Here is a 47018-nt window from a genome sequence, read left to right as displayed (position 1 = left end):
TCATTCTCTCCCGGCGCGGTGGCTCTAGTTCTTCTTTTGCCACCGTTCTCATCTTTATTTAGTCTAAACTACAGTTAGTAAGGGGGGGACAAGATTCCGATCAAAGTCCCCCTTGCTTTCGGGGGATTTAGGGGGATCGAGATATGTGCAACGACCCATTGAATTGGTATTACATAAGTAGATGAGTGGGAAAATATATAAGTCTGTCATCGCGAGCGAAACGAAATGAAGCGAAGCAATCGCAGAGGTTCTGACAACCTTACATTCTGTTACATAGCAATGTTTATTTGCGCCTACCTACTTAGGACTAATGAGTTGAAAAGTGTTTTTCTCAGTCCTCATAGCGAGGACTTTAGCTTTGAGACAGGGAATTCATTCCCTGTCGGACTATCGGTTTTACCTTAATGAGAACAGTTAACGGCTTTGAGAAAAATTTCCAGATGAAGTTCCGCAAACTCGCATTCAAACTGCATTTGTATTTGGGGTTGGTGGTAGGAATATTTCTAGCAGTAATTGCTTTAACGGGCAGCTTACTGGTTTTTGGGCCCGAAATCGAGCGGTTCTTCAATCCCCAACTCCTGCAAGTCATTCCTCAAGTCGAACGGATACCGCTGGAAAATGTCCTGCAAATTGTCGAAAAAGCTTATCCCCAAAATCAAGCTCTTAGTATCTTACTGCCGCGATCAGCGAAGGAAGTTTGTCAAGTTTCGATGCTGTCAAAGAGTGAGGAAGTAGTGAGCATTTATGTCAATCCTTACAGCGGCAAAATTAAGGGTGCGCGCCTTGATAAAAAAAGTTTTACAGGTTTTATTTTTACGTTACACGCGGAATTAGCTGGAGGAGAATTTGGTCATTTTGTGGTAGGTATTTGCGGTATAGTAATGCTAGGACTAACTTTTACTGGCTTATTTTTGTGGACTGGTTGGCGCAATTTGGCTCGCGGATTTTCGATTAGTTGGCAAGCTCACTGGCAGCGGACTGTATTTGATTTACATAACGTTTCTGGCATTGTATCGGTCGCTTTTCTTATCCTAATTTCTGCTACAGGAACAGCGATAATATTTTACACGCCGATTGAATCTTCTCTGTATTGGCTAACAAATGAAAAGCCACAGGCTGCATTGACTTCTCATCTCCAATCTAGCAGTTCGAGGCAAAATCTTGATGAAATATTACAGCAAGTTAATACCGTTTTGACAGAAGCTAAAACCACTTTTATTTCTCTGCCTTTGACACCTGAAGCAACTTTTAAAGTCAGGAAAAAATTTCCAAATGACCCGCACCCAAACGGGATTAGCACTATTTATCTCGACCAATACAGTGGCGAAATATTGCGGGCTGATAGTGTAAATTCAGCTTCTCTAGCAAATCGAATTCTCAACTCGCTTTATCCGTTACATATTGGCAGCTATGGCGGAATTTACCTGCGACTGGTACACGCGATCGCAGGATTAGCAGCGATTGTACTTTTTATGACGGGTGTACTGATGTGGCGGCAGCGACATTTGGCGAAATTTTACCGCAAGGAGGAGAGACAGCAATATGACAAATTATCTCCAATTAGTCAACAATGGCCTTGGTTTTAACGAGAGCGGCGTGCGATTTTATGCGGGTGTGATTTTTCTGCTTAAAAGTCCCTACTCTCTGAATTCTAATACCATTTTTCAAAGATGTGCTGATGAAGTCTTAGCCCCCCCTTACTAAGGGGGGAGTTGGGGGGGTAATATCTAGCACTACTTTATGAAATTGGTATAAATCCCATCAATCGCCTATCTTTAAAAAAAGAGTAGCGCGAAACAGGAACAAAAATTATTTTTGAAGCTGCCCCTGTTGCCAATTACCTTCTAGCTTAGTTCCATCTGCATAAATGTAGGAACCTTGACCGTGTTTCTGCCCGTTGAGAAAGTCACCTTGATAGCGATCGCCATTAGCGTAAGTACAGACACCTTTACCGTTAAACTGACCCTCGCGAAATTCGCCTTCGCAGCGATCGCCATTGGCAAAAATATAAACACCTTTCCCACTCATCTTACCCTTGACAAAAATACCTTTATAGCTATTGCCATTAGCAAACTCCCGGACACCCTCACCATTAAATTCTCCATTCTCGAACGGGCCTTGATAACGTCCCCCTTCTTTAAAAGTTAACAACCCCTGACCTTGAGGGTTGCCCTTGACAAACTCTCCTTCATAGCGGTTGCCGTTCGGATATTCGCGAACCCCTTTACCATCAAATTGCCCCTCACTAAACTGCCCCTGATAACTACCTCCGACCGCAAAGGTATAGGTTCCCTGTCCGTGAGGCAAATTACTCAGCAACTCTCCTTCGTAGCGGTTCTTATTAGCATATTGACAGACTCCTTTACCGTTAACTTTGCCTTCTTTAATATCTCCTTCGCAACGAGTGCCATCACTGAACGTAAAAGCGCCCCGCCCGCTGGGAGAACCATTGGTAAAAGAGCCTTCATAACGAATGCCGTTAGTGGAAGTAAAAATACCCGTACCGTCGAATTCACCGTCTTTAAAAGTTCCTTCGTAGCGGTTGCCGTTAGCAAATTCGCGGACACCTTGACCGTTGAATTCACCAGAGGCAAATTCTCCTTGATATCGACCTTCTGCTTTAAAAGAATAGACACCTTTACCGTGAGGTTGGCCGTTGAGAAATTGCCCTTCATAGCGATCGCCATTGGCATATTGGCAGAGACCAGGCCCGCTGAGTTTACCCTCGCTCAATTCTCCCTCACAACGTCCGCCATCGGGTAAAGTAATCACTCCGGCCATTGCGCTGTGAGGGTTTACGAATAACTCAGCCATTCCCAAATTGGAGCCAAGTAATAGAGCGAATCCAAATCGCTGAAGTTTAGTTAATATTGCTGGCGACATTCCGAAATTCATAATTTACACAAAATTCAATTTTTAACTTTACAGTTGCTTTCTTGGTGCTATTGAATTCCCAGCAAAATTGCTAGGTTTCCAGAGAATTCCTACTCATTGAGCCGGAAGGTAATGGATGCTACTTTTCCTTGAATGCCGCTTTCTGATGAGGCAAATTTCCATCTTTCTACTGTTTTAATCGCAGCGCTATCGAAGTCGTCGTATTTGCTAGAAATCTCGATCGCGATGTTGAAGGCCTTACCGTTGGGGTCAATATCAAACTTGACTTTTACTTGACCCTGACGCCCTTCTTTTCTGGCGGCGCTGGGATATTCAGGTTTACCGCAGCTAATGCAAGTGCCTGGTGCCGGGCCCGAAGGACGGGAAGGACTCTCCCCTCCACCAGGGTTTTTCGGTTTTGGCACTGAGCGCGAACCACTACCAAAGGGCTCTGAAGAACCCCCCCCAGCAGTTTCACTCCCACCGGATGGTGAGTTCGAGGGACTTCCTCCTGGGTTTGTGGCATCCGCGATCGCCGTTCCCGAATTGCGGCTGCTTCCAGGCCTGGTAGTTTTGACTGGCGGCCCCGCTGCGGGCGATCGAGCTATGGTTCCAGAACCCGTTGCAAATGGCTCTGAGGAAGAGCTTGCGCTTTCATTCTGGGGGTTTCCGCCTCCCGGGGCAGAGGTGGGGTTTGTGACATCGGCGATCGCACTTCCCGAATTGCTGCCGCTTCCAGGCCTGGTAGTTGTGACTGGTGGGCCCGCTGCGGGCGATCGGGCTATGGGCCCAGAAGCAGGATTTAATGGCTCTGAGGAAGAGCTTCCGTTTTCATTCTGGGGGTTTCCGCCTCCGGGGGCAGAGGTGGGGTTTGTGAGATCGGCGATCGCACTTCCCGAATTGCGACTGCTTCCAGGCCTAGTAGTTGTGACTGGCGGGCCGGCTGCGGGCGATCGGGCTATGGGCCCAGAAGCAGGATTTAATGCCTCTGAGGATGGCGAGGGCGAGTTATTGTTTTCAGGACTATTCGAGGACTTGGGATTTCCAGCATCTGCGGTAAAATCTGGGGCACTCTCAGCGCCCTTGGGGCGAGATTGGGTAACGGGTGGTTCGCTTTTAGGAGGTTCCTCGCTGGCGATCGGGCGATCGTTTTTGGGAGGATTGGGCGATGGGGTTTTGGGTTCGTTGGCGATCGGGCTTGGAGGAGTTTCTGGGGGAATCAAATCCTGTTTAGGTGCGATCGCAGAAGGCTGCTCTGGAATCGGGGGTGGCGTTGCTGCGATCGGGGCTTCCTCTGGAATCGGCGGTGGCGTTGCTGCTACCGGGGCTTCCTCTGGAATCGGCGGTGGCGTTGCTGCTACCGGGGCTTCTTCTGGAATCGGTGGTGGTGCTACGGGTGGCTCTTCTGGAATCGGTGGTGGCGCTACTGCTACGGGTGGCTCTTCTGGAATCGGTGGTGGCGGTTCTGGTTTGAATGTCTCAGGCGGGGGAGATACCTTTTCTGGAATAGCTGGCTCTGGCTTGATTTCCTCTACTTTCGGTTCATCCAGCATGACAATTTCAATGGCATCGTCATTTGCAAATTCAGCCGGTTTGACCAACTTGAGGCTCAACGGCAGTACAACAGCGTGCAGTACGGTTGAGGCTAGCAGACCGATCGCCAGAATTTTTTTGAGAGCCTCTTCTTCTTGTTGTCTTTGCGTCGCCGAAACGTTTGAAAAACTCATTCCTGATGAATCTCCTTGATTAGATTATAATTATTGTCATTTATTGATTTTTTATATAGCGAGTTTATCCTATCATCTAGCATTCTGTTTGGCTGTCTGTGTTACTCAGGCGGGCGCTGTCTGCGGTCGAATTCGGGCAGAGAACATTCCCAAATTCCTTAACTGCAATACTCTAAGCCATACTGTACCAAAAAAAATCAGTATTCTCAAGCCTTTTAAGTTATAATAATTATTTATGAATAATAAAATTAATATAACTTATTTGTATGTTATGTTAGGTGCGATCGCTTGACATTCTCGAATAATCGTGAAATTCTAGTTGAGAATCTTTTTAATTATTGAATACTATTGTCAAGTCCTAATGCAAATTTTAGCAACAAAGCACTGACCGAAAAATCGGTAGGGATAACAGTAGGAGCATTTGGAGTACAGGCAAAGATACTCAGATACAGGTAGTGCGTTTGTGCGATCGCGCCAAGGAGTGAAACCATTCTCCGTCTCAATCACTTGTGCCGACTTGACGCAGAAACTCTACCAGCCTTCTATCGCGCGGCGTTGCAGCATTAGACAGCCTGCGATCACTCAACAGAGCAAGCGAGACTACAAACCAATGGATACTTTGATTTACATTTTTCGCGCCGCGGGCATAGTTGCTTGGCCCCTGTTTGCGTCGTCAATCGCAGCAGTCGCGTTGATTATAGAGCGTCTTGCCTTTTGGTTTCGGGTAAATCGGCGGCAGCGGCGAGTCGTGCGAGAAGTTCTAAATCTCTACCGCGACAACCCCGATTCCGCCATCAAAAAATTACAAGTAAACGCCGATTTGCCCCTAGCCCGGATTTTTTTAGAAGCTTTAGAATTAGACTCGCCCAACATTGAAGAATTTCGTTTGGCCCTAGAAAGTGGCGCTCAGGCAGAAATCCCTATTCTGAAGCGATTTAATACAATATTTGATACCATTATCAGCCTTTCCCCACTATTTGGGTTGCTAGGCACTGTTTTGGGATTAATTACCACTTTTGGCTCGCTCAAACTGGGAGAAGCTGGGAGCAGCAATGCAGCGGGCGTTACCGGTGGGATTAGCGAAGCTCTGGTATCTACGGCAACGGGGTTAGTGGTGGCAATTTTTACGCTGTTATTTGCCAATATGTTTCGCGGGTTTTACTTACAACAAATTGCTTTTATTCAGGAAGCTGGAGGGCAGTTAGAATTATTGTACCGTCACCGCTACGAAAAATTACCGAGAGAATCTAACTATGCGTCTACCCGATGAACCGGATAATATTGCTCAGATCAATATCGTGCCAATGATTGATGTGGTATTCGCTATATTGACGTTTTTAATCATTTCTTCTCTGTCTTTATCCAAATCCGAGGGTTTGCCGGTCAATTTACCAAAAGCATCAACTTCTCAGACTCAGGAAGCGCCTTCTAAAATTACTATCACTATTGAGGAATCGGGAAAATTAATGGTTGATAAAAAGCCAGTCAATTTAGACCAGATTGAGAGTGCGGTGCGGCAGGTGATGGGTTCTAATCAGACTTCTTTAATTATTTTGAACGCGGATAAAAGTGTCAATCACGGAAGTGTTGTGGAAGTTATGGATCGATTGCGTCGAATTAAGGGAGCTAAGTTAGGGATTGCTACCATTAAGTAGAGAGTTAATAGAATTCCTACTTGATAATTTTCTCATACCCTTAAACTGCAATTCCCCGATGCAGATTTACTCAAGATCATAGAATTGACTCACGAGTGCTTAGAAACCGTGTTTTTTCAATAAAATATAGCTTTCTGTTTCTCCGTCTTGCAGAAAGGTAAAAGCTAGTTGATGAGGCTGGTGCTGGCACCTGTAGCGCAGGAAGTCTAAACCTGTCGAACTTTTACTGGAGATTTCTCAAAAATCCTTCAAAGGTTGAGCCATTCTACTTGTTGCACTGATTGCAACCCTGAAATCTTGAAATGGGCGATCGCACGGCCGGTAACTGCGATCGTTTTTTCAAAACGTTTTTTAGGTGTGACTAGAACTTATTGAAAGTAATTATTAATTAATGTAAATTTTGACAAGCCAAATAATCGCTTTTGGCAAGCACTCATACATAATAATTTTTAATATTATTCCTCGGCAATCATAGTTTTTATTGTGTAAGACAACGGACTCATCCAATGTAAAAGCCAATTATCAAAGGATTTGCAGCTTAAAGCGCGGGGGATTGCAACAGCGCCCTTGTCGGCAGTACAGTGAAATTTTGCCAAAAACCAAACAAACTTGATCAAAAATCAAATAAATATTTGCTTGATATTTGCAAAAAGTTTGTTTATTTTAATTAATTGATGCGAATATTATGCAATAATTATTTGGTTGTTGACTGCGACCCGAGAGCAGAGCATCGTCCCTCATGTCAGGAAACTAGATTGAAACTACGATCGCAGCATAGCTACGCCTGTTACTCACAGACTTGGTTTCCGTGTTGGTGTAGGTAGGTTTTCAGCAGAGTACAAGTGACCAGAGTGCAGCTCAATCGGTGCATTCGCTCCGCGACAGATGGTGTAGCGTCTCAAGTTTTTTTAAGTGTGTGGTGTGGAAATGAAACTGTGTTTGCCGTTTTTTTGTGTGGCGCTGCTGGGCGTTGGTATCATGCCAGTAGCAGCAGTTGGGCCAAGGAGTTTCTCTGACGGCGCTAACCCAGACTCTGGTGAAACTGCGCCTGAGAGTGCCCCCGTTCCGAGTTCAATAGATCCCTTAAAAGAGGACGATCGCACTCAATCTCAATGGTGGGCGATGGCTTCTGCCATCGAGCCCCAAAAACCCCTCGAAGAACCCAATTCTGACTTGACATTTGCTCCCAAGCCGGATGGCGATCGCCCGAATCCTCTTCCTAATATTGAACCTAATATTGAACCGACAGCACAGCCAAAAGAGCCCACAGCAGCCATACCAAAACTCGACTCCATAGCTCGTCCGAATACCAGTGTAGAAAGCTTATTAAATCCGTCAAGACCGAGTTTGACCAACTTTTCAGATGTTGTGCAAATCTCTCAATCAGTCGTACAAGTAACAGGCGTGCGATTGAACCCAACACAGGCAGGTTTAGAAGTCATTTTAGTTTCAGCAGAGGGGCAAGTCCTGCAAGCGAAAACCAGGACTGAGGGCAAAACTTTGATAGCTGAGATTTCCAATGCTCAATTAGTTCTACCTGATGGTCAAGAATTTCGGGCCCAAAATCCATTTGAGGGAATTAATTTAGTCACGGTGACTCAGGTTGATGCTAGTAGTATCCGCATCAGCATCACGGGTCAAGAAAATTTGCCAACAGCAGGCGTACTCAGAAGCGCCAGCGGTTTAGTTCTGAGTGTCAGCACAGAAAAAATTAATATCATTGTCACGGGCAATCAGCAAACTCCTTATCTACAGCCCAACGCTTCCTCCGCCACCCGCACAGACACCCCAATTCGAGATATTCCTCAATCGATCCAAGTAGTTCCTCAAGAAGTGATACAAGATCAACAAGTTACCCGCTTAGATGAAGCACTCGGCAACGTTAGCGGTGTCACATTGGGCGGAACTGCTACAGGTCGGGGTAGCGAATTCGGGCTTCGGGGTTTTGACAATGCCCCTGTCTTGCGAGATGGTTTCAGGCGATATGGTAATTTTGGATCTTTTCCAGAAGTCGCCAACCTCGATCGCGTTGAAGTTCTCAAAGGGCCAGCTTCAATTTTGTACGGCGAGATTCAACCAGGGGGTTTAATTAACTTAGTATCAAAACAACCGCTCTCAGAACCTTTCTACGAAGCAGAATTGCAACTGGGAAACCAGACTTTTGTCCGGCCCCGGTTTGACATCTCCGGCCCCTTAACCTCAGATCGCAGCCTGCTTTACCGCGTCAACGGATTGTACCAAACAAGTGATAGTTATCGGGGCTTTAACCAAGACAATCAGCGGTTCTTTATTGGACCGACACTGACCTGGAAAATTAGCAATCGCGCCGACTTGACGGTTTCTCTGGAATACACCAACGATCGGCGTGCTGGTGATAATGGATTGCCTGCAATTGGCAATCGAGTTGTTGACGTTCCGCCCGATCGCGTTGGCAGCGAACCGGAGGATAGAGTAGAAACCCAATACTTGAATGTTGGCTACAATTTCGAGTACCGTTTCAGTGAAAACTGGAAGCTACGAAATGCGTTTCGCTATTCATCCTACGAGTTCGATTTCAATGTAGTTGCTCTGCAACTTGACTTTGATGATGAAACTGGCGACCAGAGTCGCTTCTTTGCTTCTCAAGACGGCCAAGATAAAAACTACGCCCTCCAAACAAGCATGGTAGGTGAGTTTGCTACAGGTTCAGTCAAACACACCCTGATCTTCGGTGCAGACATCAGCTACAACAATGAAAGAATTTTCGCAGTAGGTGATTTTGAAACACCGACTTCCCTAAATATTTTCAATCCTGTTTACGGACAAGTCCCCAGCCCTGATGAGGATACACTACCTGGTTTTGGAGGAAATGAAGTAGAGACAAGCCGATATGGTTTCTACGTCCAAGATCAAATTTCAATCTTCGATAATTTAAAGCTACTAGCAGGTCTTCGCTATGACACCGCAGAGCAAAACAACCGAGTGCTTCCAGGTGATTCCACCTCAGATAGCAGCGAAACAACTCAAAATTACGATGCTTTTACCCCCCGTGTAGGGATTGTTTATCAACCCATCCCAGAAATTTCCCTTTATGGCAGCTATTCGCGCTCTTTTAATCCAGGTTCGGCAACAACAGTAGGCGGCAATATCATCGAACCAGAAACCGGAAAAGGGTATGAAGTCGGTATCAAAGCTGAGTTGTTCGACAGAAGGCTTGCCGCTACTTTGGCATACTTTGACATTACAAAACAAAACGTTGCCGTCACCGATCCGAATAATTCTTTATTCTCAATAGCCTCTGGAGAACAGCGGAGTCGAGGCCTTGAACTCGATATTTCGGGACAGATTTTGCCCGGTTGGAATATTATTGCTGCTTACGCCTATACGGACGCTGAAGTTACAGGAGATACAGACCGATCTCTGGTTGGCAACAGACTGTTTAATGTTCCCGAACATAGCGGTAGTCTGTGGACAACTTATGAAATTCAAAGTGGCGATTTGCAGGGTTTAGGTTTTGGGGTTGGGTTCAACTTTGTGGGCGAGAGACAAGGGGATTTATCTAACAGCTTTCAAGCGGATAGTTATTTCCTCCCCAATGCCGCTGTTTTTTATCAACGCGATAATTGGCGAGCCGCCATCAACATCAAAAACCTTTTCAATGTCAATTACATCAAATCTGTCACGAATAGCAGATCGTCTGGCAATCTGCCTGGTGAACCATTGACAGTAATTGGTTCATTTACCCTAAAGTTTTGATGTTTTTTGACAATTGGGAAACAACTCAATCAAGTTTTAATTTTTTAGAGCAGGAGATTCCACCATGAAACGATTTCAACTTAATGCAATTATCGTTGTAACTGCGTTAGTCGCGATCGCGTGTCAAGCCGAATCAAATCAACCACAAGCAAATCAACCTGATGTTCAAAAAGCTACAACAAACGCTTCAAGCACCCCTGAAAAGGCTGTTGGGCAAGCGCCCCCCAAAATTACGCCATCACCTGTAGCCACTCAGGTGATCTCTATGAATGCCTACAAAGTGCCTTACTTAGGATTTAATGGCGTGTTTAATCTCAACACAGAACACCAGAACTCTGTCAAAGATCCGCGCAATCCCAAACGCATTGATATCGAGAAGATGGAGAAATTTAGCTTCTACAAAGATGCAGCCGGGAAAAAACCAATCGCACGGAATTGTCAGTATGTCTACATGGGTGCAACTGGCGATTCCAAGTATTACGCCGAATACAAAGTAACTTGGGATTTATTTGAGTTGGTGAAACAGGAAAAGCAAGATCCAAACTGCAATAAGTTCCAGTATCTCAGTTTCGTACCGCCGCATGGTGAAGCAACTGGTGAACCCATACATATGCACTTTCGTTATGCCAGTAAGCCATCTAGTTTTGCAACGCTGGTGAATATGACCAAAGATCCAGAGGATGCGACTAAATTTAGTCCTTGGTTTGCCACTTATTGTGGTGGTGGCAAAACTAAGTGTGGCACAGGAGAGTGACAGGTTAATTTACCATAATTTCGCTCCGGGGCGGGTTTACTAATATCTGTAATCAAGCGCTCTAGGAGCCTTTAAACCAGCCCCCGATCGTAGTTAAAAACCCCAAAAAACATAACTCACATCAACTTTAGAAAAAAAAATAAGAAATCAATAGAGCTTACCGTAAAACCAGAAACATTATGGAATAGTCGCGCTCCAATCCCGCTAATAACTCTCACTCTTTTTATTGAAATGCTCGGCATTAGATTCGGTTAATCTGTAGTAGCAGGAGACAAACCCTAAATGCCATCTCAAAAAGTCGTAAAATTTGTTTTGTTTTATACTTAATCATTTTTTTTACCATGAAAATTCGCAAATTGATACTAACAATACATGGTTCGATTGCGATTGCGATCGGGCTATTACTAACTGTGATTAGTTTGACTGGTAGCGCCCTTGTATTTCACCAGGAACTAGATCGCGCGATTCACCCATCTTTCATGCGAGTTGTTCCCCAAGCAAAGCTAGTCTCGCTGGATCAAATGATCGCACCAGTGCAAGCTGCTTATCCTAATTTCCCTTTAGAGTCAATTCGCTTTCCTCAAACGCCGGATGGCAGCTATCAGATCACAATAAAAGCCCAAGACGGAGAAAGCTTAGATACATTTGTTAATCCTTACACGGCTAAGATTTTGGGAGCGAGAAAGTGGGATAATTCTCCAATTGGATTTCTCTACAACTTCCACTACAAATTAGCGATAGGTCAAGTGGGAATGGTGGCTGTCGGTATAACTGGCTTGCTATTTTTACTAATCGTAATTACAGGGATAATATTGTGGAGTGGTTGGCGAAAGTTGAAAACAGGCTTGACAGTTCGCACGACTGCACCACTACCATTATTAAGTTACGATATCCATCAAGTTGGAGGCATTTTATCAAGTACATTTTTACTAATTATGGCTGTTACAGGTGCGAGCTTGTCATTTTTAGTTCTGCAATCTTCATTCAATCAATCTCCGCAATTGGCAAAAGTCTTGCCCCCTGCGAAACAACCCATAGCTTTAAGTGAACTGTTACGCAAAGCTGATGCAGCCATGCCGGATGGAAAAACGACTTATGTAGTTTTTGACGAACATGAACCAGAAAAAATTACGGTTAGCAAGCAACTTCCTCACGAGTTAATTCGATTTGCTATGAGTAATGTAGAACTGAACCGATATAGTGGGGAAGTTTTGACAGTCAATCGCGTTGTAGAACCGCCACCTATGTTCAAGTTTATGATTGCGATCGGCACTCTTCATTTTGGTCTTTTTGGCGGAATTTACAGTCGCATTCTCTATGTATTCATCGGCTTAATACCCAGTATTTTATTAATCACTGGTTCGGTGAATTGGGAACGGAGACGGTGGCTGAATGCCAGACGGGAATCAACATCCCAATTACTGGCAAATCAAACTGAGTCAAATCGGCTTTCTTAAGCAGGATTTACTCACAAGAAAGAAACCTGGTTATTATGAAAAGTTGACTATTTTTAACTAGAAATTTACGATTTAACTAGGTTTATGGTTGATGACTATGAAGCCTGTAAATCCTCGTCGGTTGATAGCGAACAATCTGAATTCATATTCAAGTTTAGCAACGCCCTCCAAAAAATAATTCGGACTTGGTATTTGATACTGCACGCGCTAGCGATCGCAAAACTCTTATACCAATTTCATAAAATAGTGCTACAGTTAGCTGACAGCAGAGGACGATCGCACTTATTGACGCGAAAACGGTGGAAGCAGCGAATTTGTGCCGCGCGAGTTACGATTTGACAGATTTGGATCGTCCGCAAGTGGAGGCGGGAGCGCGGCGACTGCTCAATATTAGCCCGCTGCTGGATGTAACATTGCAGGCAAAGAAGTTAAAAAAGTCAATCCCACCAGTAAGAAATAACGGTAGTGCCCTGAAGGAAAGGATGGAGTAAGCGACTATTAGAGAGAAGTGTTTGCCATTGGTGATATGACAGTAGAAATTCATCCTTGCCCCAATTGTGGCTCAGGAGAAGTTAGTCGTAATGGTCAAACTCGGCATCGTAAACAAAACTACAAATATCGAGAATGTGGTCGTCAATTTGTTCTGAATCCGATGTGGAAAGCGATTACCAAACAACAACAGGAATTAATGTCACGGATGCTACTTGAACGTATTTCTTAGGCGGGGATTGATCGGGTGCTAAAAGTGTCAGAAGATAAAGTTCAGCGCTACGTAAATGCCCAAGCTCTTGTTGTTAAGAAGCAAGTGTCGCGGAGTCCCAAGCCAAGGCGAGCGCCTGAATGTTCAGATGGAGGAGTTATGGTCGTTTGTGGACAATAAAGGAAATCAGCAGTGGGTCTGGCTGGCATTGGATGCCCAGACTAGGGAAATTGTTGGTGTACACATTGTCGATCGTAGCGCAGTATCAGCTCAGGCATTATGGAATTCAATGCCACCAGTTTACCGTCAATGTGCAGTAATTTATACTGACCATTGGAGTGCCTATGATTCTGTATTGTAAGCGTAAACGTCATCGCAGTGTAGACAAAAATAGTGGTTGTACCAGCTATATCGAGCGATTCAACTGCACCCTTCGACAACGAGTATTTCGCTTGGTGAGAAAGAGCTTATCCTTCTCTAAGAAATTGGAAAATCATATTGCTTCCCGGAGAGCGTTTTGTGCATCATTATAATGATAATTTACAACTCTAGATGCCTACTTTTCTTTGAATTCGGTTTTATCATCTTGATCCTTTCCTTCATGGGACTACCGCTATTGGCGAATGGGTGCTGCAAACGGCCTGCACTCAGAATAAAGCTTGGCAGGATGCTTTGCAACCTGATTTGCGGGTAGCAGTCAAATTTTCGGTCAGGCAGTTCCAGCAATTTAATTTAGTGCAAATGGTGACGAATTGCTTGAAAAAAACGGGTTTATCACAAAAATATTTAGAGTTAGAAATTACCGAGACTACAGCAATGCAAGATGTGGATTATACCACAAAAATTCTAAGGGATTTGCAGAATATGGGAGTGCAGATTGTGCTGGACGATTTCGGCACGGGTTATTGTTCTCTAAGTTATCTCACAAAGTTTCCGTTGAATATCTTGAAAATTGATAAATCTTTTGTTAGCGGGCTGACGACAGATCCGTGCGAACGGGCGATCGCGAATGCTGTAGCGATGCTGGGACGAGATTTGAATTTGAGCGTGGTGGCCGAAGGCGTGGAAACTAACGATGTCCGCCTCCGCGGACAAAGATCAGAGAAAGACGGCGGTTGAGACCGCCGTGTCTTCTTCAACCCACGCACCATCTGGGTTTTGTTTGTATCGACGCGGTTTCAACCGCCGTGTCTTGTGCGATCGATCGCCCGCGCCACTTAAAAATTAAAATAATGTTCAGAATAACGGATTTGTGCCAAAAGACAGAGGAAAATATCGCTACCCCAACATAAAGGCTTTGTCTATGCAGCCAATTCGCACATTTAACGTTTCCCCGTCGCTACCGGCAATTCTCGAACCCCTACGCAAGCTTGCCTATAACCTGCACTGGGATTGGAACGTTGACACCAAAGACTTATTCCGCCGCCTCGATCGAGACCTGTGGGACTCCAGCAACCAAAACCCGGTGCTGATGCTCGGAACCATCTCTCAAGAGCGACTGCAAGAAATGGCAGAAGACGACGGCTTCATTGCCCAAATGAAACGAGCCGCCCAGCAGTTAGAGGATTATCTCAAAAACCGCGCCTGGTATCGCAAACAGCGCGGTACAGACAAGCAAGAATGTTACGCTTACTTTTCGATGGAATTCGGCTTAGTGAAAGCCCTACCCATCTATTCCGGCGGTTTGGGCGTGCTCGCGGGAGACCACCTCAAATCTGCTAGCGACTTAGGCTTGCCCTTGGCTGGTGTGGGCTTGCTCTACCAAGAAGGTTATTTTTCGCAGTATCTCAACGCCGACGGCTGGCAGCAAGAACGCTATCCGCTCAACGATTTCTACAATATGCCGCTCCACCTAGAACGCAATCCCGACGGTTCGGAATTGCGGATTGAGGTGGACTATCCAGGCCGCAAGGTATACGCGCGGATTTGGCGAGTACAAGTGGGAACGGTTCCTTTGTATCTAATGGATACAAATATTGAACCTAACAGCCGCTACGACCAAGATATTAGCGACCAACTCTACGGCGGTGACAAAACTCTGCGGATGCACCAGGAAATCATGCTGGGTATCGGCGGCGTGAAAATGCTCAAGGCTTTGGGCTTGACTGTTACGGCTTATCACATGAATGAAGGCCACGCGGCTTTCATGGCTTTGGAACGCATACGGATGCTGATGGAGGAATATCACCTGAGTTTCGTGGAAGCGGAACAGGTGGTGGTTTCGAGCAGTATGTTTACGACTCACACGCCGGTGCCTGCTGGGTTTGACTTGTTTGAACCGGATATGGTGATGCACTATCTGGGCCAGTATCCCAAGATGTTTGGTTTGTCGCAAGATGAGTTTCTGGCGTTGGGCCGGGAGAATGTTGGCGATTTGTCCGCACCTCTGAATATGGCAATTTTGGCAATTAAGATGTCGAGTTTTGTCAATGGGGTGGCGGCTTTGCACGGTGTGGTGTCGCGCCCGATGTTTGGCGGACTTTGGCCTGGTTTGCCGATCGAAGAAGTGCCGATTACTTCGATTACGAATGGGGTGCACGCTCGCAGTTGTGTGGCGAAGTCAACTCAGGAGTTGTACGATCGCTATCTTGGCCCGGATTGGGAAATGACCGGCCAGGACGATCGCCTGTGGGACAGGATTTCGTCGATTCCTGACGAGGAATTGTGGCGGAATCACGAACGCTGTCGATCGGAGTTGGTGGTGTTCGCGCGGGAGTGGCTGCAAAAGACTCTGCGTGAGCGTGGTGCTGCTCAAACGGAAATCGAACCCGCGCGCGAGGCTCTCAATCCGAAGGTGCTGACGATCGGGTTTGCGCGCCGTTTTGCTACTTACAAGCGGGCGACATTATTTTTGCGTGATGTCGATCGCATTATGCGGATCATGCGCGACAAAAACTGCCCCGTCCAGTTTGTGATTGCTGGGAAGGCTCACCCGATGGATATTCCGGGTAAGGAATTGATTCGGGATATCGTTCACTTTATCCGCGAGCACGAAACTATCAGTTCGATGGTGTTTCTGCCGAATTACGACATTAACGTGGCTCGGATGATGGTGTCCGGCTGCGATGTGTGGCTGAATACGCCGCGCCGCCCCCGTGAGGCTTCGGGTACTTCGGGGATGAAGGCTTCGATGAATGGTTTGCCTAATCTAAGTATTCTTGACGGTTGGTGGGATGAGGCGGATTATGTTCGCACTGGTTGGCCGATCGGGCATGGGGAGTTTTACGAAGATACTGAGTATCAGGATGAGGTTGAAGCGAATGCTTTGTACGACTTGATGGAAAAGGAAGTTGTACCGCTGTTTTACAACCGAGATGCTGATGGAATTCCTCGCGGTTGGACGGAGAAAATGAAGGATTCGATTAGCTTGAACTGTCCTTTCTTCAATACGGCTCGGATGGTGAAGGATTACGCGCGGCGGGCTTATTTCCCGGTGAGCGATCGATTCCACACCATGACTTCTGACGGGTGCGCTCCGGCCAAGGAGTTGTCTCACTGGAAGAAGCACCTTCTCGCGAAGTGGAAAGACATTAAGATTGAGGCTGTTGATATTTCCCAGGATAAGGAAGTTAAGGTCAATCAGTTGATCGCGGTTAAATCTCGCATCAATCTGATGGGATTGACGCCTGCGGATGTGCAAGTTGAACTTTATCAAGGTTCGGTTGATGCTAACGGCGATATTGTCGGTGGCGTGCCGGTGGTAATGGAGTATTTGGGAGAAGATTCTCACAATGCTAGCCTTTATACGGCTGACATTACTTATACTTCTAGCGGTTTACAAGGTTTGTCCTTGCGCGTTTTGCCTAAGCACGATAATCTCAGCAGCCCCTATGAAGCTGGTGTGATTCTCTGGGCGCATTAGTCAGTTGACTGTTGACTGTTAACTGTTAACTGTTGACTGTTGACTGTTAACTGTTAACTGTTGTCAATGGGCGATTGTGCTATTTTTCCTATCTTCTTATTGAGGTTGGGGAATGACTATGTAGCCGGTTGTGCGATCGCCCAATACGAGATTCCGCTCGATTCCCCAGTACCACCAGTGGGCGCCGATATAAGCGCACAGCAAGGCATCTAGCTGGTCTTCTAAGGCTTTGAGGGTGGCTGTACTGGTGGGGATTTCGGGGAGTTTTGAACCGCTGATGAAGGCTGATGAATGCGGATTTTTATTGGCGACATTGGCGAGATTTAGGGATGGTTTGAGAGTCGGTAAAATATCTATAATATACTGGTAGAGCTTCATCAATTCTAGTTGACGTTCTGCCAGTTTTCCTTTTTTGTATTTGATTATTCGCTCTAATTGAAATAGATTGATTGTGGCTGGATGGGGATAAACTTCTATTTGATATCGCCCTAATTTTTTAGCTTCAATAGTTGGGGCGTGGACAAATCCTCTGGCTTCTAAACTGAGGCCGAATTGTACTGTTTTTTGGGCGAAGGGGCGGGAAAGGTTGGCGGGATAGCAGCCTGCGTGGTAGCGCCCGAAGTGTTTGTGCGTGAGTTTGTCGGCCTCGCGCATTCCTGATGGACTGCTGATGATTGTGGGCGCATCTACGGCGATGATGGCTGGTTCGGTTGGGGAGATTTGGGTGTCGATCCAGGTGAGGATGTCGTTGGTTGCTAAGAGGCGATCGCACTCGATGAATTGTAATTGATTGTTTTCCCAATTTAAGCAGCATAAACCGCTGGCGCCTGAACTCCAACCTAAATCGATGCCGATAAATTTCATAGTTGTTTAAAGTGCGATCGCCCAAACTGCACTCAATTTTTTTCCGGTTTTTCATCCGATGGCGGGGGCTGTTGTTTCATTTCCTTTTGATGTTCTCTAGCAGCTTGTTCCAAAACGAAGGCTGCTAAGCTGCTGATTGAACGGCGTTCCTGATTTGCCCAGTCTTCCAGGATGTCATAGATTCCATCAGCCAAATAAGTTGTTAAGCGTTTGGTCATCCGAGGCTCAGTATTTTTGTGTTTAGGGCGATCGTCATTGTGCTGTATATGGACTGTCTTGTCTAGATTGCGTCATATACGTTACACATATGTGGCGTTTAAGTGATATACTGTGAGCAAGTCAAAAGCCAGCGCGATCCCTAGGAAAGTTCTTCGCTGGCTTCTGGCCCCCCACATACGCAAGGAGACAATTTCTATGATAAAGCCTGTAAGCGACGGGAGCGAATATACTCGCGGCTATCAACAAGCTTTGGATGACTTTGGCGTGACGCAACTGCTGTCACGCATCCGCTGCTACTCGGATGACGATTTTGATGCCGATCGCACGCAGTTGACTCAGCAAGAGCTCGAAAGCTTGGTGGCGATCGTAATTGAGCGCGTGGCGGTGAATATTAAGGGTAGTGCGATCGCCCGTTATCTCAACTCTCTGAGAAATGCCAATTCTCCGATTGCGGGTGGCGATCGCAATTCTTGGGCGATCGTGCGGATTTTGCCGAATGCTCAGCATTACACGATTGCTCGTTTTTTCAACCGCCAAGATGCGGACGATCGTTTGAGGGCTTTGTGTCGGTTTGTTCCTGACGGAGTGTTTGAGGTTGTGTGGGTGCGATCGGGTTTAATTAACAAATACAATTGAAGAGCGATCGGCTATCATAATACCTAGATACTGTTAAAAAACAATGGCTGCCAAAGACCGATTTCATGATGCTGTTAAACAAGCCCTCTTAAAAGAGCAGTGGGTAATTACGGCAGATCCGCTGATCCTCAAGATAGATCGGGTGAAGTTTGAGATCGATTTAGCAGCAGAAAAAGTCTTTGCCGCTGAAAAGGCTGGACAAAAGATTGCTGTTGAAATCAAAAGTTTTTTGAATCCATCAGCGGTGACAGACTTTCATTCAGCGTTAGGACAGTTTTTGAACTACCGCTTAGGATTGCAAATGAATGAACCAGATAGAACTCTGTATCTGGCAATTCCTCTCGATATATTTGAATCATTTTTTCAAGAAAGATTCACTCAGGAAGCTGTCAGGCAGTATCAAGTGAAGTTAATCGTCTACGAACCAGTGCAGGAGGTAATCATCGAATGGAAAGAATAGAGCAGTACCGCCAATTTATCCGCCAGTTGCTAACCACTCATGCCACAGTCGATCAAAATTCAGATTTGGATGTTGAATGTCAGCTTGTGTTCGATACAGAACAAGACCATTACCAAATTTTAGACGTTGGCTGGGAGGGATACAAGCGAATTTATAACTGTTTCATTCACTTAGATATCAAAAATGGTAAAATCTGGATTCAACGCAATATGACAGAAGCCGATTTAGGACAAGAATTAGTTGATTTGGGAGTACCCAAAGAGGATATTATTTTAGGGCTGCATCCATCTTACAAGCGCCCATATACTGGCTATGGAGTTGCTTAGGAAATACGTAAGGTTCCCCGGAGCAGAAAAACCTGTGGAAAGCGAAATAATCAATGTCTGACGCACCCTACAAGTTGATTTAACTGCGCCGGTAGTCAGAAACCGGGTTTTTTACGAAATCTTTGGTTGTAGCCGACAGATGAGGTAAAAACCCGGTTTCTTGGATACGTGCGATCGCCCCACAGCGATTTTATTTGGGCGGTTGAGAAGGTGCGGGACTGAGTATCAGCAATTGATCGCCGGATTGACTTTGTTGAATAGCCATCACTGGCGGTCGAACTTTCGGGTCTTTTTGCTGTTCTTTTGTTAAAGCCGGAAACAGATAAATCCAGTTTCCTCTCTCCAAAAGCAACCGCCAAACTCTAGGTTCTTTGGGATTATTGATATCAGTATAATCTCTTTTGCTCAAATCTGCAAATAGACCTGCATCGCCGATCGCCTTAAATCCTTTGGGGTCTAGTCGGAGTGTTGGATCGTCGAGTTTTCTGCCTAAAGCAATGTTGTCTTGTTTGGCGATTAAGGCAACTGCGGGTAAAGACGAATTTTCCCCGGCATCGCGTCGGGCATCGGCAATTCCTTGGTGGGAAGCTGACCAAAACAACACTAGCAATACCCAACCGACGATGATAATTTCGTCAACGAGCGATCGCAATAATTTGATTGAGTTATATCTATTGACATTAAATTGTTGCCAAGAGTTCAGGATGCGGTAAAGCCACGGGAATCTTCTGGCGTAAGTAGAGGAAAGCCACCGTGTAATTGTGCCATTAATTTTAGCAGCAACTGTCTTGTTTATACTATTAACCAGCCACAAAGTGAGGTAAATCGCCAGGGCTGTCAGCAGAAGGGCGATCGCACTTCTGAGTATTGTCCAGCCATCACCTAAAAACACCTGAAGCGGTACTAGGAAAAACGATTCTACTGGTAAATCGAGGGTAATTACATTTAGCTGAAAGCAGTAAAAATAAGACCAGCGATAAATCCAGCCGGTGAAAAACAAAGCGGCACCCAGCAAGCCAACAACGCTGGCAAAGTTGCCTAAAATATTGGATTCGGGAGTAGGTTGGGGAGAAGCGGTCACGGAATCACCTTCAAGGGATGTGGAGTACAATTTTAGGACAGTAGCACGGGTAACGCTTATCCTTGAAGGGGGTCTAGGGGACGATGAAACGCAGAACACTTTCTTTTCTAGTTGTAGCACTTTTTACAGTAACAGCGGGTATGGCAGCACAAGTTAATGCGGCCAGTCAGGAAGTCCAGAAACAGAATTTGCCATCCGTACAAGCACAGGCTAACGCTAGCCAGCCGATACTCGTAGGGTTGCCTACGCAAGCGGAAATTGTGATGAAAGGGGGCGGAAAAAGAGACGGTCGAGTTGTGCAGATTGACGAGAAAGTGCAACAATTATGGATACAGCTAGGACAGGAAAAGCGATCGATCCCGTTGGGTCAAATTGATAAAATCGTGTTTTCCAAAACTGCGGTGGTTTATCGCGAGAATGGGGAGCGATTTATTCGGGGCGTTCGCCCGCCAGCTACTAGCATTCAAGCCAAATGGAATGGCATTCCCATAAGTGCTTTTGAGCTGAAAGATGCTGTTAAAGGTCAAGCTGTGGTGAAATTGGGGCCGCCTGTCGTGAATCGGGCGCAATTGCGGGGGATTTTGGGAGTAGCGAAAGACCGGCAATTTTTCGTGGATGAAATGCAGTTTGACGTGCAGAAAAAGACGATGACAATTACAGCAACTCCGTATTGAGTCCATTGCGGGGCCAGAAACCGGGTTTTTTACGAAAATATTTCGTTGCAGCCCGCAGATTCGATAAAAACCCGGTTTCTTTGGTCGGAGTGTGTAAACCCTGTAGAATTAAAATACAAACTCTCTTTACTAAAACCGATGGAAACCATCAATCTTAAAGAAGAAGCCCGCAGCTTAATTGATAAGTTGCCTGAAAATTTTACCTGGTCTGACCTAATATCCGCAATTGAGAAAAAACGCCATATCGATCGACCTCAGAATTTTTGGGAAGCGCTTCAAAAGTTTCGTCAAGACAACAATTTAGAAGAAGAAGGAATTGAGCCGGAGGTTTTTGATGGAGTTCGGGATAAATAGTATAGATCGGCGATGCTCCTAGTGCTACAATAGGTAAAAATTAATTAAGAGGGAGATATAACTATGCAAATCAAAGGCATCAAACGGGGTAATATTATAGAAATTTCAGAAAGCCTGAACATTCCTGATGGTTCAGAAGTTCTGATTGAGGTGCCGGACGCTCCGCGAACAAACAATGAGGAAAGGCTGAAACGTTTACATCAAATATTCGGATCTTGGAAATACGAGACTGAACTGGGAGAGATTTTTGCCGAAGTTGATAGAGAGAGGCATAGTTATTTTGGCAGACAAATAGAGCTTTTGAACGATTAGAGGATTGGTTAATTTGATAAGGAGAAGTAGGTAAGGTAATGAAACGAATTATTATCAGTGTTTTGGCTTTGGGTGTGTGTTTGACTCCTCTGACTGTGCCGCTGATGGTACAACCTAGTTGGGGGCAAAGTCAAAATTCACAGGTTCAAGAATTACAGAGACTTATACAGCAAGTACAGCAACAGCAACAGCAAGGACAACGGCGACAGGTAATAGAAACATTGCAGCAGATTTTAGGCATTGCACTACAATGGAAAGATAGAAAACTCGAAGCCTTAGCACTCAATAATATTGGTTTTAACTACTATAGTATCGGACAGCTACAAGAGGCATTAAAATACTATAACCAAGCTTTACTCATTAGGCGAGAAGTAAAAGATCGCGCTGGGGAAGCTAATACATTGAATAATATTGGTGGAGTATATGATAGTATCGGACAGCCACAAGAGGCATTAAAATACTATAACCAGGCTTTATCAATTAGGCGGGAAGTGAAAGATCGCGCCGGAGAAGCTACTACTTTGAGTAATATTGGTGCAGTCTACAACAGCATCGGACAGCCGCAAGAAGCTTTGAAATATCACAACCAAGCTTTACCTATTACACGGGAAGTAAAAGATCGCGCCGGAGAAGTTACCACATTGAATAATATCGGTGTAGTTTACAACAGCATAGGACAGCCGCAAGAAGCTTTGAAATACTACCATCAAACTTTATCAATTGTGCGAGAACTAAAATATCGCTTAGGGGAAGCTGCCACTTTGAATAATATTGGTGCAGTGTACTATAGCATCGGACAGCCGCAAAAGGCATTGACATACTATAACCAAGCTTTGCCAATTACGCAGGAAATAAAAGATCGCGCCGGGAAGCTGCTACTTTTAATAATATTGGTGCAGTGTACGAAAATATCCGACAGCCACAAGAGGCATTGAAATACTATAACCAAGCTTTACCAATTATGGGAGAAGTAGGCGATCGATCTGGGGAAGCTACTACTTTGACTAACATTGGTGTAGTGTACAATAACATCTCCCAACCGCAAGAAGCATTGAAATACTTTAACCAAGCTTTATCCATTAGACGCAAAGTAAAAGATCGCGCCCGGGAAGCTACTACTTTGAATAATATTGGTGCAGTCTACAACACAATTGGACAACCCCAAGAAGCATTAAAATACTTTAACCAAGCTTTGCCAATTCAGCAGGATGTGGGCGATCGCAGGATGGAAGCTACTACTTTGAATAATATCGGTTTAGTGTACGATAACATTTCTCAACCACAAGAAGCATTGAAATACTTAAACCAAGCTTTGCCAATTAGCCAGGAAGTAGGCGATCGCTCTGGGGAAGCTACTGTTTTGAGTAATATCGGTGCAGTATACCGAGATATGAATAAACCCACTGATGCCATTAAAAATTATGAGCAGTCCGTCAATATTATCCTAGAAATACGGAGTGGTTTACAGCGAAAAGATCGCCAATTTTTTTTAGAAGGTGAAAGAAGAAATGCAATTCCTCTCACATCCCTCCTCATCGACCAAAACCAACCCGATCGCGCTTTCCAATGGATCAACATCGCCACCACAGCCGATCTCGCCGACTACACCCGCTTAATTGACGCCAAAGTCGCCAACCCCCAAGCACAAAAAGCCATAGACGAATGGAATCAAAAAAATCAACAACTGCAATCCCTCCGCCGCCAACTCGAAGACAAATTCTCAGAAAATATCTCCCGACAAATGCGGGAATTAGAAGCAGAAGTCAACCGCCAAGCAGAAGAAATCTCCCGCAGTTTCCCAGAAGTCGCCGAACTATTTGAAACCAAACCCAAAGACATTACCCAACTGAAAGCCAGCATCCCACCCGGAACCGTTGTCATTCAACCCGTCTTACTCACAAATGTCAAAAATGTTCCCAATACCGTCGCTATATTTGTATTAACAAAAGACAGTTTAAGTGTTAAAAAAATTCCTATAAGCCCCGCAGAATTCGACAAACTCCTCACTCAATACCGCGAACAACTGCAAAATACTAGCGACACTAACTTCGCCGTAACTGGCAGCAAACTCTACGACATCCTCATCCGGCCAGTAGAAGACCAAATCAAAGCCTTCTCCCCCAAACAATTGAGCATCATCGCTACGGGAAAACTGCGCTACATCCCCTTTGAAACCCTGTATGACGAACAAACCGATGAATTCCTAATCGAGAAATATCCCGTCAACTATCTCACCCGCATTTCTACCAGGTCAATTCCCGATTCCACATTACAAGGCGGCATCTTAGCATTAGGAAATCCCGTCACCCGCGATCCGCAAAACCTACCCGGTTCCGAAGCAGAAGTGAGAAATATCGCTCAATTATTCCCTGGCAGTTCCGCCTATATCGGCAATGCCGCCACCCTCGACCAATTCAAAACCCAAGCACCCCGCTTTCCATTTTTGCACCTAGCAACTCACGGCTGTTTCCAACCGGAAGGCTGTCAAAAATTGGACATGAAAGCAAATACACTGCTATTTGCTGACACTCAATTCAATATTGCCGATGCCGCGTTATTAGGATTGCAAAACACCAGACTCCTCACCTTAAGTGCGTGTCAAACAGCTATGCAAGCGAATTCCAACGGCGAAGAAATATCGGGAATTGCCTATATTTTTGAGCGTGCGGGCGCGAAAGCTGTGATGGCGAGTCTCTGGAGTGTTGATGATTCAGCTACTCAAGAATTGATGGTGGCATTTTATCAAAATATCAATCAAGGGATGAGCAAAGGGGAAGCATTGCGGCAAGCTAAATTGAGTCAAATAACTCGCCATCCTTATTATTGGTCGCCGTTTATTTTAATTGGCGATGCGCGGTAGTTGAACACCCGGCGGTTGAAACCGCGTCGATACAAACAAAACCCGGATGGTGCGCGGGTTGAAGACAAGACGGTTAAAATTACGCTATCTTCCTCAGTCCGCGGAGGCGGACATCGTTTGTGTAGACGCGGTTTCAACCGCCGTTTTATCTATCTTCCTCAGTCCGCGGAGGCGGACATCGTTTGTGTAGACGCGGTTTCAACCGCCGTCTTATCTTCTGTGTAGACGCGGTTTCAACCGCCGTCTTATCTTCTGTGTAGACGCGGTTTCAACCGCCGTCTTATCTATAAAATCTTCTATTGGCCATCCAAAAGATCCTATCCCGTAGGGAATCGCCCAAAGGGGCTCAATAAAATTTATACACACAAGACGGCAAATACAACACAACCTATACGGTTTGCCACAATGCCCAAATCGATCGCACGCCGTACATTAGGAAGAGTAAACAAAAGCAGTCCAAAGCTGTAGCAGTAAAAGCCTCACCGATGCAACCGTCCCCCAACAGGTTCGGTAAATACACCTTCATCGCAAGGTCTAACCGCCCGCAGTATAGAGATAAGTACCCTATCGAAGACTGTATTAAAGCAGAACTGACTACCCGTAAACCGCGAGGTAGAATCGCAGTCCTGAATAACCAGACTATCACACAGATAGAAAACCAAAATTTTGTAGATATTGGAGCCGGAACACCCCTATGGGAAAAGTAGTTGGAATTGACTTAGGTACCACAAACTCCTGCGTCGCAGTTATGGAAGGCGGCAAACCCACCGTCATAGCCAACGCCGAAGGGGGTCGCACCACACCTTCCGTAGTAGCCTATGCTAAAAATGGCGATCAACTCGTCGGACAAATCGCCAAGCGTCAAGCCGTGATGAACGCCGAGAACACCTTTTACTCAGTAAAACGGTTTATCGGGCGTCGGGTTGACGAAGTAACCCACGAAACCACTGAAGTTTCCTACAAAGTCCTGAAAGTCGGCAACAGCCTCAAACTCGACTGTCCAGCCCGCGGCAAACAATTTGCTCCCGAAGAAATTTCCGCGCAAGTGTTGCGGAAACTTGTAGAAGACGCCAGCAAATACCTGGGTGAAACTGTTACCCAAGCGGTAATTACAGTACCCGCGTACTTCAATGACTCCCAGCGCCAAGCTACTAAAGACGCTGGAAAAATTGCCGGTATTGAAGTTCTGCGGATTATTAACGAACCTACAGCAGCCGCTTTAGCCTACGGATTAGATAAAAAGAGCAACGAAACCATCCTCGTATTTGACTTGGGCGGCGGTACTTTCGACGTATCGATTCTCGAAGTCGGCGACGGCGTATTTGAAGTGCTAGCAACTTCTGGAGACACTCACCTCGGCGGTGACGACTTCGACAAAAAAATCGTCGATTTCATCGCTAATGACTTCCAAAGAGCCGAAGGAATTGACCTCCGCAAAGACAAACAAGCACTGCAACGCCTGACGGAAGCAGCAGAAAAAGCCAAGATTGAACTGTCGAGTGTTACTCAAGCAGAAATCAACTTGCCGTTTATTACTGCGACTCAAGACGGACCAAAACACTTGGACACCACCTTGACTCGCGGCAAGTTTGAAGAGCTTTGTTCTGATTTGATCGATCGCTCTCGCATTCCCGTAGAAAACGCAATCCGCGACGCCAAACTCGACAAATCTGCAATTAACGAAGTCGTCTTAGTTGGTGGTTCTACACGCATTCCAGCCGTGCAAGAGCTTGTCAAAAAGATCCTCGGCAAAGACCCCAACCAAACGGTAAACCCGGATGAAGTGGTTGCAGTCGGTGCAGCAATTCAAGCTGGCGTGCTCGCAGGCGAAGTCAAAGACATCTTGTTGCTCGACGTTACCCCGCTGTCTCTCGGTGTCGAAACCTTGGGCGGCGTGATGACCAAAATCATTCCTCGCAACACCACAATTCCTACCAAGAAGTCGGAAACTTTCTCGACGGCTGTAGACGGCCAAACTAACGTGGAAATTCACGTTTTGCAAGGCGAACGGGAAATGGCCAATGACAACAAGGATTTAGGCACTTTCCGCTTAGATGGAGTTCCCCCAGCCCCCCGTGGCGTACCTCAAATTGAAGTTACATTTGATATCGATGCTAACGGTATTTTGAATGTAGCTGCTAAGGATAAAGGTACTGGCAAGGAACAATCGATTAGCATTACTGGTGCTTCTACTTTGCCCAGCAATGAAGTCGATCGCATGGTGAGAGAAGCCGAATCGAATGCGGCTGCTGACAAGGAACGTCGCGAACGGATCGATCGCAAAAACCAAGCAGACTCCTTAGCTTATCAAATTGAGAAGCAGTTGGCAGAATTGGGCGATAAGGTTCCTGATGCTGACAAGACTAAGGTTGAAGGCTTGATCAAAGACTTGCGGGAGGCCGTCGAAAAAGAAGACGACGCAGTCATCAAGACGCTGACAACCGAGTTGCAACAAGCATTCTACGCAGTCAGCAGCAGCCTGTACCAGCAAGCAGACGGCTCCACTGGCGGCCCGACTGGCGGCCCAACTGGCGGCCCGACTGACGGCGGCGATGACGTGATTGATGCTGACTTTACTGAAGGCAAATAGATCGGGCTTTCCCGGTTAAACTGACCACAGGCAGCTAGAAGCAAGAAACCCGGTTTTGAAGAAAAACCGGGTTTCTGTTTATGAAAAATCATGCAATATTATTTGTAGGGTGCGTCGCCATAAAAAATCCCTAAATTTAATCGACAATCTCATAGCGACGCACCAAGCGACAATAGTTGAGAAAACAAGCCCCAAAAATGTTTTGTTGTAAGACTTGTCATAAATATTATTAGAAAAAATCTTGCTTGAGACATAGTAAAAAAGCTATAATATGCTTCAATAAAAATCATAAAATAGCAGTAATATCGCAATCGAGAGCAATCAAATGTCACGTTCTCCCATACAAACTCCCGCCACAAATACACTCAACAAATCCCAGATTGCATCCTTGCGCCGTCTCCGCCGCATCAGCCACTTACTCGACAATGCAATTCCCATTCCCGGCACCCGTTACCGCATCGGACTCGATCCGATACTAGGACTTATACCGGGCGGTGGCGATTTAATCGGATCAATTTTTGCAGGTTATGTTGTGTTTAAATCCGCGCAACTCGGAGTACCGCAAGAAACCCTAATCCAAATGGCTGCTAACATCGTATTTGATACAGTTGCCGGCACTGTACCGGTTGCTGGAGACTTATTTGATGTTGCTTGGAAAGCTAATGTCAAGAATATAGAATTGCTAGATGCTCATTTAGGTAGCCCGGAACCTAGTAAAAAAGCTGACTGGTTATTTGTCGCGGCTTTGCTGTTAGGTTTGACGTTAATTGTCGGAGGCGTGATTTTCTTGAGTGTGATGCTTTTAGGGTGGTTATTTAGGGTACTGACAGGCGGTTGATTTTGGGGTTTAGGTTATGATTACATCTCAATGTCATTGTGGGCTGTGCGTCGCTATCGCATCACCTTAAAATAGTAAGGCAGAGCCGTCAATGACACAATACGGTTTACTTAAGACGATCCAGGCGGTAAAAAATTATGAAAAATAAATACTCTTGTTTGCTTCGTTCCTCTCTTCGGACAATCTTAAGTGAACCCTATTGGTCAATGACATACAAAAATTTCAAAACTCATCATACAGATCTTGCCATTGTTTGTTGATACTATTAACTAAATCAATTTTCTTTTGTCTAGAACCAGCTTTAATCTGTTTCTCTCGTTCGATCGCGTCATATACATTTTCAAAGATTTAGCAGTAAACTAACTTCGTGATATTGTATTTTTTAGTAAATCCATCTATTAACTTTTCTTTGTGTTCGTAAACTCTTCTCTTTAAATCACTGGTTACACCTGTGTAAAGCACCCTGTTATGCTGATTCGTCATGATGTACACATAATATTGTTTGCTCATAACTGTCGATCAAAGGATGAGTTTTCAGCTTATACTATAGCCTCTGCGATTGCTTCGCGCGGACGCTCGCAATAACAGTTAAGTGATGATGTCATTGCGAGCTCACGAGCGAAGCAATCGCAGGGACTTGAGATTGCCACCGACAACTCGCAATTACAAACATAGTATAATAATTTTTCGATCGCCATTCAGGGCTCTGAGATTGCTTCGTGGGTACATTTGCAATGATAGTTAGGTAATGATGTCCGAAGAGAGCGTCCTCGCGAAGCAATCGCAGGGACTTGAGATTACCACCGACAGGTCGCAATCACAAATACGTAATCATAATTTTTGTGTCTGCGTTTAAGCTTCTGAGATTGCTTCGCGCGGACGCTCGCAATGACAGTTAGGTAATTATAGCCCGTTAGTGAAGCCGTTGAAGCCGATCGCCCTTCATCGTGCAATAATGATATAACCTGCACAAAAACTCTATCAGTAGTGTCAGCCTTGTCACCTTACTACTACAGATAGCGTCTCAAATCTCAACTTGTGCAAATTCCCAATTAAACCGGCTGTCGCTCTACACAATTTTCTCCTAATGGCTGAAGTCCCCCAATCTCCCGCAGAACTTGCCGAAGCCCTCAAAGGCTTGACCGATATCAACTTCCAATTACCAGACCCCGAAGACGAACAAATACCAGACTTCGACTTTGACAATCAGGTTGACAATGCCTGGAAAGTGTGCGATCGTTTCGACTTACAAACCGACATCTGGCGCGGACGCATTCTCCGAACAGTCCGAGACAGAGAAAAAAAAGGCGGCGACGGACGCGGTACCGGCTTCTTGAACTGGCTAAAAGAACGCGAAATTAGCAAAAGTCAAGCCTATTCTTTGATAGAATTAGCTAAAAGTGCCGAAACTCTGATCGACCAAGGAGATTTAGACCCAGAGTCCATTAGAAACTTCAGCAAAAGAGCCTTTGTAGAAACCGCCAAAGCATCTCCCGAAGTACAGCAAATGGTAACAGATGCTGCATCAAAGGGCGATCGTATCACCAGGCGCGAAGTCAAACAACTATCCGACGAATGGATGGCAATGAACTCAGAATTATTGCCAGAAGAAGTCAAAGAAAAAGCATCTAGCGGTTCTCTTCCTTCTCGCTATCTCGCTCCTTTAGTCAAGGAAATGGAGAAACTCTCTCCATCTCACCAAAGCGAAATTCAAAAAGAAGTAGCAGAAAATCCCGACGTAGATACTGTCAAACAACTAACTTCCGACGCCAAGAACTTATCCAAATATCTCGATGCCGCCGCCCAAGTGCAAGCTCTCAATCAGTCTCACTTAGACATGGAAATGGCTTTAGAAGAGTCTTTGCGAGTCGGCTGTTTGGGTACGACTGCTGATGTTGTAAAACAAGCTGCACTGCTCGAACAAACTGTAGTCAAACTCTACACTGTTTGGAAGCGTTTAGGCAGTTTGGCTGATAGATTGTACGTGGATACAGGAGCAAGTACACCGAATTTGCGCTTACTTTTGGGATGCTTGGACAGTCTTTCGGGAGAAAAAATTGAAGTGGATTTTGGAGACGGAGAACGCTCTATTCGTTTGCAAATTATCAGCGAATAGCTCAATCTTGACCGCAGATAAACGCCAATATCTGGGCTAAGTAGGTAAGGGTGAAAAACCTAGTATCTAGTAGGGGCGGGTTTAGCGTATGATCTATGATAAAAGCGAGTTTATCAGTGCAAAACCCGCCCTCCCCACGTAACGTTTATTTGTAACCACCTACTTAACTATCTGCATCAATCCCTGTTCATTTGCGCTTGAAATTTCGGATTTTTTTCCAAAGATAGCGGGGACTCAAATAACGCCGATATTTGGTAACTACTTCTTTCCCCAAAATTACCACGCTCAGCCAAAAACAAACTTCGGCCCCAACAGCTAGAATGATATTAATTGTAGTTTTTTCGGCGAGGCTCAGCGGCATAAACGGCACAATAAACAAGATTGCCACCCAGGGCACGAAAGATGCAATAAATAAAAACCAGCCCAGCTTTTGCAAATTCTGCATATATTTTATTTATTGGACAATTATAGATCAGACCGCGGTTTTAACCGCGCCTAGACAAAGGAAGCCCGAACGAGGGTGTAAAGAAAATAACGTAATTTCAACCGCCGAGTCTTCAACCCACGCACCATCTGGGTTTTGTTTGTATAGACGCGGTTTCAACCGCCCGGTCTTCTTCGGACCTCCAACTCAATTCTTAATTCCCGTCGCCGCAATCCCGCGAATAAACTGCCGCTGACCAGCCAAAAACAGCAACACCACGGGCACAGTCCCAATCACCACCGCCGCCATCAACAACGGCCAACTGCTAGTAAACTGTTCCTGAAACTCAGCTAAAACCAACTGTACAGTCCGCAACTCTGGCCTCGTCGTAAACACCAGCGGCTTAAACAAATCGTTCCACTCGCCGATAAACGTAAACAAAAACAGCGTCACCAAAGCAGGGCGGGCTAAAGGTAACATCACCTGCCACAAAACCTGCCAGCGGTTAGCCCCATCCAGCATTGCCGCCTCCTCCAACTCCACCGGAATTGTCATAAAATACTGGCGTAGCAGAAAAATCCCGAAACCGTTAGCTGCCGTGGGCAAAATCAGCGCCCCATAGGTATTCAGCAAATGCCCCCACTTCAAAACCATGAAAATCGGAATCACCAAAAGCTGAAAGGGAATCACCAGTGTTGCCAAAACCACCAAAACTATGGCTTGTCGCCCCCGAAACTTCAGCCGTGCTAAAGCATAACCTGCCAAAGCAGAAGTCACTACCTGAAAAGCGGTAACTGCGATCGCCACTAGAGTAGAATTAGCAAATGCCAACAAAAAATTCCCCCGTCGCCAAGCCTCCTGATAGTTCGCAAAAGTCAGACTATTGGCCTTGACACCAACACCAGATGGTGATAAGGAAACCCAAAAAACAGCAGCCAGTGGCAGCAGCACCAGCGCAGCCCCCGCCAGCAACAAAACAAAACTCAGCAGCTCCAGTGCTTGAGACCGATCAAAGGATTTACCCATAAACTTGTGAATTAATCTAAAATAATAAGCTTGTGAGGCTCTCAAACCCGATCGCCTCCCAGATTCCCACACAATCGTAAATTTTTAGTCGAAAATAGGTAAAGTGTAGTGCACGCGACCCCCAAAATTTTAAGGGGTTTGGAAACATCCTACAAGGTTATATCAGGAGACGACATATCTATGCCCCAGCTTGAGGCCAGCCCAACAATTGACTTTCAAACCGAAACTTACAAAGATGCTTACAGCCGCATCAACGCCATTGTGATTGAAGGCGAACAAGAAGCTCACGACAATTACCTGACGCTGGCCGAACTGTTGGCTGACAAAAAAGAAGAGTTAATTGGCTTGTCCAAGATGGAAAACCGCCATAAGAAAGGCTTCCAAGCTTGTGGCCGGAATCTCAAAGTCACACCGGACATGGTATTTGCCAAGGAATTCTTTTCGGATTTGCACAGAAACTTCCAAACTGCCGCGGCGGATGGTCAGATTGTAACTTGCTTGCTGATTCAATCACTAATTATCGAGTGTTTTGCGATCGCAGCCTACAACATCTACATCCCCGTCGCCGATGACTTTGCTCGCAAAATCACCGAAGGCGTAGTCAAAGAAGAATACAGCCACCTCAACTTTGGGGAAGTCTGGCTGCAAGCTCACTTTGAGGAATCCAAAGCCGAACTCGAAGCCGCCAACCGCCAAAACCTGCCCATCATCTGGAGACTGCTAAACGCTGTCGCAGACGATGCCCGCGTCTTGGGAATGGAAAAAGACGCTTTAATCGAAGACTTTATGATTGCCTACGGCGAAGCCCTTGGCAACATTGGCTTTAACAACCGCGACATCATGCGGATGTCAGCACAAGGCCTCGCAGCCTAGTTAAATGGGAAATAAGGAATGGGAAAAAATGAAAATTAAAAATTAAAAAAGAGGCATCTCATTTTTAATTAGCAAATTTTCCTTCTTCCTTCTTCCTTCTTCCTTCTTCCTTCTTCTTCAATCTTCCTTCATTTGACAACTTAATGTTTGGTCTAATCGGTCACTTAACCAGCTTAGAACACGCCCAATCAGTAGCTAACGAGCTGGGCTATCCAGAATATGCCGATCAAGGGCTAGACTTTTGGTGCAGTGCACCGCCCCAGATAGTTGATCATATCACTGTCACTAGCATTACCGGGCAAAAAATAGAAGGCCGCTATGTGGAATCCTGTTTTCTGCCAGAAATGCTGGCCACTCGCCGGATTAAAGCAGCCACTCGCAAAATCCTTAATGCGATGGCACACGCTCAAAAAAACGGGATTAATATCACTGCTTTAGGTGGCTTTTCTTCGATCATTTTTGAGACTTTCAACTTGCAGCAAATTAAGCAAATTCGCAATCTCAAGTTGGAGTTTGAACGCTTCACCACTGGTAACACCCACACGGCTTACATTATCTGCCGCCAAGTAGAAGAAGCAGCCCCCAAATTGGGGATTGAACTTTCAAAAGCTACTGTGGCGGTTTGTGGTGCTACAGGTGACATTGGCAGTGCTGTGTGTCGCTGGCTCAATGTTAAAACAAATGTAGCAGAATTGTTGCTAATTGCCCGCGACAAAGAACGCTTGCAAGATTTGCAATCGGAATTGGGGCGAGGCAAAATCATGAAATTGGAAGAAGCCCTGCCGCAAGCGGATATTGTAGTCTGGGTCGCTAGTATGCCAAAGGGAGTAGAAATTGACCCCAAGACATTGAAGCAACCTTGTTTATTGATTGATGGTGGCTATCCAAAAAATCTAGCAACTCAGGTTCAGCATCCCGAAATTTACGTACTCAATGGTGGCATTGTGGAGCATTCCCTCGATATTGAGTGGAAAATCATGAAGATTGTCAATATGGATGTGCCGGGGCGACAGTTGTTTGCCTGTTTTGCCGAATCAATGCTGCTGGAATTTGAAAAAATGTATACCAATTTTTCTTGGGGACGGAATCAAATTACTGTGGAAAAGATGGAGCAAATCGGTGGAATTTCAGTTAAACACGGTTTCCGACCCTTATTAATGTAATTTTGATCTTAATAGTCAACAGTTAAAGTTGAAGTTGAATTTTAAAGTTTAACTGTTGACTATTGCGTCTGAATCGAAATATTTTTCTGAGAGCAGCCCGATCGCCCTGCTCAGCTTCGAGAGTATAATTCCGATGTTGCGGAATTTGATATCAAGCAAAATTTAAAAATCAAAACTTCCGATTTCCCCCTCTTTTTCAGCATCCCCTAGCACGGTAGGATTGGAAAATAGTCGGAAAATAGTCGAAAAATAGTCACTCGACTAAACCTTAAAACCCTATAGAAATTATCAGCGTGCCCAACTCAGACCGCAAACCACTACTCCTAGATTTTGAAAAGCCGCTGGCCGAACTCGAAGCCCGAATTCACCAGATTCGCGAACTCGCCGCAGAAAACAGCGTCGATGTCACCGACGAAATTCGCAAACTCGAAGCTCGTTCCGCCCAACTGCGGCAAGAAATTTTCAGCAGCTTGTCCCCCATGCAGCGGCTGCAACTCGCCCGTCACCCGCGCCGCCCCAGTACCCTCGATTACATTCAGGCAATTAGCGACGAGTGGATCGAGCTCCACGGCGATCGACGCGGCGGAGACGACCCGGCCCTCGTCGGCGGAATTGCCCGCATAGACGGGCGTCCCACAGTGATCATCGGCCATCAAAAAGGGCGCGACACCAAAGACAATATCGCCCGCAACTTCGGGATGGCTGCTCCCGGCGGCTACCGCAAAGCTTTGCGATTGATGGAACACGCCGATCGCTTCTCGATGCCAATTTTCACGTTTATCGACACTCCGGGGGCTTGGGCGGGCTTAGAAGCCGAACAGCTTGGACAAGGAGAGGCGATCGCCTGCAACCTCCGAGAAATGTTTCGCCTCGACGTTCCGATTATTTGCACAGTCATCGGCGAAGGCGGTTCCGGCGGAGCCTTGGGTATCGGTGTCGGCGAGCGGCTGTTGATGTTAGAACATTCTGTGTATACCGTCGCCACCCCCGAAGCTTGTGCGGCCATCCTCTGGAAAGACTCTGGCAAAGCCAACTTAGCCGCAGAAGCGCTCAAAATAACTTCCTGGGATTTGAAAAACCTCGGCGTTCTAGATCAGATAGTACCAGAACCTGTTGGTGGCGCTCACTCGAATCCCCTCAAAGCTGCGTCCATGCTTAAACAAGCTTTGTTGGAAAACTTAGCAGAACTAAGTCAGCTTACGGGCCAGCAGCGCCGACAACTCCGATATCAAAAGTTTCGGGACATCGGTGTGTTCACTGAAATTGCTGCTTGAGTCGATCGAGCAGAGAGTTATCAGTCAAAAATCTTTGAACTTCAAGCGAGTAACTCATAACTCGCAACCGATAATTCTGCTAATCCGTCAGCAGTGTTATAATTTCTCAGGTGACACCGGCTTAATAGTTCTTAATGTTTATCTCATAATTAACTGTTATCACCCGCAGCCAACAGCTTGCTAATTTGCCGAAGCAGGCTGCAACGCTTGAAAGATTTGCCGATAGAAAGTATCAGGAAATTTAATGAACGATCGAACAACAAAGCAGGCTCTGATTACCGGAGCGAGCAGCGGTATTGGCAAAGCGACGGCTCTAGCGTTCGCTGCTGAAGGCATAAATCTAGCTTTAGTTAGCCGAAAGTCAGAAAACCTAGAAGCCGTTGCCACAGCAGCCAGAGAATTTGGAGTGAAAGCAGAAGCTTATCCCTTAGACTTGGCAAAAATTGAGCAAGTGCAAAGCGGCATCAGCGCGATCGCCTCTCAATTCGGGCCCGTAGATATCCTAGTCAACAGCGCTGGCATGGGGTATACAGGCTCCTTGACCGAAACATCCCTAACCGACTGGCAGAGTGTCCTAGACCTCAATCTTACAAGCGTCTGGCAGTGCATTTTAGGAATTTTGCCGGGAATGCGCGATCGGCGATCGGGAATCATCATCAACGTTTCCTCGATCGCAGGTAGCCAAGCCTTCCCCAACTGGGGAGCCTACTGCGTCAGCAAATTCGGTCTCATGGCTTTGTCCAAGACTTTAGCAGCAGAAGAGCGAGCTGGCGGAATTCGCGTCACAGCCATTTGTCCAGGTTCTGTCAACACTCCCATGTGGGAAACAGACACCATGCAAGCCGACTTCGATCGCACCGCCATGTTAACCCCAGAAATCGTCGCCCAATCAATTTTGCACGCAATTCAGTTGCCGGCAAGTGCAGTAATTGAAGAAATCACACTCATGTCCAACGCCGGAGTTCTGTGAAATTGAGATTTTAGACTGCTGGATTTTTCATGAATTCAACAATCTTTGAATCTCTCGCTCTATCCCCAAATCAAAAATCGAAAATCGAAAGTCGAAAATCGAAAATAGATAGCTCTATCCCAATCGAAAATCGAAAATCGAAAATCGAAAATCGAAAATAGATTCACCCTCACACCAACTTCTTATGACAATTGCATCGAACAGCAGTTCCAATGGCTCGAACTCAATCTCTACTGACAGCATGAAACTGTTAGAAACCCCAGACAACAACGCCCCGCGCATCAGCACTCGACCCGATCGCAATTCCTCGAACGGTCAAGAATCCAGCGTACCAGTACCCTCGGAAGTAGGGCAGGAAGAAATGATGGCCGCCGTTCGGACGATACTGCAAGGAGTAGGAGAAGACCCCGAACGCGAAGGATTGCTCAAAACCCCGAAGCGGGTAGCAGAAGCAATGCGGTTTCTCACCAGCGGTTACAGTCAATCCCTCGAAGAACTCCTCAACGGCGCGATCTTTGACGAAGGTCACAACGAAATGGTACTGGTGCGAGATATCAGCGTATTCAGTATGTGCGAACACCATATGCTGCCGTTTATGGGCCGAGTTCACATCGCTTACATTCCCAATCAAAAAGTAGTGGGATTGAGCAAATTAGCCAGAATTGCCGAGATGTACAGCCGCAGATTGCAAGTACAAGAACGTTTGACGCGCCAAATAGCCGAAGCAGTTCAAACAATATTGGAACCGCAGGGAGTGGCTGTAGTAATGGAAGCCAGCCATATGTGCATGACAATGCGGGGCGTGCAAAAACCCGGTGCTTGGACGGTGACGAGTGCCATGTTGGGCGTGTTTCAAGAGGAACAAAAAACTCGCGAAGAATTCTTGAATTTGATCCGCCACCAACCGGCATTCTTTTAGTCAGTTGACAGTTGTCAGTTGACAGTTGACAGTTGTCAGTTGTCAACTGTCATTGGGCTGTGGGCTGATTGATGATGACTTTTAACCGCCCAAAAACGGGTACAAGCCCCCGACACTCCATAAATGGAACTCCCAAAATTTAAGAGTCTTGTTCAAGCCCCCAGATTCAAGGCTGCAAGTAAATCTAAAATCTAAAATCTAAAATCTAAAATCGACTGACGATCGACTGCTGAAGCCCATAAAATAGACAAGTGACCTATGGCTTGTGACTAAAAATGAATCCTATTAAATTCGGTACAGATGGCTGGCGCGGCATCATTGCTGACGATTTTACCTTCGATCGCGTAGCATTAGTAGCTCCCCTAGCAGCACAAGTTCTCGCACAAACTGGCGGCAACAATGCCAGCAGCGGTACTGTAATTGTCGGTTACGACCGCCGATTTCTGGCTGAAGATTTTGCTCTCGCAGCAGCTAAGGCAGTCCAGACCGCAGGATTTGACGTGTTACTGAGCGATTCTTATGCTCCAACTCCAGCTTTCAGTTTAGCGGCGAAACAATTAAATGCTTTAGGTGCGATCGTCCTGACAGCCAGCCACAATCCCGGCGCATATTTAGGATTAAAAGTCAAGGGCGGATTTGGCGGTTCAGTATCGCCCGAAGTTACGCAACAGATAGAAGCAAAACTCGAAAATCCGGCGACACTCGCAGCAACTCCCGGAAAATTGGAGAATTTCAATCCTTGGCCAGCTTACTGCAAAACCTTGCGGGAAATGGTAGATATTGAAGCGATAAAAGAGGCGATCGCCAGCGGTAAAATTACAGTATTTGTAGATGTAATGCACGGCGCGGCGGCGGGCGGCTTAGCTCAAATCTTAGAAGTTCCTGTGCAGGAAGTCAATAGCGATCGCGATCCGCTGTTTGGTGGCGGTGCACCAGAACCTTTACCGCGCTACCTGTCGCAGTTGTTCCGCGTGATGCGGACTCACCAACGAAAAGCTTCCGGTTTGTCGATCGGATTTGTATTTGACGGAGATAGCGATCGAATTGCAGCCGTTGACTCCCAAGGAAATTTTCTGAGTTCGCAAATCCTAGTTCCCATATTAATCGAACACCTAGCAAAACGGCGCGGCTTCACCGGAGAAGTCATCAAAACCGTCAGCGGTTCCGACATCATGCCCAAAATTGCCCAACTTTACGGCTTACCATTGTTTGAAACGCCGATCGGTTACAAGTATATAGCCGATCGAATGTTAACCACCAAAGTCCTAGTAGGCGGCGAAGAATCAGGAGGAATCGGCTACGGAACCCACATACCCGAAAGAGACGCTTTACTATCAGCCCTGTACTTATTAGAAGCAGTCGTCAAATCCGGCGAAGACTTAAGCCAAATTTATAGCAGACTGCAAAAAGAAACAGAGTTTACCTCAGCCTACGACAGAATCGACTTGCACCTAGCAAACATGGCAGAAAGAGCGCGTTTGCTGTCGCTGCTGCAAAACCAACCATTAACAGAAATCGCCGACAAAGCAGTTATAGATTGCAACAAAGTAGACGGATATAAATTCCGCTTAGCTGACGGAAGCTGGCTGTTAATTCGGTTTAGCGGCACCGAACCAGTATTGCGGCTGTATTCCGAAGCTGCCACATTGAAAGAAGTGATGCACAACTTGAATTGGGCGAAAGGTTGGGCGCATAAAAACTAGAGTTTTTAACCGCAGAGACCACAGAGAACGCAGAGGAAAAGAAGAGATAGAGATAAATAATTCCAATGTCAACGGATTTGATATCACTTATTTCTCCATTCTTCTTCTCTGCGTTCTCTGCGCCCTCTGCGGTTAAAAAAAATCTTTCTTATTCATAAATGAAAGAGTATTACTATAGAATCCACATTCGGCTTCCTCAACTATCACAATCGGTTTTTAGTTGTGTTTATTGAACAATTAAGCTGTAAATTATACTTTAGTACCGTAGATCAAAGGAGAAAAGTTTTTTGAAAGGTATAATCGACTGATGACAAATAATAAATTGCTAATTGTGGCTACGGGCAATCCGGGTAAACTTAAGGAAATGCAGCTTTATCTTCAGGATTTGGGGTGGGAATTGCGCCTGAAACCCGAAGAATTGGAAATTGAGGAGACTGGGGAAACGTTTATTGCTAATGCTTGCTTGAAAGCGTCTGAAATTGCCAAAGCAACTGGCCAATGGTCGATCGCCGATGATTCTGGTTTAATGGTAGATGCACTCGACGGTAGACCTGGGATTTACTCGGGGCGCTACGGGAAAACCGATGCTGACAGGATATCTCGACTCCTCAAAGAATTGGGAAACGAACAAAACCGGCAAGCACAAATTGTTTGCGCGATCGTGATCGCCCGTCCCGACGGTACAATTGCCTTACAAGTTGAAGGAATTTGCCTAGGCGAAATCCTCCACACTCCTCGCGGTACCGGAGGTTTCGGGTATGACCCGATTTTCTACGTACCCGCACAGCAACAGACTTTTGCAGAAATGACGCCCGATATCAAGCGATCGCACTCTCACCGCGGTCGAGCATTCCAGGCTCTTATACCACAAATGGCGAACATTCTCAACCCATATTGAGGAAAAAAGCCAAAACACAGGGTTACTGTGGCATTGGATATTGACACGCTTGGTATCAGAACTAAACAGGAAAGAGGTTTTTCGTTGGCAGTTACCAATGACCAATGACCAATGACCAATGCCCAATGCCCAATGCCCAATGCCCAATGCCCAATACCCAATACCCAATGCCCCAGTATCTTAGATTGCTTCCTGGTTCTTTTCGCCAGTCCGAATCCGGATAATTTGTTCTACAGGAGAGATGAAAATCTTGCCGTCGCCAATCTCGCCCGTGCGGGAAGCCGCGATAATTTTATCAACCACCATGTCAACCTGATCGTTTTCCACAACAATCTCGACCTTGAGCTTTTGCAAGAACTCAACGGTGTACTCAGAACCACGATAGCGTTCAGTCATGCCCTTCTGACGGCCAAAACCTCTAACTTCAGAAACGGTCATCCCTACAATGCCAGCATTGACGAGCGCGATTTTCACTTCGTCAAGTTTAAACGGGCGAATAATAGCTTCAACCTTTTTCAAGTTTCTCACTCCTAACATTACTACTTTCGTTATATTACTTAATCGGCGTGACATCTTTTAAGATCACTGCCAACAGCAACTATTTTGTAAAACATATTACCTTATGTTGTACTCACGATGAAATAATGCAGGTCAACATTTAACAACATTTCCTGATTTTCCGGCGGCGGTGGCTGTGCGGAGCCGATCGCGGTAGAGTGAAAAAGACCCAAGCCCTCCGCCACGGATCTGCTAAAACAGAAAAAGAACCGAGGAGACAGGATTTTTCGCCCGTTTCCGCTTTGCACTCCTTCAAATTTGCACGTATTGCTGAAAACTATAATTGCCAGAAGCGGTCAGTTAAACTATTCCTATGCACCCAGCTAGCCCTCCCCCTGACCGCAGCGGGCTTGATGCCCTACTGAGAAATCGCCCCTTCCTCACCTTGTGGACTGGGCAGTTGTTGGCCCAAGTGGCGGATAAAATCTTTTACGTATTGCTGATTATTCTGCTGAAAACTGGGGATTACCGACCCTGGCCAGTGTCTTGGCAACATTCGGAAAATTCTATGCTGTCAGCCGTGATGATTGCCTACACCCTGCCGGCGATCGTCTTTGGTTCGGCGGCCGGTATCGTCGTAGACCGCTTTTCCAAAAAGCAAATGCTGATCGGCTGCAACGTGATTCGAGCGGTGTTGATTGGATGTTTGCCGTTTTTGCCCAAAACTTTTGTCGTGTTGTTGACAGTCACGTTTTTGGTCTCTACCGTAACGCAATTTTTTGCTCCAGCAGAGCAGGCGGCAATCCCGCTGGCTGTGGGGCGAGAGGGACTGATGTCGGCAAATGCTCTGTTCGCCTCGTCCACAATGGGCGGGATTATTGTCGGAATGACGATCGGCGAACCGATATTTAGTTGGCTTAAACACAGCTACGGGCCAGCTTCTCAAGAGTTTTTCCTGGGCGGGTTGTACATGATCTCCGCAGGTTTGCTTTATGCCATGCACATCAAAGAAAATCGTGGCGGTAGCAGTGGCAAAAATGTTCATCCTTGGCAAGACTTCAAGGAAGGTTTGCGGTATTTGAAGCACAACCGCCTCGTCAGCAACGCGATGGTGCAGTTGACGATTTTGTATTCGGTGTTTGCGGCGCTGCAAGTGCTGGCGATCGCACTTTCAGGCAAAATAGGTCTCAAAGAAACTCAATTTGGGTTTTTGCTGGCTGCTGCGGGAGTCGGAATGGTCTTCGGCGCGGCGTTTTTGGGCCACTGGGGCGATCGAATGCACCACAAACCTTTGCCGTTAATTGGTTTCGTGATGATGGGTTTTGTGTTGGGAATGTTTGCCTTTACGAGACAGCTTTGGCTGGGATTCGGATTGAGTGCTCTGTTCGGTTTTGGCGCTTCCTTAATTAACGGCCCGATGCAAGCTCTGATTCAAGAAAAAACTCCTGAATCAATGCGGGGAAAAGTCTTTGGCTTGGAGAACAATGCGATTAATATTGCTCTCAGCTTGCCTTTAGCACTGACCGGCCCGCTGACGGATGCTGTCAGCAAAGCCGTGGGTTCCGATGATTTGGGCTTGCGGATTGTGCTGATGAGTTTGGGCTTTTTGGTTCCAGTGATGGGCTTGGCAGCTTGGCACCATACCCGCAAAGTCTTAAAGGCTTAAGAGTATCTTTAGATCACACGGCGGTTGAAACCGCGTCTACAAAAACGAAGTCCGCCTCCGCGGACTGGAGAAAATAAGGTAAATTTAACCGTCCGTTTTTTAACCCGCGCACCATCCGGTTTTTGTCTGTCTAGACGCGGTTTCAACCGCCCGGTCTTCTTCTGTTTGTTTTCTTCCTCTGCTGTTTCACAAATTCTCGATCGTCCGATCGCAAACCGTCGCAGCGCGAAACTTTTTGTAAAATATCAGCCGTTAAATTTTCAGACTTTGATTATTGAGATTAAAGTAGTATAAAAGCTTTCATTAAAAATCCTAATTAGTTTAAGGAAGGAAATTCTGTGCAACTAAAAACTAAAGTGGCCATCAAGCGTGCAACGGGTGGATTTGCTTTGATCGACAGCTTGATCCGCCACGGTGTCAAGCATATTTTTGGTTATCCCGGCGGCGCAATTTTGCCGCTTTACGACGAACTATACCGGGCTGAAGAAACTGGCGCGATCAAACACATTCTAGTGCGGCACGAGCAAGGTGCTGCTCACGCCGCCGACGGATACGCCCGCGCTACCGGACAAGTTGGGGTTTGTTTCGCGACTTCCGGGCCCGGCGCAACTAATTTGGTGACGGGGATTGCGACGGCGCACATGGATTCGATCCCGATGGTAATTATTACCGGTCAAGTGCCCCGTCCGGCGATCGGCACTGATGCGTTTCAGGAAACTGATATTTACGGCATTACTCTGCCCATTGTCAAGCATTCCTATGTAGTGCGCGATCCCAGAGACATGGCCCGAATTGTGGCTGAAGCTTTCCACATCGCGAGTACCGGGCGGCCGGGCCCGGTGTTGATTGACGTGCCCAAGGATGTCGGTTTAGAAGAGTTTGAGTATCTGCCGGTGGAACCCGGATCGGTTAGAATTCCGGGCTATCGTCCGACTGTGAAGGGAAATCCCCGCCAGATTAATCAAGCAATCCATTTGCTGAAGGAAGCGAAGCGTCCTTTGCTTTATGTAGGCGGCGGGGCGATCGCAGCGGCGGCCCATGAGGAAATTAAGGAACTCGCCGAGATGTTCCAATTGCCTGTCACAACAACGCTGATGGGCAAAGGCGCTTTTGACGAAAAACATCCTTTGTCGGTGAAAATGCTAGGGATGCACGGCACTGCGTATGCTAATTTTGCCGTTACCGAGTGCGATTTGCTGATGGCTGTAGGGGCTCGGTTTGACGATCGCGTGACGGGAAAACTAGACGAGTTTGCAGCGCGGGCGAAGGTAATTCACATCGATATCGATCCGGCGGAAGTAGGTAAAAATCGCGGCCCCGACGTGCCGATTGTCGGAGATGTGCGGCAAGTTTTGATTGATTTGCTGCGCCGCTGTCGGGAAACAGGTGTTTCGGGTACTCCCGGACAAACTGCGGAATGGCTGCACAGGATCGATCGCTGGAAACAGGATTATCCGTTAGTTGTACCCCACTACTCCGACATTTTGTCTCCCCAAGAGGTGATTTGGGAATTGGCTACTCAAGCGCCGGATGCTTACTACACAACGGATGTCGGTCAACATCAAATGTGGTCGGCTCAATTCTTAAACAACGGCCCGCGCCGCTGGATTTCCAGCGCTGGTTTGGGCACGATGGGTTTTGGGTTGCCGGCGGCGATGGGCGCGAAAATGGCGCTACCCAACGAGCAAGTCATTTGTATTGCTGGCGACGCTAGCATACAAATGAATATTCAAGAGCTGGGAACCTTAGCACAATACGGCATTAATGTCAAGGTTGTGATTGTAAATAATGGCTGGCAGGGGATGGTGCGGCAGTGGCAGCAGGCGTTCTACGGCGAGCGTTATTCGTCGTCGAATATGACTGTGGGGATGCCGGATTTTGTGATGCTGGCCCAGGCCTACGGCGTGAAGGGGATGCTGGTTTCAGGGCCGGATGAGTTGCAAGGTGCGATCGCCCAAATGCTCGCTCACAACGGCCCTGTGCTGATGAACGTGAAGGTGACGCGGGACGAAAACTGCTATCCGATGGTTGTTCCGGGCAAGAGTAATGCTCAAATGGTTGGTTTGCCGGAACGCAGCACGTTGCCATCTGCGGAGTTAGTTTATTGTCCGAGTTGCGGCGCGAAGAATGTTTCGAGTAATAAGTTTTGTCCTGAGTGTGGGACAAAAGTTTAAGTAGTTTTGAGTTGGGACTTAGGCATTGCTTATTAGTCTCAACTTAAGGTCAAATGTACTCAGAGATTGCTGTTTATCGCTAAGGCCAGATCCCCCCTAGCCCCCCTTCTTAAGGGGGGGACAAGAGTGCGATCGACAGTCAACCCCTACTCCCCCTTGGGAAGGGGGATGCGAGGGGGATCTGGTCTGGGACACAAGCGAGAGATACAAAGGTTTTCGGGGTTAAGTTGATACGGTTAAGCGGTTTTTCGTGTTTACCCACGCTGACATCAGAAACCGGGTTTCTTCCTAAATTTTTCGGCGTTGCACAGTTGTGGTATGCTGAGCGCTAACAATCAACGAAAATTCAGCTATGATTTGTCCTGAATGTCAATCTAGTAATCTTAAGAAAAATGGCCATAAAAGAGGTAAACAAAATTATCTTTGTAAAAACTGTTGTCGCCAGTTTATTGATAGCTACTCGCCCCTAGGCTATCCCGATTCTGTCAAAAAATATTGCTTGCATCTTTACCTTGAATAAAGTAGTATTATTAAAAAATACATCACTATCATAATGAGGTAATTATGGAACTTACGACTCGGGAAGATGTAATAGAAGCTGGTCGTGCTGCAATTAAGAGTCGGGGTAATACTGAGGAGATGACAAAGTTAATAAACCGTGTTCAAGAGTATAGAGACCAGAAAAGACCTGTTGATATTAACCGTTGCTTGGCAATTAATTTTTGGTATGAAGATTTAGATAAAAATTTTGAAAAAATAACAATTGAAAAGTTTAATGATTCGCTTTCTAATCTTCCATAATTACACAAGTTCTATATTTGTTTACAAATTTTTGGTAATTTATGGCGGTTACATATTTAATTATGTAATACCAATTTCCTAAAGTCCTGCTACAGATAAGGCGTCTAAAATGAATTCCCATCCCGTCAAAGAAGCAACGACCCCCCTAGTTTTACCAAAATGGAGGGGGGCTGTACAAATTTCTGAACAATTTTGCGTCATCCTAGCTGTTGAGGTACGACCGCTACAACCCGCATTCTACCGTTTTTTTATGATCTGAATCACACTTTGGGGTAATTTGGATTACTATAACCGCGCAATTGATTGGTTTTACTACGTAATGGGGGTTTCAAACCCTCAAGTTCTCTACCCAACGACTTTCTCAAAATATATCCTGAGAAAATAAATTGAGGATATATTGGAATTATTCTCACTTCAGGATTTTGGTTATGTGATACCTTAATAAACCAGAAAGAGCCTTCACCTACTTCTAAATCTACAAACACATCATGTTCAAGGGCTAATTTTGAACATTTACGTATAGCATCATCTTCAAGTGCTATTTTTAGAGTTGGTTTAATCTCCACCCAAACACCTAAGTCTTCTATCCAAAAATCAGGTGTATATTTTGTTCCATCTGAAAACTCAAAAGGCTTTTCTCGCTCATACTTCCAACTTAATTCTAAATGTTCAAATGTTGAAGCCCAGTCAGCCTCCAATCTGGATTTGAAATCAACGTTATAGCGCCGTGTTCGTTTTGCTTCTATATTTCTAGGCATATTTTATTTTCCTCAGTATGCTATAGATACGCTAACACATTCGGCTCGATTTAATAATTACCTATATTTTTGGGGCATTGCAAAGTTGTGGTATGCTATCGATAGCACGCCCGCAAGGAACAAACATATTTCAGCTAGTAATAGGCACAGTTTTATGCTTTAAGTAATAAATGAGTAATCGAATTGATATGGTCAACATCAAGAGAGACTTAGAGTAACAAACTGTCAACTGTCAACTGCTATAAATGAATCTTTATTTAGGAATAGATTTCGGGACTACGGGCGCTCGATCGACAATCATCGACTCCCAGGGTACAATCCACTGTGAGACAGAACATACTTTTGCCGACGCACAACAGTCGGAATTGCCCGAACTGTGGCAAAATGCGCTGTGGGCTGTAATTGAGCAAATCCCCGCAACCATCCGCAATCAGGTAAGCGCGATCGCCCTTGACGGCACATCCTCCACAGTCATGCTGTGCGATACTGACGGTATACCCGTATGCGAACCCATTTTATACAACGATGCGCGCGGTGCAGCCGTTACAGAGACGTTGCGGGCGATCGCGCCTCCCAACCACACAGTATTAAGCGCTACATCCAGCCTAGCCAAACTCCTGTGGTTTTGTAGGGGCGGTGCCCCCGTGCCCGCCCCATCCATAGTAGAGGGCGGGCACAGGGGCACCGCCCCTACGGTTTTCCTGCATCAAGCTGATTGGCTGGCATTTTTGCTGCACGGAAAATTAGGAATTAGCGACTATCACAATGCTTTAAAACTCGGTTTTGACGTTGATACTTTGTGCTATCCCGATTGGCTGATCCAGGGAATTGCGGGCGCTGTAACGCCTAAATTGCCGCACGTTGTCGCACCGGGCACGCCTGTGGGGAAAGTTAGAGTGGAATTGGGCGATCGCCTCGGATTTCCCCGCCATTGTACAGTTTATGCTGGTACAACCGATAGCATTGCAGCATTTCTAGCCAGCGGTGTCAATTCACCGGGGGAAGCAGTAACTTCTCTCGGTTCAACTTTAGCCGTGAAACTGTTAAGTCATACCCGCGTAGATGATGCGAAATACGGAATTTACAGTCACAAATTAGGCGATTTGTGGTTGGTTGGAGGCGCTTCTAATACCGGAGGTGCGGTGCTGCGAAACTTTTTTACTGATGCTGAATTAGATAATTATAGCACGCAAATCGATCCAGAGCAAGAGAGTTTGCTGGATTATTACCCATTGTTGCAAAAGGGCGATCGCTTTCCAATTAATGACCCGAATTTGCCGCCCAAACTCGAACCGCGTCCCGCTGATTCAGTGGAATTTCTGCACGGTTTGCTAGAAAGCATCGCGCGGATTGAAGCGCGGGGATATCAATTATTGCAGGAGTTGGGTGCGACTCCTTTGACAAAGGTTTATTCTGCTGGCGGTGGTGCAAAAAATGCGGTTTGGAGTGCGATCAGAAAGCGTTATTTGAAAGTGCCTGTGGTGACTCCCGTTAATACTGCGGCTGCTTATGGAAGTGCGTTATTGGCGAAGCAGGGAAGTGAATCGATTTTAGATATTAGATTTTAGGATTAAAGAAAGCGACCTCACGGATCAATGCGGAAAATTGTAACGTGGATGCTTTTAGTTAGGTTGAAAAGTGGTAAATTTGGACTGCGATCGCTCTTGATTAAAACTAAAATGAGAGGAAGCAAACATTCTGATATATTGTGTTAAGTTGTTATCCCTAAAAATCAAGGACAATGGCAAAGCTACCTGATGACATCCTGAACACAATT

General features: G+C 46.0%; 42 protein-coding genes and 2 pseudogenes (1 of these 44 only partly in view). 34 read left to right on the top strand and 10 right to left on the bottom strand.

Features of this window, described 5'->3' with window-relative positions; translation table 11 throughout:
- Positions 1-440 precede the first annotated feature (440 nt).
- The gene (locus QUB66_RS12510; protein WP_332968514.1) at positions 441-1586 is read left to right on the top strand and encodes a PepSY-associated TM helix domain-containing protein; all 1146 of its coding nucleotides are present in this window, start codon (positions 441-443) and stop codon (positions 1584-1586) included.
- Positions 1587-1809: 223 nt separating this feature from the next.
- On the opposite strand, the gene QUB66_RS12505 is transcribed toward QUB66_RS12510, so the two are convergent.
- Positions 1810-2814, bottom strand: coding sequence for a hypothetical protein (locus QUB66_RS12505; protein WP_332968516.1), 1005 nt, complete (start codon positions 2812-2814; stop codon positions 1810-1812).
- A gap of 170 nt (positions 2815-2984) precedes the next feature.
- Positions 2985-4601, bottom strand: a complete 1617-nt coding sequence (locus tag QUB66_RS12500) for a TonB family protein (protein ID WP_332968518.1) — start codon at positions 4599-4601, stop codon at positions 2985-2987.
- A 421-nt stretch (positions 4602-5022) separates the two neighbouring features.
- Here QUB66_RS12500 and QUB66_RS12495 point away from each other — a divergent pair, with 421 nt between their 5' ends.
- From QUB66_RS12495 to glgP, 9 genes and pseudogenes are all read left to right on the top strand, one after another.
- Positions 5023-5871: a MotA/TolQ/ExbB proton channel family protein gene (locus QUB66_RS12495; protein ID WP_442923294.1), complete on the top strand. Its 849-nt coding sequence runs from the start codon at positions 5023-5025 to the stop codon at positions 5869-5871.
- Positions 5855-6256: an ExbD/TolR family protein gene (locus tag QUB66_RS12490; RefSeq protein ID WP_332968519.1), complete on the top strand. Its 402-nt coding sequence runs from the start codon at positions 5855-5857 to the stop codon at positions 6254-6256. Before QUB66_RS12495 ends, QUB66_RS12490 begins: the two co-directional genes overlap by 17 nt.
- A gap of 927 nt (positions 6257-7183) precedes the next feature.
- Positions 7184-9991 (top strand): TonB-dependent siderophore receptor, encoded by a 2808-nt coding sequence (locus QUB66_RS12485; protein WP_332968520.1) that lies wholly within the window; start codon positions 7184-7186, stop codon positions 9989-9991.
- Positions 9992-10055: 64 nt separating this feature from the next.
- Positions 10056-10745, top strand: coding sequence for a hypothetical protein (locus QUB66_RS12480; RefSeq protein WP_332968521.1), 690 nt, complete (start codon positions 10056-10058; stop codon positions 10743-10745).
- 356 nt (positions 10746-11101) lie between these two features.
- Positions 11102-12202 carry a PepSY-associated TM helix domain-containing protein gene (locus tag QUB66_RS12475; protein ID WP_265235569.1) on the top strand — a complete coding sequence of 367 codons (1101 nt, stop codon included), beginning with the start codon at positions 11102-11104 and terminating at the stop codon, positions 12200-12202.
- Positions 12203-12501: 299 nt separating this feature from the next.
- On the top strand, positions 12502-12693 hold the full coding sequence (locus QUB66_RS12470; RefSeq protein ID WP_332968522.1) for a hypothetical protein: 192 nt from the start codon (positions 12502-12504) through the stop codon (positions 12691-12693).
- Between the two features lie 35 nt (positions 12694-12728).
- Positions 12729-13454: pseudogene (locus tag QUB66_RS29740) on the top strand (IS1 family transposase).
- A gap of 18 nt (positions 13455-13472) precedes the next feature.
- Complete coding sequence (locus tag QUB66_RS12450) at positions 13473-14021, top strand: EAL domain-containing protein (protein ID WP_332971236.1); 549 nt, start codon at positions 13473-13475, stop codon at positions 14019-14021.
- Between the two features lie 184 nt (positions 14022-14205).
- Positions 14206-16764, top strand: a complete 2559-nt coding sequence (glgP, locus tag QUB66_RS12445; protein WP_332968604.1) for an alpha-glucan family phosphorylase — start codon at positions 14206-14208, stop codon at positions 16762-16764.
- A gap of 96 nt (positions 16765-16860) precedes the next feature.
- Here glgP and QUB66_RS12440 read toward each other — a convergent pair whose 3' ends face one another.
- Together QUB66_RS12440 and QUB66_RS12435 are read right to left on the bottom strand one after the other, a co-directional pair.
- The gene (locus QUB66_RS12440; protein WP_332968527.1) at positions 16861-17628 is read right to left on the bottom strand and encodes a DUF429 domain-containing protein; all 768 of its coding nucleotides are present in this window, start codon (positions 17626-17628) and stop codon (positions 16861-16863) included.
- Positions 17629-17660: 32 nt separating this feature from the next.
- Positions 17661-17846, bottom strand: a complete 186-nt coding sequence (locus tag QUB66_RS12435; RefSeq protein WP_332968528.1) for a ribbon-helix-helix domain-containing protein — start codon at positions 17844-17846, stop codon at positions 17661-17663.
- A 196-nt stretch (positions 17847-18042) separates the two neighbouring features.
- Between QUB66_RS12435 and QUB66_RS12430 the strand changes: the two genes are divergently transcribed.
- Genes QUB66_RS12430 through QUB66_RS12420 form a run of 3 tightly spaced genes read left to right on the top strand, consistent with a single transcriptional unit; the run spans position 18043 to position 19269 of the window.
- Positions 18043-18483 (top strand): hypothetical protein, encoded by a 441-nt coding sequence (locus tag QUB66_RS12430; RefSeq protein ID WP_332968529.1) that lies wholly within the window; start codon positions 18043-18045, stop codon positions 18481-18483.
- Between the two features lie 43 nt (positions 18484-18526).
- Entirely contained in the window at positions 18527-18943 is a 417-nt protein-coding gene (locus QUB66_RS12425) for a XisH family protein (protein ID WP_332968532.1), read from the top strand.
- Complete coding sequence (locus tag QUB66_RS12420) at positions 18931-19269, top strand: XisI protein (RefSeq protein ID WP_332968535.1); 339 nt, start codon at positions 18931-18933, stop codon at positions 19267-19269. Before QUB66_RS12425 ends, QUB66_RS12420 begins: the two co-directional genes overlap by 13 nt.
- A 190-nt stretch (positions 19270-19459) precedes the next feature.
- Here the strand turns inward: QUB66_RS12420 and QUB66_RS12415 are convergent, their stop codons facing one another.
- Positions 19460-20350, bottom strand: a complete 891-nt coding sequence (locus QUB66_RS12415) for a hypothetical protein (RefSeq protein ID WP_332968538.1) — start codon at positions 20348-20350, stop codon at positions 19460-19462.
- Between the two features lie 83 nt (positions 20351-20433).
- Here QUB66_RS12415 and QUB66_RS12410 point away from each other — a divergent pair, with 83 nt between their 5' ends.
- The 7 genes from QUB66_RS12410 (at position 20434) to QUB66_RS12380 (ending at position 27978) form a co-directional block, all read left to right on the top strand.
- Positions 20434-21024, top strand: coding sequence for a hypothetical protein (locus QUB66_RS12410; RefSeq protein ID WP_332968540.1), 591 nt, complete (start codon positions 20434-20436; stop codon positions 21022-21024).
- 138 nt (positions 21025-21162) lie between these two features.
- Positions 21163-21378 carry a hypothetical protein gene (locus QUB66_RS12405; protein ID WP_332968542.1) on the top strand — a complete coding sequence of 72 codons (216 nt, stop codon included), beginning with the start codon at positions 21163-21165 and terminating at the stop codon, positions 21376-21378.
- A gap of 63 nt (positions 21379-21441) precedes the next feature.
- On the top strand, positions 21442-21690 hold the full coding sequence (locus QUB66_RS12400; protein WP_332968544.1) for a hypothetical protein: 249 nt from the start codon (positions 21442-21444) through the stop codon (positions 21688-21690).
- Between the two features lie 38 nt (positions 21691-21728).
- Positions 21729-22625, top strand: coding sequence for a tetratricopeptide repeat protein (locus QUB66_RS12395; RefSeq protein ID WP_332968546.1), 897 nt, complete (start codon positions 21729-21731; stop codon positions 22623-22625).
- Positions 22589-24550 carry a CHAT domain-containing protein gene (locus QUB66_RS12390; protein ID WP_332968547.1) on the top strand — a complete coding sequence of 654 codons (1962 nt, stop codon included), beginning with the start codon at positions 22589-22591 and terminating at the stop codon, positions 24548-24550. The genes QUB66_RS12395 and QUB66_RS12390 overlap by 37 nt, the downstream gene beginning before the upstream one ends.
- Positions 24551-25244: 694 nt before the next feature.
- Positions 25245-27140, top strand: coding sequence for a molecular chaperone DnaK (gene dnaK / locus QUB66_RS12385; protein WP_332968552.1), 1896 nt, complete (start codon positions 25245-25247; stop codon positions 27138-27140).
- A 325-nt stretch (positions 27141-27465) separates the two neighbouring features.
- Positions 27466-27978 carry a DUF4112 domain-containing protein gene (locus tag QUB66_RS12380; RefSeq protein WP_332968554.1) on the top strand — a complete coding sequence of 171 codons (513 nt, stop codon included), beginning with the start codon at positions 27466-27468 and terminating at the stop codon, positions 27976-27978.
- Positions 27979-28326: 348 nt separating this feature from the next.
- Here QUB66_RS12380 and QUB66_RS29735 read toward each other — a convergent pair whose 3' ends face one another.
- On the bottom strand, positions 28327-28488 hold the full coding sequence (locus QUB66_RS29735) for a GIY-YIG nuclease family protein (protein ID WP_375339792.1): 162 nt from the start codon (positions 28486-28488) through the stop codon (positions 28327-28329).
- Positions 28489-29065: 577 nt separating this feature from the next.
- Between QUB66_RS29735 and QUB66_RS12375 the strand changes: the two genes are divergently transcribed.
- Entirely contained in the window at positions 29066-30094 is a 1029-nt protein-coding gene (locus tag QUB66_RS12375) for a hypothetical protein (protein WP_265234560.1), read from the top strand.
- A gap of 187 nt (positions 30095-30281) precedes the next feature.
- On the opposite strand, the gene QUB66_RS12370 is transcribed toward QUB66_RS12375, so the two are convergent.
- Together QUB66_RS12370 and QUB66_RS12365 are read right to left on the bottom strand one after the other, a co-directional pair.
- The gene (locus tag QUB66_RS12370; protein WP_265234561.1) at positions 30282-30539 is read right to left on the bottom strand and encodes a transporter suffix domain-containing protein; all 258 of its coding nucleotides are present in this window, start codon (positions 30537-30539) and stop codon (positions 30282-30284) included.
- Between the two features lie 186 nt (positions 30540-30725).
- Positions 30726-31544 (bottom strand): carbohydrate ABC transporter permease, encoded by an 819-nt coding sequence (locus tag QUB66_RS12365; RefSeq protein ID WP_265234562.1) that lies wholly within the window; start codon positions 31542-31544, stop codon positions 30726-30728.
- Between the two features lie 180 nt (positions 31545-31724).
- On the opposite strand from QUB66_RS12365, the gene QUB66_RS12360 reads away from it, so the two are divergent.
- The 7 genes from QUB66_RS12360 to rdgB all read left to right on the top strand — a co-directional run bounded on the left by QUB66_RS12360 (position 31725) and on the right by rdgB (position 39344).
- Positions 31725-32417, top strand: a complete 693-nt coding sequence (locus QUB66_RS12360) for an aldehyde oxygenase (deformylating) (RefSeq protein ID WP_265234563.1) — start codon at positions 31725-31727, stop codon at positions 32415-32417.
- A gap of 143 nt (positions 32418-32560) precedes the next feature.
- Positions 32561-33580 carry a long-chain acyl-[acyl-carrier-protein] reductase gene (locus QUB66_RS12355; protein ID WP_265234564.1) on the top strand — a complete coding sequence of 340 codons (1020 nt, stop codon included), beginning with the start codon at positions 32561-32563 and terminating at the stop codon, positions 33578-33580.
- Between the two features lie 293 nt (positions 33581-33873).
- Positions 33874-34854: an acetyl-CoA carboxylase carboxyl transferase subunit alpha gene (accA, locus tag QUB66_RS12350; RefSeq protein ID WP_265234565.1), complete on the top strand. Its 981-nt coding sequence runs from the start codon at positions 33874-33876 to the stop codon at positions 34852-34854.
- Positions 34855-35098: 244 nt separating this feature from the next.
- A complete protein-coding gene (locus QUB66_RS12345; RefSeq protein WP_265234566.1) occupies positions 35099-35824 on the top strand; it encodes an SDR family oxidoreductase in 726 nt (241 codons plus the stop codon).
- A gap of 184 nt (positions 35825-36008) precedes the next feature.
- Positions 36009-36743, top strand: a complete 735-nt coding sequence (gene folE / locus QUB66_RS12340; RefSeq protein ID WP_265234567.1) for a GTP cyclohydrolase I FolE — start codon at positions 36009-36011, stop codon at positions 36741-36743.
- Between the two features lie 275 nt (positions 36744-37018).
- Positions 37019-38446 carry a phosphoglucomutase/phosphomannomutase family protein gene (locus QUB66_RS12335; protein WP_332968560.1) on the top strand — a complete coding sequence of 476 codons (1428 nt, stop codon included), beginning with the start codon at positions 37019-37021 and terminating at the stop codon, positions 38444-38446.
- Between the two features lie 307 nt (positions 38447-38753).
- On the top strand, positions 38754-39344 hold the full coding sequence (gene rdgB, locus QUB66_RS12330) for an RdgB/HAM1 family non-canonical purine NTP pyrophosphatase (RefSeq protein ID WP_332968563.1): 591 nt from the start codon (positions 38754-38756) through the stop codon (positions 39342-39344).
- Between the two features lie 180 nt (positions 39345-39524).
- Here the strand turns inward: rdgB and QUB66_RS12325 are convergent, their stop codons facing one another.
- Positions 39525-39863, bottom strand: a complete 339-nt coding sequence (locus QUB66_RS12325) for a P-II family nitrogen regulator (protein WP_265234570.1) — start codon at positions 39861-39863, stop codon at positions 39525-39527.
- Between the two features lie 352 nt (positions 39864-40215).
- On the opposite strand from QUB66_RS12325, the gene QUB66_RS12320 reads away from it, so the two are divergent.
- The 4 genes and pseudogenes from QUB66_RS12320 (at position 40216) to QUB66_RS12305 (ending at position 44483) form a co-directional block, all read left to right on the top strand.
- The gene (locus QUB66_RS12320) at positions 40216-41508 is read left to right on the top strand and encodes an MFS transporter (protein ID WP_265234571.1); all 1293 of its coding nucleotides are present in this window, start codon (positions 40216-40218) and stop codon (positions 41506-41508) included.
- A 338-nt stretch (positions 41509-41846) separates the two neighbouring features.
- Positions 41847-43682 carry a biosynthetic-type acetolactate synthase large subunit gene (ilvB, locus tag QUB66_RS12315; RefSeq protein ID WP_332968569.1) on the top strand — a complete coding sequence of 612 codons (1836 nt, stop codon included), beginning with the start codon at positions 41847-41849 and terminating at the stop codon, positions 43680-43682.
- A 352-nt stretch (positions 43683-44034) separates the two neighbouring features.
- Positions 44035-44145 (top strand): annotated as a pseudogene (locus QUB66_RS12310) (IS1/IS1595 family N-terminal zinc-binding domain-containing protein); the annotation flags it as partial.
- Positions 44146-44246: 101 nt separating this feature from the next.
- Positions 44247-44483 carry a hypothetical protein gene (locus QUB66_RS12305; protein WP_332968570.1) on the top strand — a complete coding sequence of 79 codons (237 nt, stop codon included), beginning with the start codon at positions 44247-44249 and terminating at the stop codon, positions 44481-44483.
- 260 nt (positions 44484-44743) lie between these two features.
- On the opposite strand, the gene QUB66_RS12300 is transcribed toward QUB66_RS12305, so the two are convergent.
- Complete coding sequence (locus QUB66_RS12300; protein ID WP_332968572.1) at positions 44744-45241, bottom strand: hypothetical protein; 498 nt, start codon at positions 45239-45241, stop codon at positions 44744-44746.
- Positions 45242-45486: 245 nt separating this feature from the next.
- On the opposite strand from QUB66_RS12300, the gene QUB66_RS12290 reads away from it, so the two are divergent.
- Positions 45487-46809, top strand: a complete 1323-nt coding sequence (locus QUB66_RS12290) for an FGGY-family carbohydrate kinase (protein ID WP_332968575.1) — start codon at positions 45487-45489, stop codon at positions 46807-46809.
- A 173-nt stretch (positions 46810-46982) separates the two neighbouring features.
- On the top strand, positions 46983-47018 hold the beginning of the coding sequence (locus QUB66_RS12285; protein ID WP_265234578.1) for a hypothetical protein. The gene runs 309 nt beyond the window's last position; the window shows 36 of its 345 coding nt (coding positions 1-36); the start codon lies at positions 46983-46985; the stop codon falls past the right edge of the window.

The organism is Microcoleus sp. A2-C3 (assembly GCF_036706065.1).
In the GTDB taxonomy this organism is placed as follows: Bacteria; Cyanobacteriota; Cyanobacteriia; order Cyanobacteriales; family Microcoleaceae; genus Microcoleus.
This window is presented reverse-complemented; position numbering and strand designations above follow the sequence as displayed.

Bases quoted from the DNA above. Each gene is read 5' to 3' on its own strand.
- QUB66_RS12305 (WP_332968570.1), top strand. From the start codon at position 44,247: ATGGAACTTACGACTCGGGAAGATGTAATAGAAGCTGGTCGTGCTGCA.
- QUB66_RS12375 (WP_265234560.1), top strand. From the start codon at position 29,066: ATGGCTGAAGTCCCCCAATCTCCCGCAGAACTTGCCGAAGCCCTCAAA.
- QUB66_RS12360 (WP_265234563.1), top strand. From the start codon at position 31,725: ATGCCCCAGCTTGAGGCCAGCCCAACAATTGACTTTCAAACCGAAACT.
- QUB66_RS12485 (WP_332968520.1), top strand. From the start codon at position 7,184: ATGAAACTGTGTTTGCCGTTTTTTTGTGTGGCGCTGCTGGGCGTTGGT.
- QUB66_RS12290 (WP_332968575.1), top strand. From the start codon at position 45,487: ATGAATCTTTATTTAGGAATAGATTTCGGGACTACGGGCGCTCGATCG.
- QUB66_RS12510 (WP_332968514.1), top strand. From the start codon at position 441: ATGAAGTTCCGCAAACTCGCATTCAAACTGCATTTGTATTTGGGGTTG.
- QUB66_RS29735 (WP_375339792.1), bottom strand. From the start codon at position 28,488: ATGAGCAAACAATATTATGTGTACATCATGACGAATCAGCATAACAGG.
- QUB66_RS12365 (WP_265234562.1), bottom strand. From the start codon at position 31,544: ATGGGTAAATCCTTTGATCGGTCTCAAGCACTGGAGCTGCTGAGTTTT.
- QUB66_RS12430 (WP_332968529.1), top strand. From the start codon at position 18,043: ATGATAAAGCCTGTAAGCGACGGGAGCGAATATACTCGCGGCTATCAA.
- QUB66_RS12320 (WP_265234571.1), top strand. From the start codon at position 40,216: ATGCACCCAGCTAGCCCTCCCCCTGACCGCAGCGGGCTTGATGCCCTA.
- QUB66_RS12435 (WP_332968528.1), bottom strand. From the start codon at position 17,846: ATGACCAAACGCTTAACAACTTATTTGGCTGATGGAATCTATGACATC.
- QUB66_RS12425 (WP_332968532.1), top strand. From the start codon at position 18,527: ATGGCTGCCAAAGACCGATTTCATGATGCTGTTAAACAAGCCCTCTTA.
- QUB66_RS12490 (WP_332968519.1), top strand. From the start codon at position 5,855: ATGCGTCTACCCGATGAACCGGATAATATTGCTCAGATCAATATCGTG.
- QUB66_RS12440 (WP_332968527.1), bottom strand. From the start codon at position 17,628: ATGAAATTTATCGGCATCGATTTAGGTTGGAGTTCAGGCGCCAGCGGT.
- folE (WP_265234567.1), top strand. From the start codon at position 36,009: ATGACAATTGCATCGAACAGCAGTTCCAATGGCTCGAACTCAATCTCT.
- QUB66_RS12400 (WP_332968544.1), top strand. From the start codon at position 21,442: ATGCAAATCAAAGGCATCAAACGGGGTAATATTATAGAAATTTCAGAA.
- QUB66_RS12505 (WP_332968516.1), bottom strand. From the start codon at position 2,814: ATGGCTGAGTTATTCGTAAACCCTCACAGCGCAATGGCCGGAGTGATT.
- QUB66_RS12380 (WP_332968554.1), top strand. From the start codon at position 27,466: ATGTCACGTTCTCCCATACAAACTCCCGCCACAAATACACTCAACAAA.
- QUB66_RS12410 (WP_332968540.1), top strand. From the start codon at position 20,434: ATGAAACGCAGAACACTTTCTTTTCTAGTTGTAGCACTTTTTACAGTA.
- QUB66_RS12345 (WP_265234566.1), top strand. From the start codon at position 35,099: ATGAACGATCGAACAACAAAGCAGGCTCTGATTACCGGAGCGAGCAGC.
- QUB66_RS12355 (WP_265234564.1), top strand. From the start codon at position 32,561: ATGTTTGGTCTAATCGGTCACTTAACCAGCTTAGAACACGCCCAATCA.
- rdgB (WP_332968563.1), top strand. From the start codon at position 38,754: ATGACAAATAATAAATTGCTAATTGTGGCTACGGGCAATCCGGGTAAA.
- QUB66_RS12335 (WP_332968560.1), top strand. From the start codon at position 37,019: ATGAATCCTATTAAATTCGGTACAGATGGCTGGCGCGGCATCATTGCT.
- QUB66_RS12500 (WP_332968518.1), bottom strand. From the start codon at position 4,601: ATGAGTTTTTCAAACGTTTCGGCGACGCAAAGACAACAAGAAGAAGAG.
- QUB66_RS12405 (WP_332968542.1), top strand. From the start codon at position 21,163: ATGGAAACCATCAATCTTAAAGAAGAAGCCCGCAGCTTAATTGATAAG.
- glgP (WP_332968604.1), top strand. From the start codon at position 14,206: ATGCAGCCAATTCGCACATTTAACGTTTCCCCGTCGCTACCGGCAATT.
- QUB66_RS12300 (WP_332968572.1), bottom strand. From the start codon at position 45,241: ATGCCTAGAAATATAGAAGCAAAACGAACACGGCGCTATAACGTTGAT.
- QUB66_RS12420 (WP_332968535.1), top strand. From the start codon at position 18,931: ATGGAAAGAATAGAGCAGTACCGCCAATTTATCCGCCAGTTGCTAACC.
- QUB66_RS12395 (WP_332968546.1), top strand. From the start codon at position 21,729: ATGAAACGAATTATTATCAGTGTTTTGGCTTTGGGTGTGTGTTTGACT.
- QUB66_RS12370 (WP_265234561.1), bottom strand. From the start codon at position 30,539: ATGCAGAATTTGCAAAAGCTGGGCTGGTTTTTATTTATTGCATCTTTC.
- QUB66_RS12480 (WP_332968521.1), top strand. From the start codon at position 10,056: ATGAAACGATTTCAACTTAATGCAATTATCGTTGTAACTGCGTTAGTC.
- dnaK (WP_332968552.1), top strand. From the start codon at position 25,245: ATGGGAAAAGTAGTTGGAATTGACTTAGGTACCACAAACTCCTGCGTC.